This window comes from Bacteroidia bacterium (genome assembly GCA_033391075.1).
Lineage (GTDB): Bacteria > Bacteroidota > Bacteroidia > J057 > J057 > JAWPMV01.
On the sequence record JAWPMV010000001.1, the window covers coordinates 1211098 to 1268768 of the forward strand.

The window sequence follows — 57671 nt, forward strand, 5'->3', positions numbered from 1 at the left end:
TCGGTTACGATTAGCCTTACATCATAGGTTCCGGGTAAGGAGAAAAAGGCACTTGGATTTTGTACGGTCGAACTACCTACTGAGTAATCCCATGTCCAACTCACTGCATCTGTACTAAGATCTGAAAAACTTACCACCAATGGTCGGCAACCAGCAATCTGGTCAGCTGTGAAGTCTGCATTGAGTTGTGCGTGTGTTAAAGATGTCGAAGAGAGCGTGAGTGAAAAAAGACTTAACAATAAGTAGGTGTACTTTTTCATGCGTTAAAAATACACACTGGATAAATTTCGAACTACCGTCGTGTAAGGCTGCTTCCTGATTTGTAAGCCATTGAAGATGGCAAGGGCTCAAATGGCAATTGTAAATAGGAGGGGCGTTACATACAGAAAGAAATCTAATTTATTTAGATGTAATGATCCTGATGGAAAATGAAGCTCCGAGTCTGATTTTTGAGGGATCTCTCTCTGAAAAATAACATTTGGGATTAAAATCGCTCCGTCAACAGCTAAAAACAGAGGAAATTTGATCAAAGGCGTATGCCCTTTCTCATTTTGAGAATGATTTTCTCTCTTTGGGAAAAAAATGGAATTGGCACGATTTGTAAATGGCTTGATATCAGGCTTTTATGATTTTTGTGCCAATTGGTACATGCTTTGAACCTAGAGAAATGTATTTGATTTAGAAATTGATCATGAAGAATTTAAAAGTAATACTCCCGGTTTTAATCTTAACGGCCCTCTTTGCAGGAGCATGTAACCAGGGTAAGATAGATGACCTCCAGCGTAAGAATAAAGCGCTTCAGGAGTCTACCCAGGCACAAGATTCGATGCTGTCCGAGTTCATGAATGCTTTTAACACTTTCGAAGACAACTTGGCTTCCATCAGAAATAGAGAAAATCTGATTGCGATGAACAATGATGATCCGGAATTGAGAGTTGACGGAAAAGAGCAAATCATCGAAGACATTCAGGCAATCAACGAACTATTGGATCAAAACCGCCAAATCATAGATGATCTCAATGAGCGCATCCAAAAGGCCGAAGGCCGTGCTCCTGAGTACAGAAGAATGGTAGGGGTCCTTAAGAAACAATTAGAAGAAAAAGATACTCAAATTGCCTCCCTCAAAGAAGATCTGAGCAACATGAGCTTTACGGTAGCTTCTTTGAACAGCAAGATCGATACCCTGAATCTTGTAGCCAGCAATCTGAGAATTGATAGCCGCGCACAAACTGATCGTATCAGTAGTCAGGACTCCCTGATCAGTATACAGAAAGATAGAATAGACGGACAAATCTCCGACTTGAACACTGCCTACTACATCAAGGGAAGTTATAAGGAGCTGAAGAACAAGAATATCCTTACCAAGACAGGTGGATTTATCGGAATCGGCAAGATCAAGCAACTGATCCCTGACTTTGATGAAAGCGGCTTCACTAAAATTGATATCACTGAAATAAACAGTATACCCGTAGACGACTCCCGTAAAGTTGAGATCATGACAAGTCATCCTTCTGACTCATACATGCTCGCTGAGGAGGACAAAAGGGTAGAAAGAATAGAGATTACCGATCCAAGTAAGTTCTGGAAGTCCAGCAAGTATCTGGTAATCGTTACGAATTAAATGGGGGAATCAAGGGATCGGGCCGCTCTAGGAGTGGTTTCGGTCCCTGACTTTTTTCACCCGCAAAAAGATAGTAGTAGTAGTTTAGGTTAGTATTAAAGGCAAACAAACACATAGAATTATATCATTCGAAGTATCATATTTGCCTTAATGAGAGCCTGCCGGATCGGGGCAGGCTTTTTCTATTTTCCCTCCCTGATGAAATCATGTCCTTCCTGATTTTGACTTTCAATTCCCACAAATTCTCGTAAATTTTGTCACATCTGCTGCCTGCAAGTTTCTAAATGAAAAAGCAAGGGAGTATGAGCACTGCCCTGATCTTTTTTCATCACATGTTTCACTATGGTTATTAAGAGAGAGTCATTCGACCTTCGGTCAAAAGTAGCTTTGGGACGAATTCAGTTTAAGCCTCCCTTCAAGGCCAATTCTTCTATGCAGGATGAAGCCCGATTTGTCTATGTGAAAAATGGAAAATCAAGGCTCAATGCTCCACAGGCCAGATATGAACTTTCGACCGGTGATTGCTTGTTGATGAGTTGCGATCAATTTGTCAATACCTGGCTGGAAAATGAAGATGATTCGGCTAATGAACTGACCATTTTTCATTTCTATCCGGATATCCTGAAATATGTGTACAATGATCAATTGCCGGATTTTTTCGATAAGAAAGGAGGACAGCAACTCAATCGAGTAGAAAAGTTTCCCAGCAATGAGATGATCCTTCATTTCATCCACAGCCTGGATTACTACTTTAACAACTCCAGCTATATAACCGAAGAACTACTCAAAGTAAAAATTCAGGAACTGGTCCTCATTCTTATCAATACAGATAGCAGTGGCCGCATGCAGTCTATCCTTAGTGGCCTTTTTCGCTCACCGGAATATGAATTCAAGGAAATCATCAATTCCAATTTATATGAAGACCTCAACCTTGAGGATCTTGCTTTTTTTGCAGGCCTTAGCCTTTCTTCTTTTAAGCGAAAATTTAAAAGCATATATGGTACGAGTCCCAATCGCTACATAAAGGGCAAGCGGTTGGAAAAGGCAAAAAGTCTGCTGGAGAAAGAGGAGCTGAGAATCTCGGAAATTGCCTATGACTGTGGCTTCAATGACATCGGCTATTTTTCTAAATCTTTTCATACCATGTACGCCTGTAGTCCCAGTGATTACCGCAAATCCATACTAAGTTCCTGATACTGGTACTATTGGGTCAATCAGCTATAAAAAGCGCTTGTTTACCCCCAAATTCAGGGGCTTGTACCTTTCTTTGAACTTTTATTCCAAATCTTTGGCCTTTTATTCCCAATCAATTAGCGGCCTTTGCCCGACCTTCGTATCAATAAGAATTAGAATTACGAAACGCTGAATTATGACTATGCAAAATTCGAAAGTCCTCAAGATTATACTGGGACTTTGTGGTTTATTGATGTTGATCCCTGGCATCATGGCTTTGGTGAATCCAACGGGATTCGTTTCCAGAAATGGGGCAGATATAGCGGAAAACCTGGTACTATTAAATGACTACAGAGGTACAGGAGGTATCATGATCGCAAGTGCGATTGTTATGCTCCTGGGAATCCTTCATTCCCGTATGGCTTTTACTTCTGTAGTTGTAGCTATAGCGGCTCATTTTAGCATTGCCTTTGGACGCCTGATTTCTCTTGGGATGGATGGTATGCCAGTAAAAGGGCAGATAGCCGCGATGGTGGTTGAATTTGTTCTGGCGGGACTCGCCATTTTTGCCCTCACAAAATACCGCGAAAAAGTATAGAAGCTGCTTCTTTTAGGAAGTAATTAAGACAAACACATTTTTTTATGAGTAAAGTCATTTCATCTGACTTTCCTTTCGAATCCAAATATCTGGAAGTGAAAGGAAGCAAGATTCACTATGTCGAAGAAGGAAGCGGAGATCCTATTTTATTCCTTCATGGCAATCCTACTTCTTCTTATCTCTGGAGAAATATCATCCCATACCTTTCGACTAAAGGAAGGTGTATTGCGCCTGATCTCATTGGTATGGGGAAATCAGACAAACCAGATCTTAATTATGGTTTTTTTGATACCTATGAATACGTTGAGGCATTTATAGAGAAAATGGGCTTACGAAATATTACCCTGGTAATTCATGATTGGGGTTCAGCCTGTGGCTTTCATTATGCCAATACACACAGAGACAATATCAAGGGAATAGTTTTTATGGAAAGTGTGTTGGATGCCTTTGAGTGGAAACAGGTTCCCCTGGATGTACGGATTTCCTTTCGCATAATGCGCACAGCAGGCATTGGTTGGCTTTTTGTAAATCTGGCCAATCTTTTCATCAAAAAGATGCTTCCTGACCTGATCAAAAGGGAACTTAGTCCTGAGGAGAAAGCCTATTATGCAGCTCCTTATAAAAGTATATCCAGCAGAAAACCGCTGCGTAGATGGCCGGAAGATGTACCCTTAGGTGGAAGGCCGCGAGATGTTCATGCCATTGTGAAGCGATACAATGAATGGTTGCAACAAAGTGAATTGCCAAAGCTTTTCTTTTATGCCAGTCCCGGAACAGCCAATAAAACTGAAACAGTTAAATGGGTGCAAGAGCATCTACCGAATACGCAGACCATTTATCTCGGAGAAGGATTCCATTTTGTGCAGGAAGATCATCCACACAAAATAGGGGAGGAGACGGCTAATTGGTATGACTCTCTTTAAGAAAAAAAACATGTCACATACGATCAAAATTCCCAATTGGATATTAGTGCTCAGCTTTCTCTTCTTTTTGTCAAATTTATTTGTCTTTGGAGGCTTGAGTATGTTTTTCCCACAAATTGCTTTTCCTGATGCAGGAGAATCTGCAACTTTCCCTATAGAATTTTTTGCTATCCGGCATATAGCTTTAGCTTTCCCTTTACTGTATGGAGTAGTAAAGAAAGATGCAAAGGTTCTGTGGACTTGTTTCAGCGTATTTCTGGTGATGACTATTCTGGATGTTATCTTACTATTCTTAAAGGCTTATTATATACCCGTTATTGGAGAAGTTCCCATGATCCTGAAGATTATAATGGCCTTTGGCGTTTTTATCGGTCCTGTCTCCTTGAGTTGGTGGAAATTAAACCAGATTTTACATGCCCAACAGAATTAGAATACCTCATGCAAAGCCCTAGAGAAATATCAGCTGCCTTTCCTTTCGAATCTAAATACCTGGAAGTAAAGGGGAGTAAAATTCATTATATAGAGGAAGGGGAAGGAGATCCCATTCTCTTTCTTCATGGAAATCCAACTTCTTCTTATTTATGGCGAAATATTATCCCATACCTGACTAAGCAAGGGAGGTGCATTGCTCCTGATTTGATTGGAATGGGGAAATCTGATAAACCTGAATTAGACTATGGATTTCGGGATACCTATTCCTATCTCGAAGCATTTATTCAGAAAATGGGGCTCAAAAATATTAGCCTGGTCATCCATGATTGGGGATCAGGTCTGGGTTTCCATTATGCACATCAACATCCCAATAATATCAAAGCAATAGTTTTCATGGAAGCAGTTTATCGAACGGTGGACATGGCGGCTATGCCAGCGCGGATTCAAAGGGCATTCAAACTCATGAGAAATCCTTTTTTCAATTGGTTGATGTTGGGGGTGGCGAATTTCTTTTTGAAAAAGATGATTCCCAATGCCATTCTGAGAAAGATTAGCAAGGAAGAACATGACTATTATAAAAGTCCCTTTCCGACAATCAAAAGTCGTAAAGCTGTCAGGATATGGCCGACCGAGATAGCGATCGATGGTAGTCCCAAACATACCCACGACATCATTTCTGCTTATCACGAATGGCTAAAGGAAAGTTCCATTCCCAAGCTCTGTTTATATGCAGAACCAGGTATGCTTATTCCGGAGAAAGAAATTCCCTGGATTGTAGAAAATTTCCCTAATACAGAAGCCGTAAAGATTGGAAAAGGCTTGCATTTCATTCAGGAAGACGAACCTCACAATATTGGCGCGGCTATTTCTGATTGGTACAAATCCCTTTAATACAAGCAAAAAATGAAATACCTTATAATTATAAGTATCCTCCTGACTCAATCCTGCACTCAACTGCATTCGCAAAAGCAGGAAGAAAAAACTCCTATGACACATCCTGCAGAAAATCAATGGCTGATTGAAGACCTCATCAAAAAGTGGGAAAACAATAAGCAATATTCCATAGAAGTATTGACAGCTATGCCTGAGGAATTTTATGACTTTTCACCAGCTAAAGGAATGAAAAGCTTTAGAGAACAGGCATCCCATATCGCTACGGGTTTCAATTTTCAGCTAAAGAAAAGTGGGCTTCCCTCATTGCCAGCTGTGAAAAACAAATCCAAAGCATCTATGATCGCTTCCTATACAGAAATCTTCGATGCCCTTATCCAGAATCTGAAAAACTATCCGGCTGCTGAGCTGGGTGAGGAAGCGTCTATGTGGTACGGCAGCTCGACTAAGCTCCGTATGCTCAATTTGATGGATAATCACCTGGCACACCATCGAGGTCAAATGATTGTGTACCTCCGCTTGAAAGGAATCAAGGCTCCTTCTTATATCGGATGGTAAGTCTGAGCTTATTCTCCCAATCTTTGGCCTTTTCCTCCCAAGGATAAAATGCCCTTCTGCTGATCTTTGTATTGTTCAGATAAACCAATAAAAAACAATACAATGAAGTCAATACTTAAGAACGGATTCGTCCTCCTCCTGATGATAGCAGGCTTACAGGCTATGGCTCAGAAAAAAGCCCAAAGTTTTACCGTAAGTCGGGATATTCCTGCGGAAGCCTCAGCTGTTTGGGCAGTAGTCGGGGAAGATTATGGCGCAGTAGCAAATTCTCATCCCAAGATCGTCAGTTCCAGTTATATCAATGGCTCTTTGAAGGGAGGAGAAGGAGCAGAGCGTGTCTGCAATTTTAATGAAAAGGGGACCAAATTTACCCACGAGAAGCAGATAGAATACGATGCCGAAAACTATCGCTTCAAGGCTCAGGTTTTTGCTGCAGAGGGGCTTTACATGGATCCGGATTATTCCTATGCTATTTACAAAGTGCTACCCTTGGGCGATAATAAAAGCCGCCTTGAAATCAAGATGAACTTTCGGACAAAACCTGCATTTATGGGAACTATAGCCAAAGGGAAATTTATGGCTACTATTGAGGATTATGCTTTAGCTGTAGAGCATCATGTGAAGACAGGAGAAAAGGTAACCAAAGACAATTTCAAAGGCATTAAAGAACAATATACTGATTAGGCTCGAAAGCAATTGAACCAATTGAAAATTGTGTGAAACCTATGTGAGTTTATGGCGCCTGCTGAGGACCTGGATTGTATACCTTCTTTTAAATGACTCTTCAGCCAGGCTGCCATTTCTACTTCAAGAAAAAATTTTGATCATTAGCCACCAACATATCGAACTTGCCGGAAAAATTGTTTTTGAGCGCCTGGTATTTCAGCCTCCTGTAAAAAGCAATTCGAGCATGAAAGAGGAAGCCTGCTTTATGCATGTGCTGCAGGGGAGTTCGCGGCTCTATTTACCTGGCGAGCATATAAATGTACAGTCGCGGGATAGTTTACTGATGAAATGCGGGAGATACCTCAATGATTGGTTTGCGAATGAGGAGGGAGAAATCAATGAAGCAGTATTGGTGCATTTTTATCCGGATATTCTTGAAATAGTATTTGAAGAAGAACTTCCTTCCTTTCTTCAGAGAAAAGGAAATGAAAATTCCTCACAGGCACTCAAACTCAGAAGCGATGAAATGATCAAAAACTATATTCAAAGCTTACTATACTGTTTCGATCAAACTGATTTGCTTTCAGAAGCCTGGATAAAATTAAAGCTTAAAGAGATTATTTTCATGTTGGCCAATAGTCCTTATTCTGCCGGAATCCAGGATATACTTTCTGACCTATTTAATGAAAACCAGCATTCGTTCAAGGAAATAATTCAAAGTCACCTCTACGATGATCTGAATTCTCAGGACCTGGCAATGATCGCAGGTTATAGTCTGTCTACTTTCAAGCGAAAGTTCAAACAAGTCTTTGGGACCAGCCCCAATAGATATATCCGATGTCAAAGGCTTCAGAAAGCCCAAAAATTGTTAACGCATAGCAATCAGCGAATCTCAGAAATCGCCTATGACTGCGGCTTCAATGATCTGGGATATTTCTCCCGAAGCTTTTCGACTTTTTATGAACTTTCTCCTTCTGATTATCGAAAGTTGCATGCACATGACTAAAGATTGATTCCATATCCGACATTGATCCTTTGAGTAGGTTCCATGATCAATGAAGCAGGCCCGGCTTTGTCGGGCCTACGCTTTTGTCTAGGATTTTGTATTTTTGTGTTCCATGAAACACAGCATCCATGATTAAATTTATTCTTGATTCCGTCTTTTTTGGCTTTGGACTATGGAGCTTACTTTTTATCTTTTTAAAGAAAAATGATAAACCATTGGGTTCCTTTTCAATCAAAGAGCTCGACCGATCAGCCGCTTTCTTACTTTTCTTCGCCGGTATCACCTATTTCGTACTCCTCCCATTGATAGAGGGCGGAGCGATGAACCTCTACCTGGGAGAAAGCAGTTCCGGATTTTCCATTAGCTGGTTTGTGATCGGGCAATTGATTTATCTTTTTATTTCTGTCTTACTACTGTATAAACCCATTCGGGAAAACCGGATTTTTCGCTTTTTTTCCGGGCTTCTTTTCCTGGTCTCTATAGAATGGCTCCTTATATTTCTAATTTCATCGTATCAGGATTATCTTCCCTCTGCGATTCCAATTAGTTTTGAAATGTTCCTTTTCCTACCCTTGAAAGGGCTCGTGTTTTCTCTCTTATTGCTTTTGCTCCATCGGTCGCTTCACTATAAATCCTGATCAGAAATTACTTTGAAATTTTGCGGGTTTTCAGGCCCTGACTGGTAATAAGCATTCATAATCCTTCACTCCATTAGACTCAAACTGATGAGAATTATTTTCCTTTTAGGTTTATTCCTGTCTCTTATTCAACTCCAGGCCCAGGAGCGATTTAGCTATTCTATTCCTGATCTTCAGATGGAAACCACTTCGGTTTGGCAGACGATAAGAGATATAAAATTCTTTGAGGGGCATGGCTATCAAGTCAATTTGCCCAAGGGGGAACTGATACAGGATATGATTAAGAAATCCAAAGCTGGTGAATTTGGAAATGATGACTATCCGATCCTTTATCAGTTTATGGAAGATAGTGTGTATCGCGAATCTGATTATCATAAAGGGATTGCAAATTTAAAAGCGCGAATTTCCTTCCTGGAAGCATTGGTCGGCGAACTCTCTCAGGCAAATTGGAATTGGGGATTTATGACATTTGAGACCTACCAGATACATCTGACTTTGTATGGCTCGGGAGGGAGCTATAATCCTGAGAATGCATCTATCTTACTGTTTACAAATACAGAGGGAGGCTTTAAGAATTATGCAGATCCTGCCTATGTACTCATTCATGAGATAGTCCATTTGGGGATAGAGGCTTCTTTGATTCAGAAGTATGAAGTGCCTCATGCGATGAAAGAGCGAGTGGTTGATACAATCGTCTTTCATTTTTTCGGGGAAAAGCTGCCCGATTACAGAAGGCAAGAAATGGGAGACAATCGATTGGATGCTTACACAAAAAGCAAGGAGGATCTAGGGGCCATCGATCAGTCATTAGTAAAAATCCTTCAAGAGGAATAAATCTGATTTTGTATATTCCTCTATGCTTGAACTTAGACCCTCATGTGAAAACTGCGATAAGCCCTTGCCCAATCATAGCAATGAAGCCATGATCTGCACCTATGAATGCACCTTCTGCAAGGACTGCGTCGATAACATTCTTCATAATGTCTGCCCCAATTGTGGAGGCGGCTTTGAGAAAAGACCTAGCCGGCCAAAAGGACAATTAGAAAGAAATCCTCCCAGTACAAAAAAGGTCTATAAGCCTATAGATATGGAGGCTTTTAAAAAGAAGCTTGCCAAAAATCGAGAAATTCCACCCAGGGAGAGATAAGCTGCATAAAATAAAAGAAACTGTCACCCTGAGCAATGTCGAAGGGGCTACTTCCTCCCGCTATATTCAAGCAAGTTCATTTTAAAAGGGGAATGAGAAAGCTTGACTTTACTTGCTGTGATGAATTCAATTAAACATGAAACACACACATTGGCTACTTATTGCACTTGTTTTATATTGTATATCCTGTTCGCGAATAAGGAGAATGGGCTTTTATGACCGAGAAGAATATTTGCGTTACCAGCAATTTCCTGAGAAGCGTTGCGAGCAGGTCAACGATTTCTTTGACAGCCTGGAAGTTCAACACTGGAAAAATGATCGTCTAGGGGAATTAGGAGATAGAAAAAAGATCCTGGAAAGAAAGGCCGAAGCCATAAAAAAGGGGGTCCTAAATGGTATCTCTCTTTCTTGTCTTAGGTCGCTTTTGGGGCAAGCCAATAAAAGTTATTGGGATTTGCCCGAGGATACGGTTTTCCAGTACCATATCTATCAGAATAAGGATACCAGTATCAGCCTTCACTTTTCTTATGATTTTGTCTTTGAAAAGCTGATAGATACCCGGCTTTATTACCATTATTCAAGGCCACCTTTTACACAAGCTCCCTGTTCTCAGGCATTTATTGAGCGGATAGATAATGCCATAGCAGAAATTGAATACAAAAGATTGCCCAGCAGCCCAGATTTATCAAAATCAGAAGCTTTTATGCAAGTTTTTACCAAGAACAAATCCCTGGTTATTGGAGAATCTATGGCCTGTCTTAGGCGATATCTGGGAGAGGCGGATGATTATAGCTTGTTTTTTGAAAACGGGATTTGGGGTGAAGAAACAGATTACACAGCCCACTATGATAAGATTTCCTTCTATGATTATACCTTCATTCTGTCAAGGAATGATTCTCGTATTGTTTCTTTTAAGGAAGAGCCAGGAGCCATACCCTGACAAAAGAGAATTCCTTTAGGGGATAAATAGAATTTCCGGGTCTATATGTAAACAAAGGGAGAAAATTTTCTTCTGGACTTGCTGAGATAACTTTGCCTATTTTAGCGAAGCTTAATTGAAAACTTTTACTATGAATCACTCTTTACTTTTCTTCTTAAAAAGCTTTTTCCTAGTTTTTTTAATTTTTGCCTTCCTTAGCTGTGAATCCGACACTCCAGGCTCTGACTACACGCCTCCCGACGGTAGCTTTGGCCTTGTCTATAGCAAAATATTCACTACCTCCTGTGCCTTGAGTGGCTGTCATAATGGAGAAGCCCGAGAACCCGCTTTGACCGGCGAGGATACCTATGACAATATTTTCGGCAAAACTCCCGCCAATCAAAATGCAGCCAATGCTATGCTGGAATACATCATGGCTTCGTCCCCGGATAGCAGTTTTCTATATCAAAAAATCGCCTACGACTCCAGTCAATTTCAATTTGGTTCTGCCATGCCTCTGGGAGGAATCAGTTTGACCGCTGATCAGATCACTTTTGTCAGACAATGGATAGTCGCCGGAGCTCCAAAAAGTGGGCATGTGGCTGACCGTAGTCTTGTTGAATAAATTTGTACCTTTATCTAGCTAAAAAGCACGATTAATGAGAAATCTATTTGTCTACTGTTCCTTTCTTCTCGGTCTGGCTTTACTTTCTTCATGTGAAAAGACCTTCCAGTACGATTCCGATAACATTCCGCCATTTGAAGGCCTGACCCCTCCCGAGCCCGGTAAGGGTTATCAAATTCATGTGCCTCCTTTTCCTGTTCCTGCACAGTATGAACGGGAAATTTATATCCGAATGGACGTAGGGAATGAAGAGGATATTTATGTGAATACTTTCAATGTCCTGTGTCGTCCGGGTACGCATCACATGATCGCATATGGGTATAGAAATGAAAACGATCCGGAGCATCCGGCAATCGGGGTAATGCGAGATCAGAATTTGCCAGACGGTCGAGCAAACTTCAACCTGACCATGGGAAGTGGGGCCATGTATTGTGGGGCACAGGAACCTAGATTTGATCTGGATTTGCCTCCGGGTATTGCGATGAAGATACCTGCAGGAGCTACTATAGATATCAATTCCCATTACTTCAATGTAACCGACGAGGTCCTTTTTGGGGAAGTCTTCCTCAATATGATTACCATTCCGGAAGATAGTGTTAAGGAGATCCTGAAAATCGATGATATCAACAATGATGAACACCTATTCCTCCCAGCCCAGGAGGCCACTACTATAGTTGATGAAAAAACTTTTGGAAGGGATACACAGATTCGTCAGATGTTTGCCCATATGCATAAGCGGGGTTATAAGTTTGAAGTATTTAAGAAAGGGGGAGATAGGGACGGAGATTTGCTCTATGTTTCCTTTGATTATCAGCATCCACCCTATCAGTTCTTCGATCCTCCCCTTGAAATCAAAAGAGGAGAAAGCCTGATTACCAAAGTCTACTATAACAATGAGACGGATCGGGATATCAGTTATGGGGTAACCTCTGAAGATGAAATGGGTATTCTTTTTTACTCAAAAGTACTGGAATAGATATGAAGACTTGCTATAAATTTGTCTTGCTTCTCCTGCTAATTGGGGGAATGACTCATGATCTATTCAGCCAAAAAGAAAGGAAAACGGATCGCTGGAATGTCCAACTGAACCTCCAGCACAAAGACATATCCGTGCTGAGTGAACTCTATATAGGTCAGCTACAAGTATCGCATGATGTCTGGATCAGACCTTTCTATTCTCTGGATGTCCAACGTTCCTTTTTCAAAAATCCTGGTTTCAAATTCTTTTTTACCGGGCAAGTCGGATACTACGCCAATCTCTATAGCGATCATTGGACGAGTTGGGATGTCGGTTTAGGTCTGGAGAAAAGAATATTCGAGAAGTTCTTCATAAGTCTGAGATACAAAATTGGACGGGCCAGTTGGCAAGCGCGGGATGTACAATACATCTACGAAGGCGGGGAATGGGTACGATCTCCCAATCCCGCCAATCCCGAAGCACATAATTTACAGGTGTTCCGTCTGGACCTGGGATATCGACTACGAGAGGGAAATCATCCCATTGACATCATCGGCAATACTCAATTGAGTATCCTCCAGCACAATGATTATGGTCCTATTCCGTATGCTGCGGCAGGAATAGGACTGAGGTATGGCTTGTAAAATAAATTACACTATACGGCTGTCATCCCGGCCTTAATCTATGAGCCGGGATCTATGGCAAGTTCAAGAGAATTCGGATAAACTTTGGCAGCTAGCTTTCAAAATTTTCAGAGAAGGCAATCTTCTATTGAACCCAATTTTAAGGCTAACTGTCCTTTCTGGATTGATAGTCCTAAATCTTGGAATACACGACCTGCCCTTTTATCAATCAATCTTTAATGAAGTATTATCTTTTGTCTTATTCAGTTACGCTAGATGAAATAGGTTTTTATCCGCCCACCAAGGGAGTTCCATCGGGTTATAACTATGACTGGCTTAAAGGGACTCGCTCCATGACCAAACTTAATAACCGCGAATTTCCTGATTTTAAGCCGGAGCTTCTATTTGAATTAGAGAAGAATGCGAAGCTTACAGATGCAATTAATCCTTCTAATATTTCAGCAAATGGATTGATAGTAAATCATAAACTAAGGCAGATATTTGAAGGCTCCATTATGAAAAGTCATAATTTCTATGAGGCAAGAGTGATATACAAATCTGTTTCTTACGATTACTTTTGGCTACATTTTGTGAAGTCGGATTTTCAGGGGATAGACCTAAACAGGTCTATCTTTTATTCTACATTAATGGGAGTATATGAAATTGAAGAGGTGTCATTTAAGAATCTAGAAGAAGCAAAACAGATCATGCGGGAGAAATCTTGTTTGATTAAACCGAAGAAACTGGTTCTTGATCAAGAAGGGGCTATAAATCTAAAAGAGGTGTTTTACCTTCCATATATTCGCGAAATAGTAGTTTCCGAAAGGATATACAACCAGATGAAAGATGAGAAAATTACGGGGCTGGAGTTTAAAGAGTTGCTATGATATACTTATCACTCCATCTCAATCACCTCATCCTCAGCCAACACAAATACCCGATCCCCCTCGCTAAGCTCTACATAGCCATTGCCTGTAAATTTGCCGAAAGCGGGCAGCAAGCCCTGCCATTCTCCAAAATAAAAACAGGATAAACTCATGCTTTGTCGCCCTTCTCCGCTGAGGCGTACAGCAGGATGAATATGCCCTGCCAGGTTGTACTTTCCTTCTATCGCTTCTTTGAGGGGAATATGACTTAAAGCAAAATCTCCCACTATATAAGGTTCCTCTTCCACCTCTAGTCCAAGCGCTTCATAGGCTTCTTTTTGGTGAAAGTCGTGATTGCCAGGAATCAAGATAGCTTCCATGTCCGGATGAGTAGCAAGCCAGTCTTTGAACTGATCCCAGGCATAATTTCGACTACTATGGAAAAGGTCTCCCAGGATGAGCAAACGTTCGGGATTAAATGTTAAGGCAAGAGATTCGAGGATTTCAATGTTTTTCTCGGAAACAGCTATAGGAACTGCCAAACCTGCCCTTCGAAAATGCCGAGCTTTGCCCAAATGCAGATCTGCCAGCAAGAGGCTGTTTTCTTCCTCCCAGTAAATGGCCCTATGTGGGTGTAGCTGGAAAGTTTGTCCCCGAAATGAAAATGGTAGCGAGTTCATCTTTGCAGCTTCAATTTCATTCTTCTGATCCGGTCTTGCAACTTTTCAGAGCTCAATCGTTCTCGAAGTCGGTCGGTGATGATGGGAAAGGAGAATGGTGTAGGTCTATCGGTCATGGCGAGGCGAATTTCCTGTTCATTGATTCGCTCAAGGGCTTTTCGTAAGCGACTTTCTTCTAACTGAAAATTCATCACCTCATCGTAGGCTTGTCGGAGCAAAAGGTTGTTGGGCTCATAATCGGTGAAGACCTGAAAGAAGAGCTGAGAAGAAGATTGCAGGTGTTTGCTTTTCATTTCTTTTCCGGGGAAACCCCTGAAGATCAAACCCGAAATGCTGGCAATGTCTCTGAATCGCCTTTTCGCCATTTCAACCGAATTCACACTGGCCTGTATATCCTTACTCAAATTATCCAGACTCAAAACCCCTTCATCCAAAGCCTCATTGATGGGAATCTCTTTATCAGACAACAATTCAAAACCATAGTCATTCATGGCAATGGAAAAACTGAGCGATTTGATCTGAGAAATCCTCCAGGCAATCAATGCACTCATACCTTCATGTACATAGCGACCTTCGAAAGGATACATGAGCAAATGATAGCCTTCGCGATCCTGAAAATACTCTATGAGGAATTCATTTTCGGAAGGAACCAGAGATTCATAATGCTGCAAGTCGAGCAGGGGACGCAAAGCATTGATTTCCGGATCGGAATAATCCTGATCGGCATAAACTTGCATCTTTTCCCTCAACATATCCGAGAGTTCAGAAGTAAAAGAAAGTCTTCCTCCCAGCCATGCAGGAACCTTGCCTGTCTTCTTTTTGCTCTTCCTTACTTGAGCCGTCATTTCTCTTACTCTCACCAATTCCAAAGCCCTGCCCGCAAACCAGAAAGTATCGCCTGGACTCAGTTGAGAGATGAAGTATTCTTCTATGGTTCCGATCCTGCCTCCTCGAACAAATTTTACCGTGATCGCAACATCACTTACGATGGTACCCATAGAAAGTCTATGTCTGCGCGCGATGCCTTTATCCGTAACGATAAATTTTCCCCCTTCTTCTACCTCCACTTTTTTATACTCATCATAGGCATAGAGGGCATTTCCTCCAGTTGTGATGAAATCGAGCAGCCAAATCCATTCTTCGTCTCTGATGTATTTGTAGGCGAAAGTTTCTTTGATTTCGGGATAAATTTCGTCTGGATAAAAGCCTTCGGAAATAGCCAGGGTAACCAAATATTGAATGAGTACATCGAAAGAGAGAATATAGGGAATGCGAGATTCTATGGTTCTTCTTTCTACAGAAGTCCGGAGTGCAGCTCCTTCGATAATTTCTAAGGAATGGGTCGGCACAAAATGAATCTTACTTACCGCTCCCGGTTGATGGCCACTACGTCCAGCCCGCTGCATAAAACGAGCGACTCCTTTGGGACTACCGATCTGGACAATGGTTTCAACCGGACGAAAATCTACGCCCAAATCCAGGCTCGATGTACAAACTACGGCTTTCAATCTCCCATCATGCAAAGCTTCTTCCACCCAGTCCCGCAAGTCTCTGCTTATGGAACTGTGGTGCATAGCCATAATTCCTGCAAGATCAGGTTCGACTTCCAGCAATTTTTGATACCAGATTTCACATTGGGCACGGGTATTTGTGAAAATAAGTGTGCTTTGGCTCTTTTTGATCAGGGGAACTACTTTATCCAGCAAAGCAATCCCTAAATGTCCGGACCAGGGATAGGTTTCGATTTCGTCAGGGAAAATGGTTTCTACCTCTATCTTCTTATTGTCGGCCGAACGAATGATTTCATATTTTCCGACTTCAAAACTACTTCCTAATAGTGCCTCAATAGCCTGATCCATATTTCCTATGGTCGCAGATATTCCCCAGACCTTGAGTTGTGGATTCAATCCTTTTAATCGGGATAAGCCCAATTCCATTTGCACCCCTCTTTTGGAGCCCATCAGTTCATGCCATTCATCGACTACGATAGTCTTGAGCTGGCTAAAAAAATCCGGATACTTTTTCCTCGCCAGTAATACATGCAAGCTTTCGGGAGTCGTAATCAGAACTTCCGGGGGACTTCTGAACTGACGACTTTTCACAGAAGAAGACGTATCCCCCGTTCGTATCTCAACCTTCCAATCCAGCCCCATGCCATCCACAGCTCTTTGGCCGGCTATCTGTATCTCTTTGGCCAAAGCTCGCAAAGGAGTGATCCAAATGGCTTTCAATCCCTTTTTGGGTTTCTTTTTGTTTTGATCAGCTTCCCGCAGATGATCCAGCAAAAGGGGTACAAAAAGAGAATAGGTTTTCCCACTTCCGGTAGGCGCATTGACCAGGCCATGTTTCCCCTCTAGCATGGCTTCCCAGGCTTGCAATTGAAAGGGAAAGGCTTTCCATCCTTTCTCCTTAAACCAGGCTTTTCCCTTCTTTATGTATTTCTCATTGGCCATAAAGCTCCAGCAGTTGGTTTAGATCTTCCAGGCTATTGGCTTCTTCTTTGGGTTTGTCCTGCCTCCAACGATGGATGCGAGGGAAGCGTAATGCCACTCCCGATTTATGTCTTGTGGAACGATTGATTCCTTCAAAGGCAATTTCAAATACCAGTTCGGCTTTTACACTTCTGACTGGCCCGAATCTTTCGAGGGTATTGGCTTTGACGAAACGATCAACTTCTTGGATTTCTTTATCGGTAAGCCCAGAATAAGCTTTGGTAAAAGGAATGAGATCTTCTCCCTTCCAAACGGCAAAAGTATAATCTGTATAAAGATTGGCCCTGCGTCCGTGACCTCTTTGCGCATATATCATGACTGCATCTATGGTCAGAGGATCGACCTTCCACTTCCACCAATCTCCTCTTTTTCGCCCGGCTTGATAAGGCGACGACTTCCTTTTGAGCATAATGCCCTCGCTAAAGTGCTTGCGGGAATCTTCTCGTATTTCAGCTAAATCTTCCCAGGCATCAAAATCCAAAAGCGGAGAAAGATGCAGCACACTCTCAGGATCGCAATTCGCATGTATAGCCTCCAATTTCTTCCTCCTTTCTGCCAGGGGTAATTCTCGTATGTCTACTCCATTTTCTTCAAGCAGATCATAAGCCATCAAAATTAGCGGAGCCTTTTCTAGTGTCTTTTTGCCTGGTTTTTTTCTTCCAATACGTGTTTGCAGAAGTTGAAAGGGGAGGGGACTACCTTCTTTAAAAGGAAGTACCTCACCATCGATCACCGTTCCATCCGGCAATTCATCCAATAAAGCATAATACTCAGGAAATCGATCTGTCACCAATTCTTCTCCCCGGGACCAAACGAACAGCTCTCCCTCTCTTTTGATGAGCTGAGCGCGTATACCATCCCATTTTCTTTCCGCTTGCCATTCCTCTGGCTGCCCCAAACTTTGGGGTTCATCATCCAGGGCATGAGCAAGGTAAAAGGGATAGGGTTTGCTAAGGTCATCCAGAGGATTCTCATTAAGGATGAGGTCCCCAAAAGTAGTTGTATCTGGCGTCCAATTTCCCATCAATCGATGTGCCAGCGAACTATTATCTATGCCAGTATATTTTGCGAGGGCTTTCGTCATATTTCGCTGAGATACTCCCATGCGAAATCCACCGGTTATTAGTTTGTTGAACACAAATCTTTCCGTAGCCTCCATGCTATTCCAGGCTTCCAAGACCAAAGCCTTCTTTTCCTCTTCTTCCAACTTAGCCAGACTTTTGATAAAGTCGATCCAGTCGCTCAGGCTTTTATCTATTTGTTCTTTGGGAGCGGGTAAAAGCAAAGCAATGGTTTCGGCTAAATCTCCTACGATGTGATAGGTTTCTTCAAAGAGCCATTGAGGTATGCCGGATTTTTCTGCCGCCCATTCTCTGAGTAAAGTGGTTTTTACCGTTCTGCGTGGACGGCGGTGAGAAAGTATGGCTACGGTCCAGAGTTTATCCCGATCAGAAGCTTGCTGGAAGTACTCAGCCAGGGCTTTGATCTTGGCATTAGTGCCAGTTGTTTGGTCCAATTGCTGGAAGAGAAAAGCAAAGTCTTTCATGATTCCTGCCCCTCCTCAGCATTAGATTCATTGATTTCCTGAAGCTCTCCCTCAAACTGGGTTTTTACTTCGGCCGCTTCTATGCCTCTTTCATTCAGCCAACGAGAGAAGATGGCACTGTATCCATGTGTAGCATATACTCTTTCTGCTCCTGTTTCTCTAATAGCTGTGTTCAATCCTTCCCAATCTGCATGATCCGAAAGCACAAAACCTCTGTCAGCACTCCTTCTTCTTCGGGCTCCTCTGATCATCATCCAACCCGAAGCTATAGCATCTGAAAAAGGGCTGAATTTTTTGGTCCAGCTACTTCCCATGGCTGAAGGCGGAGCTATGACTAAGTTGCCTTTGAAGTCTTTTTTTGGAATTTCTTCCGTAACCAAAGTCGTAGGGTTTAGCGCTACTCCCTGATCTCTGATGACCTGGTTTACATTTTCTACGGCTCCATGTGTATAAATGGTGCCAATGGAAGGATCAAGTCCTTGTAACAGCCTTTGAGCTTTTCCCAAAGAATATCCACTCAAGAGACTTACTTTTCCTTCCTCTTTGTTCTTTTTCCACCATTGATTGATGTCAGCGAAAATCTTCTCTTGCGGACGCCAGGAATAAATCGGCAGACCAAAAGTAGTTTCTGTAATAAAGGTATGGCATTTGACCGGCTCAAAGGTTTCGGCCAATCCATCATCCTCTATTTTATAGTCTCCGGAAACCACCCAGATTTCTCCTTTGTATTCCACTCGAATTTGAGCCGAACCCAGAATATGGCCAGCAGGGTGAAAAGAAAAACTCACTCCATTGATCTTTTTGAGCTCACCAAATCCGATGGAGGAAATTCGCATTTCTGCTCCCAATCTGTATCGTATAACCGGTTTGGCACTATGGGTACATAGATAGGCTTTGTGTCCCCATCGACTGTGATCTGCATGGCCATGAGTGATCAGGGCTTTGGGCACACGCTTCCAGGGATCGATGTAGACATCTGCCCGGGGACAATAAATACCTTCTGTACGAAATTCCAGTAGCGCCATGGTTTAAATAACCTAAAAGTCTGTATCAAGTTTCAGAATTTTTATCATAATTCATTACAATATGTTTTTTCTTTAGTTCAATATTGACTTCTTCTTTTCCTTAGATGAAAAGAAGCAAAAATCAAGCTGCTGCAAGGAGGAGGTGTTGGCGTGTTAGTGTGTTTAAGTGTTGGAGTTAGTAGAATACTTGAGTACAACTTGCCTCTGCTCTGGCGCTGCGATTTTTGGCTCCACCTTTATTAAAAAAGGTGGAAATAACTTTTATTAACCTACTAAACAGAAAGATTAAAAAAACAAAGGGCTTTAAGCATCCAAACTTCTTGCTAGAATCTGAGTCCTTAGGAAAAAATACACAAACGATTATGAAGCGGAAAAAGATATGGAAAGTAATTAGGATTATTTGGATTAGTTCAGGCCTTCTTTCCATGATTTGGTTGTGGTCAAATTTCTGGCCCAGAGATATAGAGGATAAGGTGTTTCAAAGCGATGAGAAAGTTCTTGTGCAGGAGACGGAATCTATGTTGAGTTTCCTGAGTACGGAGGCTTCGGATACAGAAGTGATTTTTTATCCGGGCGGTATGGTAAATCCCATTTCCTATGCGCCGCTGGCAAGAAAACTTGCTGAATCTGGCTATAGTGTTCACATTATCCGCATGCCCTGGAGAATGGCAACAAAAGGCTATAAGCAGATTCTTGATCTTTTTGATCTGAATGATCCTGAAAAGAAGTATGTGCTTGGAGGACATTCTCAGGGAGCAAAAATGGCTGCGCAATTTGTCTATGAACATCCCAGCCTGATGAAGGGCTTGTATTTACTGGGGACTTCGCATCCAAGAGATATTGATATGTCGGAAATAGAAATTCCTTGTGTGAAGCTTTATGCGGAACTTGATGGACAGGCAAGTGTAGGGGAGGTGATGCAGAATAAGGAGCTAATGCCCAAAGGTTCAGAAATGATTATGATAGCAGGTGGCAATCATTCTCAGTTTGGAAATATGGGGAAATTGTTCATGGATGATAGTCCGAAAATAGATCGTATCGAACAACAGGAAATCGTTCGAGAGCATTTGCTTGAGTTCTTAAATAAACTGGAGGTAGACGTAGTGAAAACAAAATAAGCAAGGAACTAATGTTCCTTGCTCTTTCACGATTCTGCTAATGACGATTAACAGTTCTTCATTGTAATTCGCTAGAATATTTCCCGTTTTGACTCAAGGTCAAATGAATATCTCTATTACCTAGTTAATCATCTTGTCAATGAAAGGAAAGAATTAGGGAGACTCTGTTCTGAATGGTAGGGAATATGTTCTGAATGGTAATTATTCCAGAATTTTGAACGGTATATATGTTAAAAAAAGGCCCGAATGCAGCTGCATTCGGGCCTTAATTTTACTGAGAGGAAACCCTCAGTTATGAATAATTTTATCTAGAGATCTTATTGCTTGATAAACTTGTTGGTGAAATTGATATCTCCAACTTGCATTTTTATATAGTAAGCACCTTCAGATAAGGAACTGATGTCCAATCTCAGAATTTGTTTGCCAAGAGATACTTCCACAGGCTGGACTTTTACAAGCTTGCCTCTGAGGTCATAAATAGAGAGCGTCGTATGTTCCGATATGGAAGATTCAAAATCTACAATCAGTTTGTTCTGGGCAGGATTCGGATATAGATTCATGGAAGCAGAAGCATAAGCTACCCGATTACCATCGGCACATAATGCTCTTCTCGGTGAACCTTGATATCCGCGGGTATTTCCACCTGGCTGATTTTGAGCGGCCAACCACGCGTCCAGAGCACTGATAGAAATACACTTCTCTTTTTCCTGTCCGGTACAAACATCACCTACGACCAGGGTCACAGTTACTTTAGTTGCTCCGTTTCCATTTCCACACTCCTGACAATCAGGTGTTCCGTTTCCATTGTCATCAGCTTCGATTGGATCATCTTCACAAAGATCACATTTGTCTCCTTTACCGTCACCATCAGAATCAAGTTGGCTAGAGTTTGAGTAGGTAGGACAGTTGTCACAAGCATCTCCAACACCATCACCATCGGCATCAGCCTGGTCAGCATTGGCAGTTACTGGGCAATTATCTACATCGTCATTTACGCCATCTCCGTCATCATCCGGATCACAAACATCTCCTTGTCCGTCTCCATCAAGGTCTGCCTGATCGGGATTTGGCGTATCGGGACAATTATCTACATCATCATTAACGCCATCGCCATCGCTATCGCTAATTATAAAAGTTCCTGAGTTATTTTCGATTTCTTCAGGCGTCAACACGAAATCGTTAATACTTATTTTTCTGACAGCACCCGTACTGGTTTCCCCTGAAAATACAAAGTCATCAATAAAGAAATTTAATACATTACTTGCATCTTGAACTCCCAAATCGGAATTATCCGAAAATGTCAAAACAGCATTTCCTAAATTATCATATACTATATATTCTTTGGTAGTAGCGTCTCTTGTTACAGCTAAGTAGGAATATTCGCCTTCAACAAATTGTAGGCCTGCTGCTGTTAAAGGATAAAATTGTATTTGACGAAGATAATCGTACAGCCCCGCATCTGCAGATCTGTTCTTATAATCAAGTATTTTTCGCCAACTAGCTTGGTAGTTCTCAAATCTAAAGTACAATTCTATGGTATAATCCTGATTTAAATCTACCCCTGCCGCATTAAGATCAAAGGTCAGACCGTGATCAGTTGAAAATTCATATACAGTACTATTTGAAAGAAGCGGGTCGTTGACAAAATTCCCTGATCCTGTTCCAATGGTAGTCAATGCTGGACCTAAGCCAGATTCTTCATTCAAATTTCCATTGAATTCATAGATAAATGGTTGAGAAAATGCAAAATTAAATGTAAACAAAAATATTAGGAGCAAGCATTGTTTTACACATTCTTTTTGAAGGGATTCTGAGCAACTTAAATTGATTTCCTTCCTGGCATTCTGCCATTCAGACTTATTAAGCTTGTCGATGTTTTTCATAATTATTTTATAATAGTTGAGAGTGCATTACGGTTCCTATTTTTCTCCTAAATCTATGTTTAGGATAAATACTAGATTAGTTCATCATAGGAGGTATGATGAGTATTGTAGGTCGAGAAAATTTAAGGTGTAAAAGTAAAATGGCCTATTATCCCCAATGAGCAATATTCTTCTTCTCTTACATTTTCAGTATCCCTTAGTTTTGATCTTAATTAGTTGTATGAATAGTTGCTTAAAGTTTAAACAACATAATCAATGGAAGTAGAAAAACCAAAAATATGGCAGGAATTGTTCTGAAAGGTAGTTATATTACGAAAATGGTATTTTGGGAAAATCGAAATAAATAAATTTTTTTTAGAAAAAGGCCCGATGCACCAGCATTCGGGCCTTAATTTTACTGATAGCTAGCCCTAATCCATGAAAAAGAATATCCAGGGACCTTGTCGCTTGATAAACTTATTAGTGTAATTGATTTCACCTACTTGCATCTTGAGGTAGTAAACACCTTGAGGCAAGTTGCTTACATCCAATCTCATGATCTGCTTACCGATAGAAACTTCCATAGGCTGAATTTTTACAATTTTGCCTTGCAAGTCGTAGATGTAAATCTGTGTATTCTCGCTTTTAGGAGCTTCTAAGTCCAGGATCAACAAGTCTTGAGTTGGGTTTGTATGTGGGTTCATTTCAGGAGCAGCATAAGCTACCCGATTTTCATCAGCATAAAGTGCTTTTCTTGGAGAACCCTGCTGAACTCTGGAATTTCCTCCTGGCTCATTATGAGCAGCCAGCCATGAATCGAGGGCATTGATGGAAATACATTTCTCTTTTCCTCTCCGCTACATACCTCACCGATTACGAGGGTAAGGCTTACTTTGGTAGCACCACTGCCGTTTCCACATTCCTGACAATCAGGTGTACCATTACCAATGTTGTCTGCTTCGATCGGATCGTCTCCACAAAGCTCACATTTGTCTCTTTTACCATCGCCCTCAATGAAATTCTAAATTCTCGGACTATAAAATGTATAAATACTTTTGTTCTGAATGGTAAGGGAATCAATTTTTAAGGCGCTTAAGCAAATCTTTTTTCTTTGATCTGGAAATAGGTATCTCATAATCCTGCATATACAATTGTTTACTATTCCAACTATCTACCTGATTGATATTTACGATATAGCTGCGATGGCATTGGAGGAAATTTTCGGATAAGATTTTCGATTTCATACTTCTCAGAGATTTGCGTATGAGTTCTTTCCTTCCATCCGTACAAATAATTTCTATATAGACATGGGAAGCCTTTATAAAAAGAATATCCGAAAATGGAATCTTTATATGTTTAGTCTTTGTTGAAAACTCGAAGTATTGCTTCTGCTCTTTGCTTTTAAGCATCTGTTGAAAAGAATTTTTGATATCCCCTACCAAATGCTGGCTTAGGTTTCGGTTGGTTTTAAAAGCAAGGCTACGTCTGAGATGAATGTAAGAGTTCATGTAGTGATTAAAGCTTAGGGTTATTGCTGTTTAGCATTACTCAAAGTTGCCCAGGCTTCAATCGAAATATCAGGGTATAAAGGGTCCTTTTGAAGAATTGAGTATTTCTTCGTTCAAAGCAGGTAGAAATACCTGTTTTAGAAAAATTTGTAGGGGGATTTGGTAAAAAAAGCCGGCCCGCACCTGGATTTTCCCTGTTTAGCTTTTCCCTAACTTAAACAGGGAGGTTGTATTTTTCCGGCCAGGTAACGGGCACAGCTCTACGTGATTTCATGGCCAACAATAGATCTAATCTTAAGTAAGTCCAGATTGAGGGAAAGATGAAATTTTTGAAGGAGAGTGTTCTGAATGGTAGGGAATATGTTCTGAATGGTAGGCTAAGGAGTATTTTGGAAATAGATTTCGTCCATTTCCACTTTAGAAAAAAGAAAATCAGCTCTTCCTCAAAATGAATGAAGAAGAGCTGATCTACGGCTAATTCGATTATTTAGAAAACTTTCAAGTATTCGAAGATATCTTTTTTGCGAGATCTGCTTATGGGAATCAACTGCTCATCTATGTAGAGGTGTTGTTTGTCCCAACGGGTCACCTGGTCGAGGTTGATCACAAAACTTCGATGGGTTTGCACAAATAGATTCGTAGGGAGTTGATCCATCAGGTCTCGCAGGGTACAGCGTTGTAAAATCGGCTTTTTATCCCCGACCTGCACCTTTACGTATACATGATCTGCCTGCAGGTATTTGATTTCACTGTACCTGATCCTAAAATGCCTGCTTCCATCCGAAAGTTCGAGCATACCTTCTTCATGGGATTTGTTGATCCCATAATTATGAAGGGCAATCTCAATGGTGGTATACAAACTTTCTTTGTGGACAGGTTTGGACAGATAACCTGCCGGATAGGTCCTTTTGGCCCGGTCGATACTTCTCGAATCTAGTTGAGAGGTCAGAAAAATAAAGGGGCTTTTGATTTCATGATCCAGGATGTATTGTGCAAAATCGATCCCGGTTCGCTTTCCATTCAATCGTATATCCAATAGATATAGATCTGGAACTGACTTCTCTGTCAGTTCAACGGCTTCTTCATAGGAGCAGGCAATCCCGCTGACTTCATAGCCTTGCTGCTCCAAATACAGTTTGAGGGTTTCTGCAATGATGATCTCATCCTCAACGATCATGATTTTGAAGATTGACATAGGTTTAGCGATTGTTTTTTTCCTGAAAGAATAATTCGAATACAGCACCGTTTTCGTTTTTGCTAGCCATTGTTCCTTGTAGTTGCTTTGTCATGCTTTTGAGTAGGTATGATCCAAGTCCTCCTTCTCTTGCAGCCAAAGAGCCTTCCGGGAATCCCGGACCATTGTCTGCATAGATAAGTTTGAATCCCTCCAATTGCTCCTCTATTTTGATTTTTACTTCCAGCTGTTCCGTATATCCACTTGCGTATTTAAGGCTATTCGTTAGTAGCTCATTCAGGATAATTCCCAGTGGCATGAGTGTTTCTATATTGAATATGTGTTCTCCTTCTGAAATATTGAACTTCGTTAGTTTTGTGTATCCAGACATTTCCTGGAAATGTTTACAAAGCTTGCTGGCGTATTCTTCAAATCGAATAAGTTCTGAGCCCAATTGTTGGTACAGTAAATCATGGATAGCTGCCATGCTGAAAATTCGATTGGACATGGCTTCCATATTTTGCAGCGCCTGTGGGTTCTTGATCTCCCCTTTTTGCAATTCGAGTAATCCTATGATCAGCTGTAGATTGTTTTTTACTCGATGGTGCACTTCTCCCTGTAGATCGATCTGGTGTTGCAAGGCATTAGAGAGATCTTTGTTTACCCGACGAATATCAGCGGCCTGTAGCTTCATCTTTTTATTGGCTTTTTTGAGGCTGAGGTAGTAATAGGTAATTACTCCCAGACAAAACAGTCCGAAAATGATGAGGCGAATCAGGATTTCTTTTCTCTCTTTTTCATGCGTTAACAGATTCTCCTGCTCTTTTAGTTCTTGTGTTTTCTTTTCATAATTGTAGCGAGCATCTATCTCAATGATCTTTTGATGATTGGAATGCTTCAGATTTGCTAACTCAAGTGCATGGCCCTTCTGTGAATAGTAAAAAGCAGAATCATATTGCCCTTGCATTTCAAATATCTTGGCTCGATCAAGAAGGGTAAGGAAATACATTTGTTTCTCTGCGCTTCCATTATCAGCTGCCAATCCGGCTACATAAAGAGAGCTATCATTGTAGACGAGCGCTTCTTTTGCCATTCCCTTTTTTAAATAAAGACGGGAAAGGTTACTCATCACTGCCTGGTAACCTGAATAATCTTCAATCTTTCTCCATTGTCTTCCGGCTGCCTGGAAATAGGTTACCGTTTTTTGGAAATTGTTATCCCAAAGTAAAAGTCCCATCAAGAGATTCCCAACTGCCAGATCCTCAAAAAGTCCGGCCATAGGTGCAGTGCGTATGACTTCTTTTGCAAAAAAGATGGCAGAATCCCGCTTTCCAAAAATCCGATAATAGGAAGATTGTCTAATGCAAAGCCGGGGATAGATATTGGCAAGTTTATGCAGTTTTATAAAACGTGCAGCACGTTTTAGTGCCTCATGGCAAGGTTTCATTCGCTCCATTTTCTCGTGAAGGCGGGCAAGAGAGAGATGGGCATTGCTAAGTACATCCCATTGGCGTTGGGACTTGGCATCTTCAACTAATAGCAATAATTTATTGATAGCTTTTTCATCCTGATGGCTCTTTTCAAGAGCTTCAGCATCTCTCAAACGAACCTGGAGTGCAAAGGGACTATTTAGTTGACCATTTTGAGAAAGCTCATCCAGAATACCACACAATACCTGGTGGGCGCTATCGTTTTTGAATGCGTTTAGCAACTTCATGGCATACTGGAAATCACGCTCCATTGACATGTTTCCGCTAAATCCATGACCCATCGAGAAAATGGGAAATAGAAAAGCCAAAAGGCATAATGAAATAGGTATCCTTAGGAGTTGGAAGTACATATAGGGCAAAGCTTATTGAATCTGACTCGCAAAATAGAGATCAAACATTCCAGCAAATGCTGAATGGCTACCAAGATAGGCGGACGAGATCTAAAGGAAGAGCTGTGCTATTCCCAGAGGCGTTTATTTGGATTTGGAAAGGTGTATCAATCCCTATAGATTGGACCAATAATGCCGAGGAAACCCCTTGATAACAACAAGGGATAGATGATTCTTAGGGTTGACATTTTGCAATTGAGGAAGGCGTTGGCCTGTCTTATGTAAGACTATTGATCGGAAATTCATATGTGACGCCTAAAGAGTTAGAAAAAGGGAAATGGGTACTAGAAATCTGTCTAATTGAGTGTTTGCAATTATGATTACGATGTAATCAGCAAATTATTATGGGGCTTTTTTGTTTCGTAGCATATCCTTGAGATTTTGTGTGATAAATTTCTAAAAGAATATAAGTTTTAACCTGACCTTATATTCTATATTACGAAGAAAATAACAATTGTTTCAAGTTTATGTTGGTAGCTTGCGATTATTTCGATTTTCGAATTAAATAGTTTGGAAGCTATATGCTTATTATTGAGTACATTAGCTTTAGACACTTTGAATATTTGCTCAGAAAAAATAATTCTAAAATTCCAAGTAAATGAGTGTAATATTCCTGCAATTCCCTGATTATCCACGATTTGAGCATTTCCTTTTCTGAATGATTTGAAAAAAGTATAGTCACATTTACTTAATAATTTAATAATATTCGCTACATTTACTTAACCGGTTAAGTAAATGTATGGAAAAGGATTTTTTGAAAGAATTGGAATACCTGGGAATCACTGCTCGACTCAAAAGATTGAGTGATGCCATGTCATATAGTATCAAGAATCTCTATAAGGAGGAAGGGCTTGATATTGAGCCTAGTTGGCATTTGATACTCCTGTATTTAAAGGAGCATTCCTCCGCTTCTATGTCTGAAGTTGCAGAAGCCTTTAACTATTCTCAACCAGCAATCACAAAAATGATCCGAAAAATCGTTCAACGAGGATATCTGTTATTGAAATCTGATCCGCAGGATTCACGCAAAAAGCTTATAAGGCTTTCAGAAAAAGCGCATGCTGAACTGCCCAGGTTTGAAAGAGTTTGGGAAGCCGGGCAAAACGCAATCAGAAAAATGCTGGTGGAAAATGAAGATTTTCTTTTAGCCCTGGACCAACTCGAAAGAGAACATCAAAAAGCCAGCTTTCAGGAAAGAGTTTATCAGGAACTTAAAGAGTAAAAAATCAAAGAAGGACATATGAGTGCAATTGGAAATACCCCATTGATTCAGCTGAAAAATATGACGGATGCTGATATGGCGGAAATTTATGTGAAATATGAAGGTGCCAATCCAACTGGAAGTATGAAAGACAGGATGGCCCTTTCTATGATTATGGGAGCAGAAGCTCGGGGAGAATTGAAAGCGGGAGGAAGAGTCGTCGAATATACAGGAGGAAGCACGGGTAGCTCATTGGCTATGGTTTGCGCGATGAGGGGCTATCAGGCCCATTTTGTTTCCTCCAATGCCTTTGCGGAGGAAAAATTGCAGACAATGCGCGCTTTTGGAGCAACGGTTGAGATCATTGAAGCAGAGGGAGGGATTCTGACAGCCGAGATTATAAACCGGATGATTGCAAGAGCTAAAGAAATTATTGAAGAAAGCGGAGCTTTTTGGCCGGACCAAATCAACAATCCCGACAACAAAAGAGGCTATCATGGCATGGCCAGGGAAATTATGGGAATTCTTGCTAGCGATATCGATGAATTTGTGATGGCAGTAGGAGGGGGAGGTTGTTTTTCGGGTAATTCGGAAATATTGAAGGAGGCTATTCCTAATTTGAGGTGTACAGCCGTAGAACCTTTACATGTGCAAAATGTATCCGGAGGAGATACCAGTGGAACGCATAAACTGGAAGGTATTGGCCTTTCTTTTGTGCCGTCTATTCTTAGAACTGATTTGATTGATGAGGTAATCCCAGTCTCAGATGAAGATGCTTACCATACGGCGAATCTATTGGCAAGGCGAGAGGGGATTTTTGGCGGAGCAACTTCGGGAGCAAATGTTTGGGCTGCTATGAAACGCGCAAAAGATTTAGGCCCGGGGAAAAAGATAGTTACCGTAATTTGTGATTCCGGATTGCGCTATTTGAATGGAGATTTATTCAGATAGTCTGTTAATTTGCGTTTCAAAACCTAATACATCCATGAAGCAGCACACAATTACTAGCGTATTCTTATTACTGGTATTTCACTTATGCGGTTTTTCTCAGAACCTCATCATTGAGCGGATCGAAAATTGTCCAAACAATATTCCCATTGATCCCGGCAAAGTATCCTTTCTGTATTTTTTGGAAGAGGGAAAACAGTCCCCATATCTGGATTGGGCTGAGGGATATCAAATTCCCGGCGACTCTTTGAAAAACTGGTCCTGCCGCTATAGAACCTTCAAAAATTCAGGCTTCCTGGAAGATGAGGGTACTGTATATGTGAAATTTGCCGAAAATGATGCAAGCCACGATTCTATTTATATAGATCGCATGTATGTAGAAATACGGGAAGATAATAGCCTGGATGTGAAATTTGCCTTTCGTTTCGTCCTTTATAACAATCAAATTGTGAGGCTGAGTTGCTCGGACTCTGCACCCCTGGATCTGGCTGTTTTGACCTTGAAGTTTCAATACCGAAAAAGCTTTAGTGAGATAGATAAAATGTCTCCTTTGCCACCTCCACCTCCATTTGATGTGAATAAGCAAGAAGAAGAGCGCCATAAATTGGCTATAGAGAAAATGAGTTGTCCCGAAACCATTCGTTCATTTTCCTACAAAATCAAATTTAAAAGTCGCTTCAACCCCATCGAAGTCCACTATGGAGAACCATTTAGTATTCCTTTCCCTGGGCCTGATGAAGAAGGGAAATTTGCCCTTAATTTGATTGATGAGGAGCATGGGACTTCCCTGATTATCCAAGTAGAAGATGATCCGGGAACAGCTTTAGTTAGTGATGAAGCTTATGGAGAAAAATTGATAGCCCAAATCTCGGCTGCATATGAAGGAAATACTTTTTTGGGGCAAGATGAAGTCGATAATATTGGGGGATTAAATTTCAAACGCTATCGTTTCAAAATATTTTCTGGAAAATGGGGACCCAGGATTCAGGAATTTTTGATTTTCAGGAATGGAGATGTCTTTTTGAAACTCATCTGCCTGTATAAAGAAAATGGGCCCTATCGGGCACAAATTTTGGAATTGGAACAAGGCCTAAAGCTGGCTTTTCCCTAACTTGAAGCAAATCGATAGTCAATATGCCCAAAACTTTCCTCATCCATCTCCTTTGGATAGTTTTTCCATTTTTCTCCTGCAGTTCGACCCAGAGCCAGGAAGCTTCAATCGAAAACGCAGAACCAGATTTAAGTTCCTTTACCCAATCCTTTCTCAAATATGAGTATAATAAAATAGCGATAGTTCATGTAGATGTGATTGACGGTTCAGGCGGAGAAATTAAAAGGGACCAAACAGTACTCATTGAGGGCGATAAAATCTACAAATTAGGACAAGCCTCTGCTCTACAGCTGCCTGAAGATTACTTTGTTGTGGATGGTAAAGGGCAGAGCCTGATCCCCGGCATTATAGGGGTACACAATCATATGCGCTTTCCTGCAGGCGCCTTGCTGGCGACTTCTCCTCGTTTACATTTGGCAGCTGGAGTAACGACGATTCAGACTTGTGGAACCGGAAATCCGGAAGAAGAAATCTCAATCGGGAAGGCCATAAAAACAGGAAAGATACCCGGCCCGCAGATCGTTAATTCAGGACCCTATTTTACAGGTTCGGAGGGGAAAAGCAATTTTATCCAGGTCAGGGATACAGCTATGATAGGTGATACGATTGCTTATTGGGCAGATAGGGGCGTGGAATGGTTTAAAGTATATAGAAATACCCGGCCTGAGGATCTAAGATTGATCGTGGATGAGGCACATAAGCATGGGGCAAAAGTTACGGGCCACCTTTGTGCGACTACCTATCAGGAAGCAGCTGAAATCGGCATTGATGCGATTGAACACGGCTTTATCCATAGTTATGATCATGCAAAGGGAAAAGAAGTAGATAAATGTAATGGCAGTCGTGATTTTAGAAATGAATTGAATATAGAAAGTGAGGAAGTAAGGGCCGTACATCAGAAACTGATTGAAGCGGGTACAGCTTTGACGAGTACCCTGGCCATATTTGAAACACAGGCCAGAGGAGTTGCAGATGAAAGGAGTTTAGAACTCCTAAGTCCTTTTTATGTGGAAGCCTATGAGAATAGGAGAAAGCGAATGGAAGAACAAGGAGAGGCATGGTATTTCAAGAAGGCATGGCTGAAAAAGTCCATGGCTTATGATCTAGCCTTCTATCGTGCAGGTGGTTTGCTCTGTGCTGGTCCTGATCCGGGCTTACACAATTTGCCCGGCTTTGGAGATCAAAAGAATTACGAGCTTTTTATAGAAGCAGGATTCAAAGCGGAAGAGGCGATACAGGTTATGACGGCGAATGCTGCTCAATTATTAGAAAGAGAAAAGTTGGGGCAAATCAAAGAAGGCTATTATGCAGATTTGGTCTTACTGGACGGGGACTTGGAGAAGGATGCAAAAGTTATTCAAAAAGTGCGCACTGTATTCCGAAGAGGAAAAGCTTATGATCCTAAAAAATTACTAGAGGGCCTTGAAGGAAAAGTCGGCTCAGCTCGGGACAATGATATGCTGTATTTTGGTTTGGAAGCTCCTCTGGACGTTCCGGAAAAGCTGGCACCGAACTTCATCAGCTTGCCAGGTCGATATGAGTTTGGCTCAGTCTTTAGTAAAAAAGGTGATGAATTTTATTTTGGAGTGGACGAAAATGGACTTCCCAAGATCCTTTATTCAAAACTGGAAAATGGCGTGTGGACAGAAGCTGAAACCCTGATTTCAAACGACAGTATTGGGTATAATGATCCTATGCTTTCTCCTGATGAAAGTCGTTTATACTTTATTTCCAATCATCCCAAAAATCCAGGAGAAAAGCCGGCAGATATAGACATCTGGTATATAGAAAAGGATGGAGCGGGATGGTCAAAACCTATCAATGCGGGACCTGCGATCAACTCCTCATCCAATGAGTATTTTATTTCCTTTACCGCAAAAGGAGATATGTATTTTTCTTCGAATAAAGCGGCTGAACAAGATCATCGAAACAATTACGACATCTATCGTTCCGAGCTAAAAGAGGGCGAATTTCAGGAAGCTAAGGTATTAGGGGCAGGGGTTAATAGCCTGCATTATGAAGCGGATGTTTATGTAGCTCCCGACGAGTCTTATCTGATATTTTGTGGCATGAGGCCCGAAGGATACGGACAGGGTGATCTTTATATCAGTTTTAAGCAAAAAGACGGGAGCTGGTCTAAATCAGAAAATATGGGAGAAAAAATCAATGATGAAGGCCACCAGCTATGTCCCTTTGTGACTGCAGACGGTAAGTATTTTCTCTTCACCTCAAACAGAGACATATACTGGATACAGGCGGATTTTCTCCAAAACTATCGCTAAGTCAATAGGGGCTGTACCTCAAAAAAATGGGGGTAAACCTTCAATCAAAACCTAAAGTCATCAGGTACTTTTGGCTTATTACCAATCGAAATAGGCCAGTATGGCGAAGTCTTTTTTTGATTTTCGTAATAATTAACGTCTGGAAATTATTAGATTAGAGCTTAACCCTATGCCGTTTCCCCAAATACCGTGATGATGAAAGGGATTATTTCCACATGTTTCTGCTTACTTTTTCTTTCTCATTCTCTTAGTGCCCAAAGTAATTATGTAGATAGCCTTACGCAATTGCTGGAGGTAAATCAGCCAGACAGCAATCGTCTCGGTGTTCTGCTACGCCTGACAGAAAAATTCTACATGGAAGATACGAAGAAGGCCTTCCCCTATGCTGAAGAGGCAAAAAGTCTTTCGCTCCAATTGAACGATTTGTCAAATCTGGCGGAGGTTCAGTATTACCTAAGCTACCTTTACTATTTTGACTACAAAGACGAAGAAGCCCTTATAGCTGCTGATTCCTGTAAGCAACTCTACATATTAATCAATACCCCCAAATATTCCTGTGACTGTTTGTACATCCAGGGAGCTATTTATATGGGCTTAGGAAAAAAAGAAGAAGGACGAAAATCCTATGAAGAAGGACTGGAGATGGGGAAAAAATATGAATACCTGAGAGCCATCATTAACAATAGCAAAGGCCTGGGAGATATAGCCGAAACAGATGGAGATTATGAGAAAGCCCTGGAGTATTACCAATTATCCATGGAAGGAGAGGAAAAAGAGGATAATGCGCATGGTCAAGGAGTTGCTTACAATGATTTAGGCAGAATTTATGATTCTATGGGGCAGTATGAAAAGGGATTGTCCAAGTACTTAGAAGGATTGGCCTGGGCGGAGAAGTATAATCTAAACAGACTTCAGGCTACTTTTCTTTCTAACATAGCAGGCATTCATTTTCGGCAGAAGAATTATTCCAAGGCCGAAGAATTTGCAGAAAAAGGCCTTGAGAAATTCAGGGAAAACAGCGATCGGAGGGGGGAAGCAAAATCGATTCAAACCCTGGGGAATTGTGCATTCAATCAGGGGGAATTTCAATTGGCATTAGACTATTTTATGAAAGCAAGAGATATTCAAGAAGAGATTAAATACAAGCGGGGACTTACTTTTGCCTATTTCAATATGGGGAAATCCTACCATAAGTTGGGGCAAAAAAAGGAAGCCATAAAATTTCATGAAAAAAGCCTGGAATTGAGGGAGGAATTGGGTTTCAAAAGCGGTCAGGCAGGATCTCATAAGGCCCTGGGACAATTGTGGACCCAGGAAGGCAATTACAAAAAAGCATTGTTTCACTTGAAGAAAGGAGAACAAATCGCGGGAGAAAAAGAGCTCATCGAAGAGCAGGAAGGTATCTATAAAAATCTGGCCCAATATTATGAAGCTCGAGGAAATTTCAAGCAAGCCTTTTCCTATTTTGAGCAATATGCCCAGACGCGTGATAGCCTGCTAAATAAAGACCGCAATAAACAAATCGCAGATATGCAGACCCGCTATGAGACCAGTCAGAAAGAGCAAGAGATCCTGCGACAGGAAAAAGAAATTGCAGAGCTCGATGCCCAAAAAAGTGGAGCGATCATACAGAGGAATGCCTTCATAAGCGGTGGGCTCATCCTGAGTATTCTGGCTTTTCTGGGGCTGAGAATAAATCGCATCCAGCGAGAAAGAAATGACAAAAAAGCCTTAGCAGAAGCCTTGCTTTTTACCCAGGAAGAAGAAAGAAAAAGGATTGCCAGAGACCTGCATGACGGTATCGGCCAATCCTTACTCCTGATCAAAAAACAATTGCTGAATAATGCATCCATCAGCGCAGAGAATCAGCATATGATCTCCGAAACCCTGGAGGAAGTTCGTTCGGTATCCCGAGACCTGCATCCATTTCAATTGGAGAAGTTTGGCTTGAAAGCAGCTCTGGAGGAAGCCATTTTGAAGGTCGAAAGATCTAGCGATCTCTTCATAAGCAAGGAGCTGATCGAGCTCGATCAATACCTCCCGCAAGCTGCGCATATCCATGTATTCCGGACTGTACAGGAAGCCCTAAGCAATATCATTAAACATGCCGAAGCAACTGCAGCGAAAGTAAGTGCTGAATTGAAGGATAATGAGGTGCTCATCCAAATCCGGGACAATGGGAAAGGCTTTGATCATGAATTGGAGATTGTGACCTCCAAAAGTCTGGGATTGCGAACGATGTTTGAACGAATTTCAGCCATTGGAGGAAAGTTGAAGATAGAGAAAGGAAATAATGGGAAAGGAAGCAATTTGAGCATAAGCATTCCCATCCAGAATATGTAAGCCGAATCAAACCTATTACTGAAGTCATGAGTATTACAGTTTTCAATGCGGATGATCATCCGATTCTGAGGAAAGGAGTTACGGATCTCCTCAATGAACAGGAAGGATTAGAGTGGGTGGGTAGTGCCGAAAATGGAGAAGAGGCATTGGCAAAAATACGCTTGCTGAAACCAGATGTGGCCATCCTGGATATAGAGATGCCACGAATGACAGGCCTGGAAGTCGCAAAGCTCCTGATTGAAGAGGGGAGTACAACAGAATTTTGTTTGCTGACTTTATTTAAGGATGAAAGTTTTTTTCATCATGCGATAGAGGCAGGGATAAAAGGCTATTTACTAAAGGAAAGCTCGGAGCAGGAGATTATAGCTTGTGTGCATTCTCTAAGTAAAGGCAGGCCTTATGTAAATCCCAGCCTTACCCACTACCTGATCAAACCCAAAAATGCAAAAACCGATCTTTTATCGCGTTTATCCAATCATGAAATCAACATCCTGAAACTGATCTCCAAGCAAAAAACGACGGCCGAGATCGCTGATATGCTATTCATTAGCCCTAAAACGGTCGGTAACCATCGCAGCAACATCGGGAAAAAACTGGAATTGAGCGGGGAGCAAAACGGCCTGCTCAGGTGGGCTTTGGAAAACAAGGAATTATTGCAGTAAAGAAATACAGCTACGATTTACTAACTTAGGGCTCTTAAGCCCTGATTATGAAACTACGACTGACCCAACTACTATCATGGATCTTTTTGATCTCCTTTCTCTCCTGTGAGAACAGCGCACCAACAGAAAAAACCTATCCCAAATCAGAGAAATACGAAGAGCTTGTTCAACTTTTTAAAGACTGGCGCGAATTCGAAAAACCTCCCATGCGGGAAGGAGCTCCCGATTATACAGCTGCTACTTTTGATAAAAGATGGCCAGAATTTAAAGACCTACAGGCCAAACATCAGGCAATCGATCCTTCTTCCTGGCCGGTAGATCAGCAAGTAGACTGGCATATCGTCCGGGCGGAAATGAATGGCTATGACTTCAACCATCGCATCCTCAAACCCTGGCAAAGAGATCCCGCTTATTATAAAAGTCTTTGGATGTATCGCTCCGATGTCCCTGCTCATGAAGGACCTACCCATCATGCAACCACAGAAATATGGACCTATGACTTCCCGCTAAGTGAAGAATCCAAAACAGATTTACTCGCTGATCTTGGCGTTATTCCCCCCCTCAATGAACAGGCCAAACTGAATCTGACCGGCAATGCAAAAGATCTCTGGATCACAGGTATCCGAGACATCAAAAACCAGAGTAGAGGACTGGAGCATATCAAAGGATGGGAGGGAATAAAGGAACATAAGGATGTAGTTGCTGCCCTTGATGTAGCTATAGCTTCGACCAATGAGTTGGCTGATTGGTTAGAGGGAGAAGCAGATAAAAAAACCGGGCCTTCCGGAATAGGGAAAGAGAATTATAGCTGGTACCTGCAAAATGTCCACCTTGTTCCCCTGAGTTGGGAAGATGAGGTCATGATTCTCAAACGTGAACTCAATCGTGCCTGGTCCTCCCTCAAGCTCGAAGAACATAGAAATCGCAATGTGCCGGAACTTACAGATGCAGATTCTCCTGAGGCATATGAGGCCCTGGCAGAGCGTTCTGCTAAAAGCCTGATGAATTTTCTGGAGAATGAGGATATCGTTACGGTCAAAGATTATTTTGAGCCTGCTCTTCGGGAGCATCTGGGCGCTTTTGTCCCAAAAGAAAGCCGAAACTTCTTTTGGATTGGCGCTCATTATGATCCTCGCCCACTTTACTCACATTTTTATCACTGGTTTGAATTGGCGAGAATGGATACAGAACCCCACAAAAGCGAGATCAGAAAAGGACCTTTGCTCTACAATATCTTTGATTCTCGCAATGAAGGAACTGCGACTGCCGTAGAAGAAATGTTTATGGGTGCTGGTCTCTATGATGATGATCCAAGGGTACGAGAAATTGTCTATATCATGATTGCCCAAAGAGCTGCCAGAGGACTAGGATCCCTTTATGCCCACGCCAATGAAATGAGTATGGAAGAAGCGGGAGGTATTCATTCCGAATTTACCCCCAGAGGCTGGATGAAAACCGAGAAGGAACTCCTCATTTTCGAGCAACACCTCTACCTGCGTCAGCCCGGTTATGGAACCAGCTATATCACAGGTAAGTATCTGCTTGAAGCTGCCATGGCGGACTATGCACGTATCAAAGAGGGAAAAGGAGAAAGCTTTGAGTTAAAGGCTTTCTTCGATGAGCTAAACTCCATAGGTAATATTCCTATCGCGCTTGGGCATTGGCAAATGACAGGTGTTGATGAACATTTAAAAAGTTCCGGACTTATAAAATAAGCTCAACCTCAAATAAATCAGAATCATGAACACAAATTTCCGGAATGGAGACAGATTGATGAGTATTGCTGCCATTATAGTAAGTGTCGGCACGCTAGTCGTTTTTAGCTATCAAACCAATCTTATCCGTAAACAGCAATTCATGTCTGTGTATCCCCATTTGGACATTGGTCATTATGGGAGCAATGGACTCAATTATAAATACCTACTTAAAAATGAAGGCATCGGTCCTGCGATGATCAAATCAGTGAAAATTACTGATAAGGCTGGGAAAAGCTATGATAAGCTGCTTGAATACCTGGAAGATCATATCTACATGGAGGATTCGATTTTTTATTATCATTCAGATATTTTTGAAGGGCGATTTATTCCTGCCGGAGAAGAGATTCCGCTGATAGGACTTCTTGACAACGAAAGCCTCAAAGTTTATGGAGACATTCGCAATACGCTCGAAGGATCTATGAAGTTGAAAAATGCGCTCTCCGGTGATAGCCTGGATTTTGAAATTGTCTATGAATCTATCTATGAGGAAAGCTGGACGATTAACAATGAGGCTTATATGCCTGAGAAAAACTAGAATGTTTTAAAGAACCCTATGAAAACTTGGCTTGCAAGTCTGTTAATATGCCTGATCCTGATTCCCTCGCACGCACAGGAAAGGCAATACTTTCGATTAAAGAAAAAAAGCAAGAAACGGCATGTCGTGATAACTCCAGACCTCAATGGAAGCATCATTATGTTGAGGATTTCGGGCTATTTTGATAAGGCTAAACAGATCAGTTATCTGGATACATTGAGTGGTTATCAAATTTCGGTACCTGATTACCTGGAAATGTGGGACTCGGATAAATACAATATGCTCAATGCTTTGTTTCCGGAAATTGAAGGGATTAGAAATGCAGTGTCCATAACTTCCTATCGAAAAGATGCTTTTGATGGCTTCCAGGGGTTTAAGAATTATATCATTGAAGATAGTACCTATGGGCTAGGTGTGAAGCCTCCCTGGTCGGGGGGACAAAGCTTTCTTGAGATCGAAAGAAAAAACTACAAGACTATGGAGGGCTTTGTCGTCGATCAGGTATTTCGAGGAGGTGTTTACCGGGCATTTTATTATTTGATAGAAACTCCCAAAGCCTACCTCTGGGCCAATTTCGTGGCAACTCCTGAAACCTATGAACTCAATATTGATCGATTTTATCAATTTATAAGTCGCTTGAAATTTATAGAAGGACAGAATTAATGCAGGCTGTCACATTTCCCTTTCGCAGGTGTTTCCACTTAAAGACCCTATGAAAGAAGAAATTCTCGCCAAAGAAGAAGAACTAAGACAGGCCATGTTAGAGTCAGATATTTCCCACCTGGAAACGCTGATCCACGACAAACTGATTTTTCATATTCCTGGAGGAATGATAGTTAGTAAGAAAATGGATCTGGAAAATTACCGCAGGAGGAAGATGCGTGTTAACAAGCTCAAATTCCTGACTCAGAAAGTTGAGGTTTATGGGGATGCCGCTGTAGTGAGTGTGGAGGTGGAAATGAAAGGGAATTTTGATGCGCATGATTTCGAAGGGCGTTTCCGTTTCCTGAGAGTATGGAAGCAAGAGGAAGGAAACTGGAAGGTAGTCGCAGGTGCAAGTTCCCCGCTTTCTTCTTAATATTGCTGGCTAAAGATCAAGAAACACATGAAAACCTACAAAATTAGCGATAGCGGTCTCGATCTACTGAAAAGGAAATCCATCATTCGTAGTCTGCCTTTTTTTCTCATAGCTATAGGGATCTCAATTCTACTTACCCAATACGGTCCAAATGCTGAAACCCAAAGCACAGAAGGAAATGAATTTATTTATCCAATCATGACGTTGCTTCTTGGAGCAGCTATCGTCATGGCTTACAGGCGAAATGGAAAACTACTGGAAAGTTTTGAGATAGCGATCGATGATGAAGGGATTAAAAGGACACAAGACAAGACCCCGGAGATTTATTTGAGTAAGGAAGATATTCAGGCGGCCTATGCTCTGAAGGAAGGAGGCATAAAGCTCCAGGGAAAATCTAAAACAAGCTTTATCCTAATCCCTCCCCTGATGGAAGAGAAAGAAGAGCTAAGTCAAAAAATTCAGGAATGGATGGCATTGGAACCTTTGCCGGAAAGTAGCCTTCGGCAGAAGTTATCTCGCCTCCTAGCAATTCCCTTTATCGGGAGTATGTTGCTAGTATTTCTGGTAGACAATAAATTGCTAGTAGGCATATCCGGAGCATTTTTTGTCGGCTTTGCCATTTGGTCTATGGTGGAAATTCGCAAGAGCCAGCATATGGATAAACGAGTAAAAAAGGCTGCCTGGTGGATGCTACTGCTAATCTTTTCTGTCCTTTTTGTCGTAATATCAAAAATAAGCGCATAAATACTCCTCAGGTAATACTGCTATGGAAGCTGCCCAATCATTCCTCAAAAAACTCAAAGACAAAAGAGTAGATCAGTTACTGTTAGAAAAAGGAATCAAGTCCTCTCAAATTTTCTATAGTCCCATTCTTATCTGGTTTGTCTTTCTCTTTTTGGTGCCGGGTATTATTGGACTGAGTCTTCTGGGCTATTTCTTATTTGTCGGTGGACCAAATGTTTATTTGGCTGGCCTGTTTTTACTTACCTCCTACCTTATCGCCGCCTACCTGAATAACAGTTTTGCTATAAATGGGGATAAGTTTTATGTGATCAATCCCAATTTTCCCTTTCAAAAGCTCCTTGAGTTTGAACTGACAAAAATCCATGTAGTCAGAATAGATAAGGCTAAGTGGGGGATTTTATTCTACCTCTTTGGTTTCTTTGGAAGGAACTATGTAGAAGTTGAAACAGCAAAAGGGAGATTCAGGTTTTTCTGTTCGGGTCTGGAGCTGGATCTATTTGAAGAAAACCTGACAGACCTGACGCTGGATGATCTCTGGCTTAGTTTAGAAGAAAAAGAAATACCAGTAGAATGTAAGTTGGGCTAACCCCCATTCCATGTCTATATGCTGAAACCTGACAAAAACAAGATTGCTGTAGAGGCCTTCGATAATGCTGCAGAAGGATATGCAGCGAAATTTATGGATCAGAGTCTTTATCAGGATTCCTTTGATATATTTTGTGAAGCTCTCCCTTTTCCCTCTTCTCGCATACTGGACATAGCTTGTGGACCGGGCAATATCAGTAAATATCTGCTGTCTAAACTTCCTGGACTCCAGCTTATGGGAATAGATCTGGCTCCCCGTATGATAGAATTGGCAAAAGCACATAATCCGAATGCTGAATTTTTGGTCTGGGACAGTCGGAAAATCAAAGAGCTGAATCGAAAATTCGAGGCCATTATGTGTGGTTTTTGTTTGCCTTACCTCAGCAAAGAGGAGGCACTGGATATGCTGAGTCAATCAGCTGATATCCTCACAGAAAATGGAGTCCTTTACCTGAGCACTATGGAAGGCTCCTATGAAGATTCCGGCTGGGAAGGCCCGAGTTCTGGCGAAGGCCCCAAAATTTATATGCATTACCATGAGTCTGCTTATTTGCTTCCAGCATTAGAGAAACTGGGATTTGAAATACGCTTTCACCATCGACAGGATTTCGATAAGTATGAACACAAGAAATTTACGGACTTGATCCTCATTGCCAAAAAATTGTAAAGGTATTTAGCTTAAGGTAGGGTAAACTATTTCCCCAGACATTTACAATTAGAAATACAAAACACAAACCTAATCAACACATGAAGAACACAATGATCCTTTGGGGCAAATGGGCCCTATCTCTCACCTTCATTTTTTCCGTTTATAGCCCTCTTTCCGCCCAAGAATTAAAGGCAGAAGTTTCCTTAAATCTTGCAGACTTCAATACAGACTCTGCTCAGGAAAAATTTCAAATTCTAAGTGAGAATCTCAATGTTATTCAAAAACAGATTGAGCGGCTTTATACGAATGTAGAGTTTGATGCAAACCCAGACGGTAAAAAACCGATAAGTATGGAAGCATTGACTGAGATCATGCAAAAGACCGGTCAAAAATTCTTGGCTCAGAATCCCAACTTTATAAAGAATCCCATCAAGCATTTTATTGAAAATTATACCCTGGCCGAGCTCAGAGAACTCTCCCAATTTTATCAGTCTGAGCTTGGACAAAAACTATTAATTAGTGAGACATATCTGTTCAATGAACTCATGGACGCCCGGCGGGAATTAGAAGAAGTCAAAGCAAGTATCTACGAAGGGGAGAAGGGGGGGAAGAAAAAGAAGAAGAAACGCAAGTGATTCCTTTTTCAACTTACAAACCTACAGCATTACCATGATTACACAAGACCGTAAGCCCCCCATCCTCCTTCAAATCGTCGCATGGCTCTTTATAATTGAGGGCATTTTCGCAATCCTGGAAATGATCATTTCTCCTTTTTATGGCAGACTTTTTTTTGACTTCGGTCTCTTTTGTTTGCCTATCGGAAAGCGAATGCTGAAAGGTGATCCCAAATCCAGAGAATGGGCATTACTATTTATCTATCTGGGATTTATCCTCGTACCCATTATATCCTGGGTCCTAATGGATGCTTCAGGACCTTTTTACTTGAAAGTGTTTGGAATCAGGATTCAGGAAATTGATGCTTCCATATTCTTATTATTTGCAATAGGGTCCATGCTATTGACCTTATTCGAATTGTACGTTATGTACAGAGCTGATACGAAGCAATTTTTTAGCGTGGATTTACCATCAGAAGAGGAAGAGGTTGGGAAATAAAAACAAACCCCTTTTACAAATCTGCTTAGCCCCTTTATCCATTTAGGAGTAGGGGCTTTATTTTTTTAGGGTGGAAATCAAATTTTTATGAAATGGATTGCCCGTTTTTGATTATTTTGCATACCGAAAGGCCCTTTGTTTTGGCCTGATTTTATGAAAACACAAAGCCCGCCTGTTATAATTTTTCAACCGCTTATTTAGCACCTATCATGCATCACAAAATATTGCTGTTAATTGGCCTTTCTATTTTTGGCTTTATTGACCCATCTTTCTCCCAGGAAATAAAGATACCGGAAGACTACCAAAACTTTTTAGACGCACATGATCAGAAGAGTTTTGACTTGTTTTTTCGCATTGATACCTGGACTTTTTGGGATAAAAAGAAGCTTGGAGAGAAGAGCCTGGAATTTACAAATAAGGGCTGGATCAAAAGTGGAGATGTACCGATTGCCATCAATGCCGATGAACAAATCCTCTATTACCCCGCTAAATTTCTACAAGACCATCATATTTATCTGGTGGATTCAGATCTGGAACCCATGTTTTATGCTATGGGGACCTGCCAGTTTGAGCTTTTTGAAAAGACGACAAGCTTTATCAAAGGCATCGAAAATGAAGGATATAAAAAACAAGACTTAGCTCTGATTGCCAATTGTCCGGGGAGTATGTTCGCATATGCCTTTGCCCTAAACACCTCTGAATATGATGATAATTTTTCTGAGGAGAGAAATACCCAGGCTCGCCTGATGTTTGAAAAGCTTGCCCTGGAGGGACATCCCGAAGCTGCAAATGAAATGGGAGACTACCATTATTTTCAGGCAGAAGTAGATACCGAAAAGCTGATTTACTGGAGAGAAAAAGCGATTGAACTAGGTTCTGAAGAAGATGCCTATGAATTGGCAGACTTTATTATAGATGAAGCACCAGATCAAATTGAGAAAGCGATTTCTGCCCTCAAATCACTCTTCAATAGCAAGCGGTACAGAGAGCGTGCGCAACTGAAATTGGCCAGGCTTTACATGAGAGGGAGTGGAGGCAAAAAGGATTATGCTAAAGGCCTGGAGCTAAGCCAGAAACTGGCAGAAGAGGGAAATCATAACGCAATGGCCGACCTAGCTTTTTACCAATATAGGGGTATGGGGATGGAAAAGGATGTGAAAAAAGCCCTGGATTTGCTGCGAAAAGCTGAAGCTCTTTCGATAAAGAAGACGGGAAGAGGCAATTGGGAAGATTTTATCAAGGATTTGGAGCAAGAGCTAGGAGAGACTAACTAATTCATTTAACGCATGAAACCTGTCTTTGCTAAGAAAAATCGCCCCCATCTTTTGATAGGTTTTTATGCTCTAGGGGCATTAGGCTACCTGCTGGTCCGCAATTTTTTTGAGCAAACCTATGGCCATTATGCAAGTAATTCCCTCTTGGTAATTTTAATGGTTCTGGGCATTGGAGTACTCTGGCTGTTTTTGTCAGGATTATTTTTTTTGCTCCATCGAGAAGCTCATGCGAGAAAACAATTTCTTATTAATTTGCTGTGCTTACCTTCATTTATTCTTCTGGTAGCTATGTTCGAATTTTGAATGAAGGAGAAGAATGAATTTTATACAAAATGAGAACTTAATCAAATGAAAAGATACACCTGGAGAGTCGTAGGAGAAGAAGAAGTCCTTGTAAGTTCATTCGAAAGAAATGAACAGGATAAAACAGAAACTGAAATACTTTACAAGCCTGGAGGAATTGAAGAAATGACCATCAAAACCTTCAATGATCTGGGCCTTCAAGTGGCAGAGCAATTGTTTGAAAATGATCAACTCCTGGAAGAATCTACAAGTACCTACGATGGGCAGGGGCGGCCTCTTGAGGAGTCTTTACTTTTCGAAGGAGAAGTTTACCAGAAAGTTGTATTTAGCTATGCGGCCAATGGGAACACGAAAACGGTTTACGTAGAGGAGGAAGAAACGGAAAAACAAGTTCACCAGGATTTTGAACTGGGCTATAGCAAAGAGTTTTTCCAGCACGGGGAATTGGTCCAAAAACTTCATTGCCAGAAGAGTCCGGATCAAAGGATTTTTGACATTGAAATCCAGGACGTCGAAGGCAATGTAGTAGAAAAGGAGCGGCATGAATTCGATCCTAAAGCTAAATTGCTGAAAGAATCTACCTTCAGTCCTGAAGGAGCATTACTTGAAGAAAATCAATACATATACCGAAATGAACTCCTGATAAAAATAGAAAGTCGGGGAGCTTCTCAGCAGGTGCTAAGTGAAACGACTTTTGAGTATAATCGACTGGGAAAACAGACAAAAATGGAGACGAGAAACTCTAGTGGGGATCTGCTAGCATTTAATGTTAAAGATTATGATGAAAAAGGGCGAGAAATAGAACAAAGGGCCTTTAGTGCGGCTAACTCATATTCCAATACCTCAGAAGTACATTTCGTTTTTACCTATGAAGATGAGTAAAGGGGGAGATTCAAGTTCAAGTTTCAAGCTCAGGTTTTATTTTTTGCATTTGCCCGTATTCAAATTTTAGAAAAACATCACATGAATAGCCGATTAACATATATTTTGACCCTTGCCTCTTTTGGCTTGCTTTCAAGCTCTCTTTTTGCCCAAAGCCTCATTCCCCTTGATTTAGGCAATCAGTGGGTCTACCATCGCGAACTCCTCAAAGATGGGGAAGTGATAGAAAGAGATACGGTCAGAAACTGGATTGATATTTCCTTTGACATAGCAGGAAAGGAATATTACAGCTTACATGAGTTTGGGGATGTATTCGTGGTTCGCAATAGCCGTAAAGGGCAGTTCGAGATTGATACCCTGAGTAGGGGAGAGGATGGGAAATTTTTGGAAGTCATGATGTTTCGCAAACCCCATAAAAAGAAAGTAATCGAGTACCAGACTTTTGGAGAGGATCGGGTGAAAGTTTATCCTACAAAGGAACGTATCCAAAGTATAGCCGGAGATTTCGACTGCATCAAATATGAAATCCTGCCCGGCAATAATCCGGATCGAAAAATTGAGACCTATGTGGCTCCGGGCATCGGTATAGTCTTTCAGAAATGGAAGCAGGGAGATAAGGAGGTGGTACATCGCATGATTGCTTTTAGGCTGCGCTAAGAAGCATCTTTAGCTGAATTCCTTTACATATGTAAATGACACACTGATCTGAAAACTCCAATTTTGTCTGAAATCAAACAGAAAAAAATCAGACATGATCGGAGCATATCTTCTTATACTATCTACGGGCATACTGGGAATCTTCCTCGGCGCCCAAATCACGGAAGCCGTTTTATTTGTTCCCTATTGGAAGTCCTTAGATCCAGATGATTTCTTTGAGCTGCATAAAACCTATGGAAAGAAAATCCATCAGTTTTTCGCTCCTTTAACCATTGCAGCTACTTTAATCCCACTGGCTACGGTGGGCTACCAAATGATTAAACAAGATGATCATCTGCTATTATGGGGAGTGATGGGCTTGGCTACCGTAGCCTTTTTCTCGACCTATTTCCTGTATTTCAAAAAGGCCAATCAAAGCTTTGCTGACCGAAGCCTGTCAAATGAAGCTCTCCCCCGGGAATTGAATAAATGGGGCAATTGGCATTGGGGTAGGATTTTCTTTGAGATTCTGGCCTTGCTTTCTGCTTTAGCTTTGCTGCTGTAGCAAAAGCCAGGATTTGAGACTAAATTGGCTGAATGAGTGAAGCGAAATTTGGGAAACTTGCAGAATTTATGGAGCGTGTACCTGCAGTAAGCAAAGGCATAGCGAGTGGAACTTCTGAAGACGGAAATTGGTGGGTAAAATTCTGGATAGATATCAAGCATCAATATGCCTGGCATGCGGTACAAGAATTTGCCTGCGTAGTCAATTACCTTTCCCTCAATGAACGCCTTCCTAGCCGCTTTTATCCCGTATCTCCTGCACCTTACCTCAATGGAGGCCCTGATGACTTTCTTTCATGGATCATCGAAAGTACCGATCCCGACTTTAGCCCGGATTTAATGAAAGACTGGTTAAAGTCTCGACTCCCTAATCCGGTGGATGATCTTTCAGAATGGGAGATGGAGTGATTATCGGTGCTGGGTTGGGATTGGATTTGAGTAAATAAAAGGCCCCCATCGCGAGGATGGAGGCTTTTTAGCTAGATGGTTTCTGCCTTAAAAGATTTACCTTCTGTATCCAGCTGTTTGACTTCCATCCCAATCAATCGTTTCAAAATATGAACGTTCTGCATCAAAGCTTAGTAGCATTTTCTGAGCATGCCCCGGAACAAAAAGTTCAACTTGATTTGCATTGATTTCTTTCCATTTAACAGAATTCCATTGTTCAAGTAATTCAATGTTTCCATTCGTTCCGAATCGGATATTGAAATAATTTCCTTGATAGTAATATTGCCAGGTACTGCCTGCAAGATTTGAAGCCAGGCTTTGCGTATTTGTTGAATTTTGCTCGCTTTTTCGCGCATAGTAGCCGTTTCCAAAGTAAAAACCTTCTACCTGCCCATTTGAAAGCTTAAAGGTAAATGTTCTATGCCCTGTATCGTAGTAGGGATTCCTGCGATCAGTTTGATATACTATTTCTCTATCAGAAACCCTGATAGCTTGCTTTTCAAGTCCCCAGGTTGCACCCGCTTCATTGGTCCATGTCAAGTTCCCTCCATCAAAACGTCCTTGATGCCAACCGTTTTGGTAGGGCTCTACCCGATAGGTACCTGAAAGTTGGCTCTGAGAAACACTCATCTTATTCCCTGAAGGATTAGTGGAGCCTTGCTGATTAGTATTTGTAGCTGTTTGAGATGGAGTATTTGATTCTTTTTTAGTTTGAGGAACAAAATCCGTGAAGTGCGCGAATTTTGTACTCATTTCCCAGGTGTCAATTACTTCACCGCTTCCTCTTTTTAATTTGTAAATATGGGATAAGGTGTAGAGGGCTCCTGCGCCGTTTCCTGGTACTGTGAATTCCTTGCTAAGCGTTCTTTCTGTCATATCCTCGGTGGAATAAGTATTTGTTTGGTCCAAAGCATATCCAACGGTAACGGAAACATTAACTCCATAGAATCCGGTTTCGACGGTTGCAGATGTCTCAAAGGTTTCACTGATAGACTTCTCGTGCGATTTTGTCATACCGGTAGTATAGGAAAAAGACATCGTTCCGTCTGCATCACTGTATGAAGTGTTAAAATCCTGCAATTTGTAATAATCATACCTTTCCAGGGTGTAAATGGGGGTCTCTCTTACTTGTCGTTGAAGATTGTTGGCAAATACACGGTCATTGATAGAAATACAAGGGAGGTAAGCAACTGTGGCTAACTTCATTTGCGTTTTCTCTACAGGTTTTGAAAGACCATTAAGTCTGGGTTTCTCCAATCGTATATTCTTGTTTTGGGAGGGCATCTTTACTTTTATTGCATAGGCTACTTCTGAGCTGTTAAGAGTTCCATAAGAACCGTGGCCACAGAAAGAACCGGAGGTGATGAAAGATTCCTTATTGTCCTGAGAATTGCGAGGGGGATTGATTTGCCAAAGAGAAACATCACGGTCTCCTCCAGATCCTCCGTCATTCCATATAAATTTTCCAACTGAGGCATAAGTTGTTAGATCGTTTCTCACGCACACAACTTCATTCAAGGCTGGCTTCCCGTGGGATCGCATAGTTACAGTTCCCAGTGCTCGGTAGCCGGGAGGAGGAATGGGTTGCCAAAAAGAACCGTCCATATCTCCTCCCGTTCCACCATCATTGTAAATAAATTTATAATCTGTAGGGAAAGCCAGAGCAGTAGGATCAATAGCTCTTACTGCAAGCATGACGGTTTGTGGAGCTCCATATCCCGATTTTGCATAGTGGCCAAGTGCTGAAAAGCCAGGAGGCAAAGTGGCTTTCCAGGTTGATAGATCTCTGTCTGCTCCTGTGCCGTGATCTGCATAGACATTGGTAAAGTTGGTTACAAACATCAATTCTAATGCATCGGTTTTGATGGTTCTTTGTTGAGCAAAAAAAGCATTGGGCATCCAGGTAAAGGCTATGGATAGGACCCATATAAGTGAATTATTAAATAATTTCATGATTAAGGAAAATTTGTGAGTGATTCAGAAGAAATGACTATCAGGAGGCTTAATACAGTTTGAGGCCGTAGCAAATGGGAGCACTCCGAGGTTTTGAATAATTGGCATGAGCAAAGAAGGTGTTGGGTACAATCATTTCTGAATTCATCCCCACTTTAATTTGCCAGAGAGACACATCCATATCCCCGCCTGAGCCTCTATCGTGCCAAATCAGGTCGCCGATTTCTGCTGGTGCTACCAGATCGTTTCTTACGCAGACAACCTCAGACAAAGAAGGTTTTGAATAAGAATTCATTACCACCATTCCGAGTGCTACGTAACCCGCGGGTGGAATGGGTTCCCAAAAAGAAGCATCTTGATCACCACCAGTGCCACTATCTATATAAATTCTTCTATAATCAATGGGATGACGCAAGGCATCGGGGTCTATCGGTTTTACCAGAACCATCTCTGATGTGGGTTTTGAGTAGCCTTGTTTAGCCATATGACCGAGGGAATAAAAACCGGGATTTGTGATGGGCCGCCAGGTAGATAGATCCATATCTGCACCCGTACCATGGTCTGCGTAAATGGGAGAATAGCTATTGGAGAATATGATTTCTAATGCGTTGTTCTTAAATGTATTTTGGGCATTCGATACATGTGGAAGGCAAAAAAGAAAAAGTAAAATTGCCGGGAGTAATTGCTTGATTGAGATGTACATTGTTGTTGATATTAATAGATTGAATACATCAACAAAGGTATCTTGGGTGGGGGTAGGTAGTCATGAGGTGCTGAGAGGATATTACTAGGGCCAAGACCCTAATGATTCAAAAGTTTCCAGGAAAAATTTGATACCTATTTTATATCATTCCGTACATATAGAAAAGCCTAATCCAAGCTACTTATGGAAGAAAACTACCTCGCAAATGCACGCAAACAATTTCTGTATTACAAAACTCTGGGAGATCGCAGTTTTGCTCAGTTGGCCGATGAAGACCTCTTCTGGCAATACAATCCCCAAAGCAATTCTGTAGCCATTACCGTCAACCATATGTGGGGAAATATGCTCTCTCGCTGGACGGATTTTTTGACCTCAGACGGAGAAAAGACCTGGCGCCAACGGGACCTGGAATTTGAAGATGTTATCAAAACACGAGAAGAGCTGGATCAGAAATGGGAAGAAGGATGGGCCTGTTTGTTCAAGGCACTGGACTCTATCAATCCTGATAACTTTCACCAAAAAGTATACATCCGCAACCAGGCTCATACTATCGTCGAAGCCGTAGATCGACAACTGGCCCACTATGCGTATCATGTCGGACAAATCGTTTACATCGGTCGCATGCTCAAAGGCGCTGATTGGCAAAGCCTTTCCATCCCCAAAGGAAAGAGCAAAGACTTCAATAAGAAAAAATTCGCCAAAAAAGATGAGCGTGGACACTTTACCGATGAGTTTGTAGATAAAGAATAATCTGAGATACTGAAAGCCAATGAAGATTTTCTTAATTTTTATACATAGAATTCCTATATATATTTATGTAAGAAACATCTAACATGAAAACTTTCCCTGTTCTTTTGATCAGCCTCCTGTCAATCATTTGTGCCTGTAATCCTTTACCCGAAAAAAAGCTATATCAGTTTTCTCTGGATACTGATTATAAGCTGGAAGGAGATAGCCTGAAAGTTAACATATCCAATATCCTGGCCTGCCCATTGCGCCTCAATGCCTGGAGTAAAGTAGATACGATCGATAAGGTGCTAAGGCAGGATTTTCCTACCATCTTTCCCGCTTTCACTGATAGTTCCTTTAGCTATTATGTTGGGGCTGGGGCTGGGGTTGAGGACTTTGAGATTCGTTTTTCTTCGACTTTTGGGGATACGGCCCAGGAAATAATACCACAAGCATTTGCTTTCCCTTTCCCTAAAGGACAAACGCTCAAAATTATTCAAGGCTATAAAGGAAAATACTCTCACAATTCTGATTACTCGAAATACGCCCTGGATTTCAATCTTTCCGTCGGAGATACCATTACGGCAGTAGCCGATGCCTGGGTGATAGGGATTATAGAAGATTATAAATATGGAGGAAAGGACAGAAAATGGAGACCTTATGCCAACTTTATTACCCTTTATCATCCGGAAAGTCATATCTATACACAGTATGTTCACCTCGATCATAAAGGAAGCCTGGTGGAGCTGGGGAATTTTGTGAGGAAAGGCCAGGCTATTGGGATTTCAGGTCTTACCGGATTTACCAGTGGCCCACATTTGCACTTCAATGCATTGGTTCCTGCTAAAAAAGGAATGAACTCAGTAAAAATTTCCTTTGAAAACGGAATCAAAGGAGAGGATTTGAAGAAGGGAATGAAGGTAAGCCATTAGAAAAATCATAACCTGCTAAACTTCCTGTTCGTAGAGCTAGGAAGAGGACTTTGTCCTCGATTTATTAATTATGCACATCATGAAAACACTGATCTACCTATTTGCCATTCTATTCCTCATTTCCTGTTCCAAAGCCGAGATCCAAATCGAAGAGAGAAGCCGCTTCGGCTCAGAGGCTCAAACGGAATTACTAGGTCCCTTAACTGAAGCTCCCCAAAGCTTTAAGATTGATCTCCGTCAAGCCGCCTTGATCAAAGGAAAAGCAGGCACAAATATATCCATTCCCAAAGGAGCTTTTGTCAATAAAAGGGGAGAAGTAATAACAGAAAATATAGAGATAGAATTGGTAGAAGCCTTTAGCATGAAAGATTTCTTCGCCAATGACCTGTCTAGCCTTTCAGGAGATCGTATCCTTCAATCTGCGGGTATGATTTATATCGATGCACAAGTGAATGGAGAAGCTCTGGCTTTGCAAGAGGATATGAATATAGATGTTGAGATTCCATACAGTGATGGCAAATCAGGCTATCGAATGTTTAGCGGTGTCCGGGATGAGAGAGGCAAGATGGACTGGGAGTTGGAGGAAGATAGTCGAGAAGAATTGATTCCTTTGCCACTCGATAGTCTATACTTAAAAGCCTACAACAAATATCGCTTCAACAGGACGAAAAGAATCCGTGTGTTTGAAGACTCTTTAAATCTAAATGATTCAAAGTTTGCAGGGACTTTTATTGCGACCGAGGCCTTTGAAGATAGATTCTGGATGATCCTGGATCGCTTTAATTATTTGTATGGCTACTGGTATCATCCTGATTATTGGGAGGAATCTACTTCTTATTATGATTTCCAAATTCAAAATGGAGATACGATATATCTTCAGGATTGGTCTTTGCTAAATATATACCTGGATAATTTAGATCAAGAATTGTCTACGGTTGATTCTATGGTTTTTCCGCTTTTGAAGGAAAGGCTGGAGAAAGAGCGCAAAATGTTCTCTAAAATGGAGCGATATGACCAGAACTGGTTTGACTGGAACTACAAGTATATCATGGAATATTTTGAAAACGCCCTTCAGGCTAATCTGGGGAGAGTAGCGGAGTATGATCCACGTGGAGTAGATATGGATGCCGAAAATACAGAATCCTTACTTATCGCTAGTGGCTATACTGAGCAGGAGGCTTATGAACAAATGAGAATACACAGACGAAGAAGTATGATTCTGCAAAACCGGCAAATGAGAATGAGAGTGGAAGGCATGGCGGATTCTACTATGCAGGAATATGAAAAGAACCTGACAAGAGCCTTTAAAATAAATCAACTAGGTTGGGCAAATTGTGACAGATTTTACAATGATCCTCATGCAAAAGAGGTAGAGCTTTATGTAAAGCTGGATCAGGATAACTTCAAAAATAAATTCCTGATTCTAATGCTCCCGAAATTAAATATTGCTATTCCAGCATCAGGTATCAGTGAAAAAGGATATTATTTCTCTTTTGAATCCAATGAAGGAATAAGATTACCCCTTGGGAAAAAAGCAGCTGTCATTGCGATGGATAAAAATACGGATGGGCCTCTATTTGCGATGGAATCTTTTGAGATCGAAGAGGTACATAATTTTGAACTCAAACTGAAACCCGCCTCCTATGATATTATCGAGAAGCGATTGAGTGCGTTAAAGTAAGCCTGAATCCTCTTTTTTGCTTGTTCATTTTACCATTCAGAACAAATACACAACCACTCAGAACATTGAGCTTTCGAAGTTTTCAATTTTTGGAAGTGATTCTGTTATTACTGCAGTTGCACGCATAACAGTAGCAAGAAGGAGGAAGCCGAAAATCCTGTATTAGAGTAGGCGACAGGTATAGGGGCTAGCTATTCCCCAAAAGTAAAGAGGACCCGGACCACATCCATTTTCAACCTCTTACAGCTTTGTAACATACTCAATTTACCTAAGATGAAAAGAAATTATTTATCACTGATTCTGGTCAGTCTTTTTGCAGTTTTTAGCCTGACCACTGCCTGCGAAGATCCCTGCGAAGCTGTAAATTGTTTGAATGGGGGAACCTGCGTTGAAGGCGACTGTAATTGTCCAGAGGGATATAGCGGAGATAATTGTGGAACGGTTGACCTTACTAAAATTCAATTTCTATTGGATCAAGGAACTTCTCCCAAAGCGCTATTCGATGCGGGAGTACCCTTGGATGAATTGTATGGGAAAACCTATGCCGGCGGCTTGATTTTCTTTGTGAATACAGAGCCTGCAAATTATCCATTCTTTACGGGAGAAGGCCTTGTGACTACGCCTACGGATTATGGTAATTTTGATGAATGGGGCTGTTTCATAGAGACAGGAGCAACAGGCAGAGAAGTAGGGCAAGGGAAAAGCAATACAGAAACCATCCTGGCTGCTGCTTGTGGAAGCAGGCCTTCCAAATCAGCCAAAATATGTGATGACCTGGTCCTGGAAGGCTTTGATGACTGGTGGCTTCCTTCTATTGAAGAAGTAAACCTGATTTACAATAACCTTCATCTGAAAGGCCATAGTAATTTTCTCGGCAATATTCGACGCTATCAAAGCTCTACAGAACATGATGCCAACAATTTTGTTTTGCGTTTATTCTGGAAAGATACAATTGTGAATATTAGCAAGATCAGCGGAGACGATATAAGGCCTACGAGATCGTTCTAATATTTTTCCTGAAAGAATAAAGAAAGCCGGGGCAAAATTTTGCCTCGGCTTTTTTTTGTTTACATCCATTTTTTCCCCTGCATCTTTTCAAGAAGGAAATTCATGTCCTCCCTGGAACCCATTGTCACCCTTGCCCATTTGGGTTTAGTGGGCCATCCACCGGTTAGGAGAATTTTATGCTCCCACATCAGGCTTTTATAGGCGTTAAATTTCTCCACATGGAAGTAGACGAAATTGGCAGAACTTTTTAGGTAAGGGATATCCAACTCATCCAGAGATTGGTAGAATTCTACTTTCCGCTTTTCATTGAATATTTTTGATTTTTTTACAAATTCTTCATCCTCAAGTGAGGCCATCGCAGCTGCTACGCTTAGAGAGTTGGGCATATTTCCCGGAAAGCCCAGGGTATATGTTGATTCCATTTCAGCAATAAAATCAGCGGGCCCCAATAAATACCCAATCCTTAGACCGGCCATTCCATATATTTTAGAAAAGGTTCGGGCTACCAGTACATTTTTTCCTTCGGCTATGAGCGGAGCCATCGTATGATCTCTCCAGGAATTCAGGTAATGGATATAGGCTTCATCCAGCAGGACAAAGGCCTTGTCCGAAACTGACCTGCAAAAAGATTTCAATTGCTCCGGATCACAATTCGTTCCTGTGGGATTATTGGGATTGCAAATCGTAAGGAGCTTTGTCTTTGGGCTTAGCCGAGCTGCCATTTCGCCTAAATTCATCCTGAAATCCTCATCGACCTCTACAGCTTTGACATCTGCTCCTATCTTTCGCCCGAAATTCCCTACTACATCAAAGCTGGGACTGGGCACGATGATCTCGCCGCCATGACTCCCAAAATGGGTAGCGACCATAATGAGGGGCTCAAAGGAACCATGGCCCAGCAGTACATTTTCGGCTTTAAGACCTTCCTGCCTGGCGATTAGCTCCTTCAAGGCCAAAAAATCATACTTGTAAAAAGTAGCATATTTGCTTGCTCTCGGGAGAGTCTCTGAAATGATCTCCCTGACTTTTTTGCTGGGACCCAAAGGATTTTCATTAAATAATAGCCGCTTTACCTTTGGATCAGCTGCTTGTTGAATTTCATCAGATGAGATTTCCCCAAAAACATCTATCCCTTCTAAGAAACCCAAGGCGGAAGTAGAGGCGAGCAAGGAAGTCTTAAGCCATTCTCGCCGTTTAATCATTGAATTCATAATCTTTTAGGCCAAAGGGACATAAATCCTGCCCGGCAATCCTATGAATTCATGAATGTTGAAATGAAATAGGGACGAATTTCTACTTTTTTCTAAACTGGGAAGGTGTGAGGCCGGTACTGACTTTAAAGGCTTTATTGAAGGTGCTGAGGTTGTTAAAGCCTGCCTCAAAGGCAATGGCAATCAATTTCTTTGTGGAGTCTTCCTCAATAAGTCGCTTAGCCTCCTCTATTCGATAGGCATTTATGAATTGGGCAAAATTACAATCTCCATAATGATTGACGATATAGGAAATATCTCGTTCCAGGAGGTTCATTTTTTTTGCTAAAAATGAGAGGGAAAGATCTGCATGTGTGTAGAGTTGCTCTGAATCCAGTAAGCTTTTGAGTTGGGCAAAATAACGCCGGCCGGCTTCATCATTTATCCTCGTATTTACAGATTTTGATTTCTTTCGCCCCAAAAATATCGGATAGTGGTTTAGGGCAACGTAAAGCAGGACGAAAATAGAAATGGAGAATGTGAGGGGGCCTAGAAAGTATACAGGAATAATGCTCAAAAATATCAGGGCGTAAACCAGCCACATTACTGTAAGGCTGGTGATAAGGGCTATTAGCCATTGGGTTTCTGTGCTTCTGGGCTTTTGGATTTTTTCTGCTAAAAGAGAAGCAGATAGAAATACATAGATGAAAGACTGGATAAGTATAAATGAGTAAGATATCATCCAGAAACTGCTATCTCCTCCATTGGGGAGAATCGGAGAAAGAAGAAGATAGAGGAGAGAGGGGATAAAGTGAGCAGCTTCTTCTGTTTTTAATTGTTTTTTCTTTTGGAGAAAGCTGCTGACATACAGAAATAGTAATGGCCCTACCGCAAGATTGGCTGCCAGGCCTATATTTTTGATGATGAGGGGAAGTTCGAGATGAATGTAAAAGATGGATTTTGTGATTCTGAGCGACAAGGCAATCAACAGCCAGGCCAGCAATCTATTTTCCAGCTTATTGTTTCTGAGAAGAAATACCCCAAAAAAGGAACTAAGACCTAATCCTATACTGCTTAGAACTGAAGTGATGAGAATGCCTTCCATATCTTAAAGATAAAGAGGATTTATATCTTGCCCTCCTTCATTCGCCTGGAATTTTGTAGGAATTGGCTTTTTGAAATAAATAAAGCCGAGGCAAACCCTTGCCTCGGCTTATTTTTGAATAAGCAGGTATAATTTCCTCCTTTATTCGCCGCCTTCTAATTTGTCAGCCGCATCCTCTGCTGCGTCCTCAACTGCATCGGCAGCATCTTCCGCTACTTCTTCTGCTGTATCAGCAGCGCCTTCTACAGCATCAGTGGCTTTATCTTTCAGATCACTGGCAGCATCTTTGGCTTTGTCAGCCAGATCGCCAGCCATCTCTTTGCCTTTCTCAACTACATCTCCTGCTTTATCGGCAAGATTGCTACCCATTTCTTTTGCCTTTTCTGCAGCATCACCCGCAAGCTCTTTGCCTTTTTCTATAGCTTTATCCGCTTCATCGGCAATGTTTCCCGCAACTACTTTTCCTTTCTCCATTACGTCTCCCGCTACTTCCTGAGTCTTCTCCCAGGTTTCTTCTGCTTTATCGGCCAGTTTGCTTCCTACTTCTTTGCTTTTTTCGTAGAGTTCAGCACTGGTATCTACAACAGATTCAGCTACGTCCTCTGCAACATCTTTTGCTTTTTCGGCTACATCTTCAACAACTTCTGAAGCGCTGCCAAACATTTTTTTGATGGAATTCCAAATACTCATGATGTTCTAGTTATGTGTTTATAATTTCTTTTGTTAAGATTCACTCTCTTGCTTTGGGTCACTTACTAAGTTCAAATTCAGCCATTTGATTCCCGATTCGGACTTCAAACTCTCCTGGCTCCACGATCCATCTATTGTCTCGCCCTACAAATGCGAGTTCACGTATATCGAGTTCAAAATTGACAGTTTTGCTTTCCCCGGCATCTAATTCTATCTTTTCAAAGCTCCTCAATCGCTTTACAGCTGGTGTAATGCTGGCTACCTTATCTGTAATATATAACTGAACTACCTCTTTTCCATAACGTGGGCCTGTATTTTTCACTTCTACTGAAATACTTAATTTCTCTTTCATATTGACTTTAGTTGGGACACTAAGGTTGGAATAGGTGAAAGTGGTATAGCTGAGACCATGTCCAAATTCAAATTGTGGATTGAAGGCATTGGTACTAAAATCTGTTTTGATTTTGTCTGTTCCTTTGTGGTCATAAGTAAGCAGGGTGTTTTCAAAACGAGGATAGGTATAGGGCAATTTTCCAGATGGATTGACATCTCCAAAAAGAATGTCCGCGATCGCTCTGCCTCCTTCATCTCCGGGTAAATAGGCATGTACAATGGCATCTGCCAGATCCGCAATCTCGCTGATGATCCTCGGACGACCTTCTACCAATACCAGTACGATGGGGGTTCTGGTTTTCGAGATAGCTTTCACCAGATCAATCTGGGCTTGCTCTAAACTAAGTTGATCTATGTCTCCGGGTTTTTCATTATAGGGATGCTCGCCAATACAAACTACAGCAACTTTTGCGGATCGAGCTTCTCGCACAGCTGATTTGATGCCCATACGTTTTGTGTCAGGCACACCATTAATGTAGCGCAATGTCCCGCCTTCCAATTCTTCTTTGATGGCACTGACTATCGTCTTCTTTCCGGGGGTATCATATCGGCTATCATTTCCCTGCCAGGTTCTGCTCCATCCTCCATTCATATCTATCATAGAAGCAGCAGTCGGACCAGTTACCAGGGTTCTGTCATTTTTGCTGAGGGGTAATAATCCATTTTCGTTTTTGAGTAGGGTGATGGATTCTGCTGCCACTTGATAGGCGGCTTCGGCATGTTCCGCTGAAGCAAATTTCGGGTATTGATCTTTGGGGGGAATGGCTTGTTCAAACAAACCCAGTTGAAATTTGAGTCTAAGAACCCTTCGGACGGCTTCATCAATTCGACTCATGGGTACTTCTCCTTCTTCTATCAATTCTCTGAGTAAAACTGGGAATTCCAGGTCAACCGGAACCATAGCCATGTCTATACCTGCATTGATCGACATTTTGATGGATTCTTTGTAATCCCTGGATACTCGATGTCTCGTATGCAAAAATGGAAGGTCTTCCCAATCCGAAACAGCAAGTCCGGTATATCCTAGTTCATCTCTTAGAAGATCAGTCAGGATTTTTTTATCTGAATGAACCGGAATTCCGTTCATTTCTCCAGAGCAAATCATGATCGTAGCAGCATTGGCTTCAATCGCTTTTTCAAAGCTGGGCAGGAAATACTCTCGCATTTGCCTCTCGGGTATCCAGGCCTGTGTGCGATCCTTTCCCGTAATAGGCATACTATAACCCAGGAAATGCTTCATAGAAG

59 protein-coding genes (2 of these 59 only partly in view) are annotated in these 57671 nt (G+C 41.5%); 42 read left to right on the top strand and 17 right to left on the bottom strand.

Annotated features, from left to right (window positions below):
• On the bottom strand, positions 1–260 hold the start of the coding sequence (locus tag R8P61_04795; GenBank protein MDW3646350.1) for a PKD domain-containing protein. Its footprint begins 5437 nt before the window's first position; only the first 260 of its 5697 coding nucleotides appear in the window; it begins with the start codon at positions 258–260; the stop codon falls past the left edge of the window.
• A gap of 431 nt (positions 261–691) precedes the next feature.
• On the opposite strand from R8P61_04795, the gene R8P61_04800 reads away from it, so the two are divergent.
• From R8P61_04800 to R8P61_04840, 9 genes are all read left to right on the top strand, one after another.
• Positions 692–1621 carry a hypothetical protein gene (locus tag R8P61_04800; GenBank protein MDW3646351.1) on the top strand — a complete coding sequence of 310 codons (930 nt, stop codon included), beginning with the start codon at positions 692–694 and terminating at the stop codon, positions 1619–1621.
• 342 nt (positions 1622–1963) lie between these two features.
• Positions 1964–2815 carry an AraC family transcriptional regulator gene (locus R8P61_04805; GenBank protein MDW3646352.1) on the top strand — a complete coding sequence of 284 codons (852 nt, stop codon included), beginning with the start codon at positions 1964–1966 and terminating at the stop codon, positions 2813–2815.
• 181 nt (positions 2816–2996) lie between these two features.
• Positions 2997–3392 (top strand): DUF4345 domain-containing protein, encoded by a 396-nt coding sequence (locus R8P61_04810; protein MDW3646353.1) that lies wholly within the window; start codon positions 2997–2999, stop codon positions 3390–3392.
• Between the two features lie 44 nt (positions 3393–3436).
• On the top strand, positions 3437–4315 hold the full coding sequence (locus R8P61_04815) for a haloalkane dehalogenase (GenBank protein MDW3646354.1): 879 nt from the start codon (positions 3437–3439) through the stop codon (positions 4313–4315).
• Positions 4316–4325: 10 nt separating this feature from the next.
• Positions 4326–4745: a hypothetical protein gene (locus tag R8P61_04820; protein ID MDW3646355.1), complete on the top strand. Its 420-nt coding sequence runs from the start codon at positions 4326–4328 to the stop codon at positions 4743–4745.
• A gap of 8 nt (positions 4746–4753) precedes the next feature.
• Positions 4754–5638, top strand: a complete 885-nt coding sequence (locus R8P61_04825) for a haloalkane dehalogenase (protein ID MDW3646356.1) — start codon at positions 4754–4756, stop codon at positions 5636–5638.
• Positions 5639–5650: 12 nt separating this feature from the next.
• Positions 5651–6196, top strand: coding sequence for a DinB family protein (locus tag R8P61_04830; protein ID MDW3646357.1), 546 nt, complete (start codon positions 5651–5653; stop codon positions 6194–6196).
• A gap of 102 nt (positions 6197–6298) precedes the next feature.
• A complete protein-coding gene (locus R8P61_04835) occupies positions 6299–6880 on the top strand; it encodes an SRPBCC family protein (GenBank protein MDW3646358.1) in 582 nt (193 codons plus the stop codon).
• Positions 6881–7016: 136 nt separating this feature from the next.
• Positions 7017–7868, top strand: coding sequence for an AraC family transcriptional regulator (locus R8P61_04840; protein MDW3646359.1), 852 nt, complete (start codon positions 7017–7019; stop codon positions 7866–7868).
• Between the two features lie 260 nt (positions 7869–8128).
• Here R8P61_04840 and R8P61_04845 read toward each other — a convergent pair whose 3' ends face one another.
• Positions 8129–8251, bottom strand: a complete 123-nt coding sequence (locus tag R8P61_04845; GenBank protein ID MDW3646360.1) for a hypothetical protein — start codon at positions 8249–8251, stop codon at positions 8129–8131.
• A gap of 342 nt (positions 8252–8593) precedes the next feature.
• On the opposite strand from R8P61_04845, the gene R8P61_04850 reads away from it, so the two are divergent.
• The 7 genes from R8P61_04850 (at position 8594) to R8P61_04880 (ending at position 13665) form a co-directional block, all read left to right on the top strand.
• The gene (locus R8P61_04850) at positions 8594–9340 is read left to right on the top strand and encodes a hypothetical protein (protein ID MDW3646361.1); all 747 of its coding nucleotides are present in this window, start codon (positions 8594–8596) and stop codon (positions 9338–9340) included.
• A 22-nt stretch (positions 9341–9362) separates the two neighbouring features.
• Positions 9363–9653 carry a DUF1272 domain-containing protein gene (locus tag R8P61_04855; protein ID MDW3646362.1) on the top strand — a complete coding sequence of 97 codons (291 nt, stop codon included), beginning with the start codon at positions 9363–9365 and terminating at the stop codon, positions 9651–9653.
• A gap of 136 nt (positions 9654–9789) precedes the next feature.
• A complete protein-coding gene (locus R8P61_04860; protein ID MDW3646363.1) occupies positions 9790–10593 on the top strand; it encodes a hypothetical protein in 804 nt (267 codons plus the stop codon).
• 130 nt (positions 10594–10723) lie between these two features.
• On the top strand, positions 10724–11197 hold the full coding sequence (locus tag R8P61_04865; protein ID MDW3646364.1) for a hypothetical protein: 474 nt from the start codon (positions 10724–10726) through the stop codon (positions 11195–11197).
• Positions 11198–11231: 34 nt separating this feature from the next.
• Positions 11232–12173 (top strand): hypothetical protein, encoded by a 942-nt coding sequence (locus R8P61_04870; GenBank protein ID MDW3646365.1) that lies wholly within the window; start codon positions 11232–11234, stop codon positions 12171–12173.
• Positions 12174–12175: 2 nt separating this feature from the next.
• Positions 12176–12799 (top strand): hypothetical protein, encoded by a 624-nt coding sequence (locus R8P61_04875; protein MDW3646366.1) that lies wholly within the window; start codon positions 12176–12178, stop codon positions 12797–12799.
• A gap of 179 nt (positions 12800–12978) precedes the next feature.
• Positions 12979–13665: a hypothetical protein gene (locus tag R8P61_04880; GenBank protein ID MDW3646367.1), complete on the top strand. Its 687-nt coding sequence runs from the start codon at positions 12979–12981 to the stop codon at positions 13663–13665.
• Between the two features lie 8 nt (positions 13666–13673).
• Here the strand turns inward: R8P61_04880 and pdeM are convergent, their stop codons facing one another.
• The 4 genes from pdeM to R8P61_04900 are packed head-to-tail and all read right to left on the bottom strand — an operon-like array spanning position 13674 to position 19387.
• Entirely contained in the window at positions 13674–14324 is a 651-nt protein-coding gene (pdeM, locus tag R8P61_04885) for a ligase-associated DNA damage response endonuclease PdeM (GenBank protein MDW3646368.1), read from the bottom strand.
• Positions 14321–16777: a ligase-associated DNA damage response DEXH box helicase gene (locus R8P61_04890; protein MDW3646369.1), complete on the bottom strand. Its 2457-nt coding sequence runs from the start codon at positions 16775–16777 to the stop codon at positions 14321–14323. Before R8P61_04890 ends, pdeM begins: the two co-directional genes overlap by 4 nt.
• Positions 16767–18362, bottom strand: coding sequence for an ATP-dependent DNA ligase (locus R8P61_04895; GenBank protein MDW3646370.1), 1596 nt, complete (start codon positions 18360–18362; stop codon positions 16767–16769). The genes R8P61_04890 and R8P61_04895 overlap by 11 nt, the downstream gene beginning before the upstream one ends.
• Positions 18359–19387: a ligase-associated DNA damage response exonuclease gene (locus R8P61_04900; protein MDW3646371.1), complete on the bottom strand. Its 1029-nt coding sequence runs from the start codon at positions 19385–19387 to the stop codon at positions 18359–18361. The genes R8P61_04895 and R8P61_04900 overlap by 4 nt, the downstream gene beginning before the upstream one ends.
• Before the next feature lie 362 nt (positions 19388–19749).
• Here R8P61_04900 and R8P61_04905 point away from each other — a divergent pair, with 362 nt between their 5' ends.
• On the top strand, positions 19750–20505 hold the full coding sequence (locus R8P61_04905; GenBank protein MDW3646372.1) for an alpha/beta hydrolase: 756 nt from the start codon (positions 19750–19752) through the stop codon (positions 20503–20505).
• 317 nt (positions 20506–20822) lie between these two features.
• Here R8P61_04905 and R8P61_04910 read toward each other — a convergent pair whose 3' ends face one another.
• The 5 genes from R8P61_04910 to R8P61_04930 all read right to left on the bottom strand — a co-directional run bounded on the left by R8P61_04910 (position 20823) and on the right by R8P61_04930 (position 26796).
• Positions 20823–22388 (bottom strand): thrombospondin type 3 repeat-containing protein, encoded by a 1566-nt coding sequence (locus tag R8P61_04910; GenBank protein MDW3646373.1) that lies wholly within the window; start codon positions 22386–22388, stop codon positions 20823–20825.
• Between the two features lie 410 nt (positions 22389–22798).
• A complete protein-coding gene (locus tag R8P61_04915; protein MDW3646374.1) occupies positions 22799–23071 on the bottom strand; it encodes a T9SS type A sorting domain-containing protein in 273 nt (90 codons plus the stop codon).
• 372 nt (positions 23072–23443) lie between these two features.
• Positions 23444–23875, bottom strand: a complete 432-nt coding sequence (locus tag R8P61_04920; protein ID MDW3646375.1) for a LytTR family DNA-binding domain-containing protein — start codon at positions 23873–23875, stop codon at positions 23444–23446.
• Positions 23876–24362: 487 nt separating this feature from the next.
• The gene (locus R8P61_04925; GenBank protein ID MDW3646376.1) at positions 24363–25070 is read right to left on the bottom strand and encodes a response regulator; all 708 of its coding nucleotides are present in this window, start codon (positions 25068–25070) and stop codon (positions 24363–24365) included.
• A 4-nt stretch (positions 25071–25074) separates the two neighbouring features.
• On the bottom strand, positions 25075–26796 hold the full coding sequence (locus R8P61_04930) for a sensor histidine kinase (GenBank protein ID MDW3646377.1): 1722 nt from the start codon (positions 26794–26796) through the stop codon (positions 25075–25077).
• A gap of 871 nt (positions 26797–27667) precedes the next feature.
• Here R8P61_04930 and R8P61_04935 point away from each other — a divergent pair.
• From R8P61_04935 to R8P61_05035, 21 genes are all read left to right on the top strand, one after another.
• Positions 27668–28150 carry a MarR family transcriptional regulator gene (locus tag R8P61_04935; GenBank protein MDW3646378.1) on the top strand — a complete coding sequence of 161 codons (483 nt, stop codon included), beginning with the start codon at positions 27668–27670 and terminating at the stop codon, positions 28148–28150.
• 18 nt (positions 28151–28168) lie between these two features.
• On the top strand, positions 28169–29080 hold the full coding sequence (locus R8P61_04940; GenBank protein MDW3646379.1) for a cysteine synthase family protein: 912 nt from the start codon (positions 28169–28171) through the stop codon (positions 29078–29080).
• Between the two features lie 34 nt (positions 29081–29114).
• A complete protein-coding gene (locus tag R8P61_04945; protein ID MDW3646380.1) occupies positions 29115–30188 on the top strand; it encodes a hypothetical protein in 1074 nt (357 codons plus the stop codon).
• Positions 30189–30211: 23 nt separating this feature from the next.
• Positions 30212–32470, top strand: coding sequence for an amidohydrolase family protein (locus tag R8P61_04950; protein MDW3646381.1), 2259 nt, complete (start codon positions 30212–30214; stop codon positions 32468–32470).
• A gap of 192 nt (positions 32471–32662) precedes the next feature.
• A complete protein-coding gene (locus tag R8P61_04955) occupies positions 32663–34813 on the top strand; it encodes a tetratricopeptide repeat protein (GenBank protein MDW3646382.1) in 2151 nt (716 codons plus the stop codon).
• 26 nt (positions 34814–34839) lie between these two features.
• Positions 34840–35475: a response regulator transcription factor gene (locus tag R8P61_04960; GenBank protein MDW3646383.1), complete on the top strand. Its 636-nt coding sequence runs from the start codon at positions 34840–34842 to the stop codon at positions 35473–35475.
• A gap of 47 nt (positions 35476–35522) precedes the next feature.
• Positions 35523–37190: a hypothetical protein gene (locus tag R8P61_04965; protein ID MDW3646384.1), complete on the top strand. Its 1668-nt coding sequence runs from the start codon at positions 35523–35525 to the stop codon at positions 37188–37190.
• A 25-nt stretch (positions 37191–37215) separates the two neighbouring features.
• Entirely contained in the window at positions 37216–37767 is a 552-nt protein-coding gene (locus R8P61_04970; GenBank protein MDW3646385.1) for a hypothetical protein, read from the top strand.
• Positions 37768–37785: 18 nt separating this feature from the next.
• Positions 37786–38430, top strand: a complete 645-nt coding sequence (locus R8P61_04975) for a hypothetical protein (GenBank protein ID MDW3646386.1) — start codon at positions 37786–37788, stop codon at positions 38428–38430.
• A gap of 49 nt (positions 38431–38479) precedes the next feature.
• Positions 38480–38845 (top strand): nuclear transport factor 2 family protein, encoded by a 366-nt coding sequence (locus R8P61_04980; protein ID MDW3646387.1) that lies wholly within the window; start codon positions 38480–38482, stop codon positions 38843–38845.
• Between the two features lie 27 nt (positions 38846–38872).
• Entirely contained in the window at positions 38873–39589 is a 717-nt protein-coding gene (locus tag R8P61_04985; protein ID MDW3646388.1) for a hypothetical protein, read from the top strand.
• A 22-nt stretch (positions 39590–39611) separates the two neighbouring features.
• The gene (locus R8P61_04990) at positions 39612–40175 is read left to right on the top strand and encodes a hypothetical protein (protein MDW3646389.1); all 564 of its coding nucleotides are present in this window, start codon (positions 39612–39614) and stop codon (positions 40173–40175) included.
• Positions 40176–40193: 18 nt separating this feature from the next.
• Entirely contained in the window at positions 40194–40841 is a 648-nt protein-coding gene (locus R8P61_04995) for a class I SAM-dependent methyltransferase (protein ID MDW3646390.1), read from the top strand.
• Positions 40842–40921: 80 nt separating this feature from the next.
• Positions 40922–41458, top strand: a complete 537-nt coding sequence (locus R8P61_05000) for a DUF2059 domain-containing protein (GenBank protein MDW3646391.1) — start codon at positions 40922–40924, stop codon at positions 41456–41458.
• A gap of 34 nt (positions 41459–41492) precedes the next feature.
• On the top strand, positions 41493–41936 hold the full coding sequence (locus R8P61_05005; GenBank protein ID MDW3646392.1) for a hypothetical protein: 444 nt from the start codon (positions 41493–41495) through the stop codon (positions 41934–41936).
• 209 nt (positions 41937–42145) lie between these two features.
• On the top strand, positions 42146–43210 hold the full coding sequence (locus R8P61_05010; GenBank protein ID MDW3646393.1) for a tetratricopeptide repeat protein: 1065 nt from the start codon (positions 42146–42148) through the stop codon (positions 43208–43210).
• 12 nt (positions 43211–43222) lie between these two features.
• Entirely contained in the window at positions 43223–43513 is a 291-nt protein-coding gene (locus R8P61_05015; protein MDW3646394.1) for a hypothetical protein, read from the top strand.
• Positions 43514–43558: 45 nt separating this feature from the next.
• Positions 43559–44395 carry a hypothetical protein gene (locus tag R8P61_05020; protein MDW3646395.1) on the top strand — a complete coding sequence of 279 codons (837 nt, stop codon included), beginning with the start codon at positions 43559–43561 and terminating at the stop codon, positions 44393–44395.
• An 81-nt stretch (positions 44396–44476) separates the two neighbouring features.
• Positions 44477–45052, top strand: a complete 576-nt coding sequence (locus tag R8P61_05025) for a hypothetical protein (GenBank protein ID MDW3646396.1) — start codon at positions 44477–44479, stop codon at positions 45050–45052.
• Between the two features lie 94 nt (positions 45053–45146).
• Positions 45147–45596: a hypothetical protein gene (locus R8P61_05030; GenBank protein MDW3646397.1), complete on the top strand. Its 450-nt coding sequence runs from the start codon at positions 45147–45149 to the stop codon at positions 45594–45596.
• A gap of 32 nt (positions 45597–45628) precedes the next feature.
• A complete protein-coding gene (locus tag R8P61_05035) occupies positions 45629–46003 on the top strand; it encodes a hypothetical protein (protein MDW3646398.1) in 375 nt (124 codons plus the stop codon).
• 96 nt (positions 46004–46099) lie between these two features.
• Here the strand turns inward: R8P61_05035 and R8P61_05040 are convergent, their stop codons facing one another.
• Entirely contained in the window at positions 46100–47995 is a 1896-nt protein-coding gene (locus R8P61_05040; GenBank protein ID MDW3646399.1) for a Vps62-related protein, read from the bottom strand.
• Between the two features lie 49 nt (positions 47996–48044).
• The gene (locus R8P61_05045) at positions 48045–48698 is read right to left on the bottom strand and encodes a Vps62-related protein (GenBank protein MDW3646400.1); all 654 of its coding nucleotides are present in this window, start codon (positions 48696–48698) and stop codon (positions 48045–48047) included.
• A gap of 183 nt (positions 48699–48881) precedes the next feature.
• Between R8P61_05045 and R8P61_05050 the strand changes: the two genes are divergently transcribed.
• The 4 genes from R8P61_05050 (at position 48882) to R8P61_05065 (ending at position 53048) form a co-directional block, all read left to right on the top strand.
• Positions 48882–49448, top strand: a complete 567-nt coding sequence (locus tag R8P61_05050) for a DUF1572 domain-containing protein (protein MDW3646401.1) — start codon at positions 48882–48884, stop codon at positions 49446–49448.
• Positions 49449–49531: 83 nt separating this feature from the next.
• Entirely contained in the window at positions 49532–50359 is an 828-nt protein-coding gene (locus tag R8P61_05055; GenBank protein ID MDW3646402.1) for a M23 family metallopeptidase, read from the top strand.
• A gap of 79 nt (positions 50360–50438) precedes the next feature.
• A complete protein-coding gene (locus R8P61_05060) occupies positions 50439–52040 on the top strand; it encodes a hypothetical protein (GenBank protein MDW3646403.1) in 1602 nt (533 codons plus the stop codon).
• A 273-nt stretch (positions 52041–52313) separates the two neighbouring features.
• Positions 52314–53048 carry a calcium-binding EGF-like domain-containing protein gene (locus tag R8P61_05065; protein MDW3646404.1) on the top strand — a complete coding sequence of 245 codons (735 nt, stop codon included), beginning with the start codon at positions 52314–52316 and terminating at the stop codon, positions 53046–53048.
• A 59-nt stretch (positions 53049–53107) separates the two neighbouring features.
• On the opposite strand, the gene R8P61_05070 is transcribed toward R8P61_05065, so the two are convergent.
• From R8P61_05070 to R8P61_05085, 4 genes are all read right to left on the bottom strand, one after another.
• Positions 53108–54250 carry a histidinol-phosphate transaminase gene (locus R8P61_05070; protein MDW3646405.1) on the bottom strand — a complete coding sequence of 381 codons (1143 nt, stop codon included), beginning with the start codon at positions 54248–54250 and terminating at the stop codon, positions 53108–53110.
• A gap of 91 nt (positions 54251–54341) precedes the next feature.
• Positions 54342–55343 (bottom strand): helix-turn-helix domain-containing protein, encoded by a 1002-nt coding sequence (locus R8P61_05075; protein MDW3646406.1) that lies wholly within the window; start codon positions 55341–55343, stop codon positions 54342–54344.
• Positions 55344–55484: 141 nt separating this feature from the next.
• Entirely contained in the window at positions 55485–56033 is a 549-nt protein-coding gene (locus R8P61_05080; GenBank protein MDW3646407.1) for a hypothetical protein, read from the bottom strand.
• Positions 56034–56091: 58 nt separating this feature from the next.
• Positions 56092–57671: the 3' portion of a glycoside hydrolase family 3 N-terminal domain-containing protein gene (locus R8P61_05085; protein ID MDW3646408.1), read on the bottom strand. 715 nt of this gene lie beyond the right edge of the window; 1580 of the gene's 2295 nt are visible here — the last part of the coding sequence; the start codon falls outside the window, past its right edge; it ends in the stop codon at positions 56092–56094.

Bases quoted from the DNA above. Each gene is read 5' to 3' on its own strand.
- R8P61_04800 (MDW3646351.1), top strand. From the start codon at position 692: ATGAAGAATTTAAAAGTAATACTCCCGGTTTTAATCTTAACGGCCCTC.
- R8P61_04805 (MDW3646352.1), top strand. From the start codon at position 1,964: ATGGTTATTAAGAGAGAGTCATTCGACCTTCGGTCAAAAGTAGCTTTG.
- R8P61_04810 (MDW3646353.1), top strand. From the start codon at position 2,997: ATGCAAAATTCGAAAGTCCTCAAGATTATACTGGGACTTTGTGGTTTA.
- R8P61_04815 (MDW3646354.1), top strand. From the start codon at position 3,437: ATGAGTAAAGTCATTTCATCTGACTTTCCTTTCGAATCCAAATATCTG.
- R8P61_04820 (MDW3646355.1), top strand. From the start codon at position 4,326: ATGTCACATACGATCAAAATTCCCAATTGGATATTAGTGCTCAGCTTT.
- R8P61_04825 (MDW3646356.1), top strand. From the start codon at position 4,754: ATGCAAAGCCCTAGAGAAATATCAGCTGCCTTTCCTTTCGAATCTAAA.
- R8P61_04830 (MDW3646357.1), top strand. From the start codon at position 5,651: ATGAAATACCTTATAATTATAAGTATCCTCCTGACTCAATCCTGCACT.
- R8P61_04835 (MDW3646358.1), top strand. From the start codon at position 6,299: ATGAAGTCAATACTTAAGAACGGATTCGTCCTCCTCCTGATGATAGCA.
- R8P61_04850 (MDW3646361.1), top strand. From the start codon at position 8,594: ATGAGAATTATTTTCCTTTTAGGTTTATTCCTGTCTCTTATTCAACTC.
- R8P61_04855 (MDW3646362.1), top strand. From the start codon at position 9,363: ATGCTTGAACTTAGACCCTCATGTGAAAACTGCGATAAGCCCTTGCCC.
- R8P61_04860 (MDW3646363.1), top strand. From the start codon at position 9,790: ATGAAACACACACATTGGCTACTTATTGCACTTGTTTTATATTGTATA.
- R8P61_04865 (MDW3646364.1), top strand. From the start codon at position 10,724: ATGAATCACTCTTTACTTTTCTTCTTAAAAAGCTTTTTCCTAGTTTTT.
- R8P61_04870 (MDW3646365.1), top strand. From the start codon at position 11,232: ATGAGAAATCTATTTGTCTACTGTTCCTTTCTTCTCGGTCTGGCTTTA.
- R8P61_04875 (MDW3646366.1), top strand. From the start codon at position 12,176: ATGAAGACTTGCTATAAATTTGTCTTGCTTCTCCTGCTAATTGGGGGA.
- pdeM (MDW3646368.1), bottom strand. From the start codon at position 14,324: ATGAACTCGCTACCATTTTCATTTCGGGGACAAACTTTCCAGCTACAC.
- R8P61_04890 (MDW3646369.1), bottom strand. From the start codon at position 16,777: ATGGCCAATGAGAAATACATAAAGAAGGGAAAAGCCTGGTTTAAGGAG.
- R8P61_04895 (MDW3646370.1), bottom strand. From the start codon at position 18,362: ATGAAAGACTTTGCTTTTCTCTTCCAGCAATTGGACCAAACAACTGGC.
- R8P61_04900 (MDW3646371.1), bottom strand. From the start codon at position 19,387: ATGGCGCTACTGGAATTTCGTACAGAAGGTATTTATTGTCCCCGGGCA.
- R8P61_04905 (MDW3646372.1), top strand. From the start codon at position 19,750: ATGAAGCGGAAAAAGATATGGAAAGTAATTAGGATTATTTGGATTAGT.
- R8P61_04910 (MDW3646373.1), bottom strand. From the start codon at position 22,388: ATGAAAAACATCGACAAGCTTAATAAGTCTGAATGGCAGAATGCCAGG.
- R8P61_04915 (MDW3646374.1), bottom strand. From the start codon at position 23,071: ATGAACCCACATACAAACCCAACTCAAGACTTGTTGATCCTGGACTTA.
- R8P61_04920 (MDW3646375.1), bottom strand. From the start codon at position 23,875: ATGAACTCTTACATTCATCTCAGACGTAGCCTTGCTTTTAAAACCAAC.
- R8P61_04925 (MDW3646376.1), bottom strand. From the start codon at position 25,070: ATGTCAATCTTCAAAATCATGATCGTTGAGGATGAGATCATCATTGCA.
- R8P61_04930 (MDW3646377.1), bottom strand. From the start codon at position 26,796: ATGTCAATGGAGCGTGATTTCCAGTATGCCATGAAGTTGCTAAACGCA.
- R8P61_04935 (MDW3646378.1), top strand. From the start codon at position 27,668: ATGGAAAAGGATTTTTTGAAAGAATTGGAATACCTGGGAATCACTGCT.
- R8P61_04940 (MDW3646379.1), top strand. From the start codon at position 28,169: ATGAGTGCAATTGGAAATACCCCATTGATTCAGCTGAAAAATATGACG.
- R8P61_04945 (MDW3646380.1), top strand. From the start codon at position 29,115: ATGAAGCAGCACACAATTACTAGCGTATTCTTATTACTGGTATTTCAC.
- R8P61_04950 (MDW3646381.1), top strand. From the start codon at position 30,212: ATGCCCAAAACTTTCCTCATCCATCTCCTTTGGATAGTTTTTCCATTT.
- R8P61_04955 (MDW3646382.1), top strand. From the start codon at position 32,663: ATGATGAAAGGGATTATTTCCACATGTTTCTGCTTACTTTTTCTTTCT.
- R8P61_04960 (MDW3646383.1), top strand. From the start codon at position 34,840: ATGAGTATTACAGTTTTCAATGCGGATGATCATCCGATTCTGAGGAAA.
- R8P61_04965 (MDW3646384.1), top strand. From the start codon at position 35,523: ATGAAACTACGACTGACCCAACTACTATCATGGATCTTTTTGATCTCC.
- R8P61_04970 (MDW3646385.1), top strand. From the start codon at position 37,216: ATGAACACAAATTTCCGGAATGGAGACAGATTGATGAGTATTGCTGCC.
- R8P61_04975 (MDW3646386.1), top strand. From the start codon at position 37,786: ATGAAAACTTGGCTTGCAAGTCTGTTAATATGCCTGATCCTGATTCCC.
- R8P61_04980 (MDW3646387.1), top strand. From the start codon at position 38,480: ATGAAAGAAGAAATTCTCGCCAAAGAAGAAGAACTAAGACAGGCCATG.
- R8P61_04985 (MDW3646388.1), top strand. From the start codon at position 38,873: ATGAAAACCTACAAAATTAGCGATAGCGGTCTCGATCTACTGAAAAGG.
- R8P61_04990 (MDW3646389.1), top strand. From the start codon at position 39,612: ATGGAAGCTGCCCAATCATTCCTCAAAAAACTCAAAGACAAAAGAGTA.
- R8P61_04995 (MDW3646390.1), top strand. From the start codon at position 40,194: ATGCTGAAACCTGACAAAAACAAGATTGCTGTAGAGGCCTTCGATAAT.
- R8P61_05000 (MDW3646391.1), top strand. From the start codon at position 40,922: ATGAAGAACACAATGATCCTTTGGGGCAAATGGGCCCTATCTCTCACC.
- R8P61_05005 (MDW3646392.1), top strand. From the start codon at position 41,493: ATGATTACACAAGACCGTAAGCCCCCCATCCTCCTTCAAATCGTCGCA.
- R8P61_05010 (MDW3646393.1), top strand. From the start codon at position 42,146: ATGCATCACAAAATATTGCTGTTAATTGGCCTTTCTATTTTTGGCTTT.
- R8P61_05015 (MDW3646394.1), top strand. From the start codon at position 43,223: ATGAAACCTGTCTTTGCTAAGAAAAATCGCCCCCATCTTTTGATAGGT.
- R8P61_05020 (MDW3646395.1), top strand. From the start codon at position 43,559: ATGAAAAGATACACCTGGAGAGTCGTAGGAGAAGAAGAAGTCCTTGTA.
- R8P61_05025 (MDW3646396.1), top strand. From the start codon at position 44,477: ATGAATAGCCGATTAACATATATTTTGACCCTTGCCTCTTTTGGCTTG.
- R8P61_05030 (MDW3646397.1), top strand. From the start codon at position 45,147: ATGATCGGAGCATATCTTCTTATACTATCTACGGGCATACTGGGAATC.
- R8P61_05035 (MDW3646398.1), top strand. From the start codon at position 45,629: ATGAGTGAAGCGAAATTTGGGAAACTTGCAGAATTTATGGAGCGTGTA.
- R8P61_05040 (MDW3646399.1), bottom strand. From the start codon at position 47,995: ATGAAATTATTTAATAATTCACTTATATGGGTCCTATCCATAGCCTTT.
- R8P61_05045 (MDW3646400.1), bottom strand. From the start codon at position 48,698: ATGTACATCTCAATCAAGCAATTACTCCCGGCAATTTTACTTTTTCTT.
- R8P61_05050 (MDW3646401.1), top strand. From the start codon at position 48,882: ATGGAAGAAAACTACCTCGCAAATGCACGCAAACAATTTCTGTATTAC.
- R8P61_05055 (MDW3646402.1), top strand. From the start codon at position 49,532: ATGAAAACTTTCCCTGTTCTTTTGATCAGCCTCCTGTCAATCATTTGT.
- R8P61_05060 (MDW3646403.1), top strand. From the start codon at position 50,439: ATGAAAACACTGATCTACCTATTTGCCATTCTATTCCTCATTTCCTGT.
- R8P61_05065 (MDW3646404.1), top strand. From the start codon at position 52,314: ATGAAAAGAAATTATTTATCACTGATTCTGGTCAGTCTTTTTGCAGTT.
- R8P61_05070 (MDW3646405.1), bottom strand. From the start codon at position 54,250: ATGATTAAACGGCGAGAATGGCTTAAGACTTCCTTGCTCGCCTCTACT.
- R8P61_05075 (MDW3646406.1), bottom strand. From the start codon at position 55,343: ATGGAAGGCATTCTCATCACTTCAGTTCTAAGCAGTATAGGATTAGGT.
- R8P61_05080 (MDW3646407.1), bottom strand. From the start codon at position 56,033: ATGAGTATTTGGAATTCCATCAAAAAAATGTTTGGCAGCGCTTCAGAA.